Annotated in this window: 39 protein-coding genes and 1 tRNA gene (1 of these 40 cut by a window edge); 26 read left to right on the top strand and 14 right to left on the bottom strand. The window is 67.4% G+C overall.

Annotated features, from left to right (window positions below):
• The 3 genes from proB to HNP52_RS22510 all read left to right on the top strand — a co-directional run.
• Window positions 1-289: the final stretch of a glutamate 5-kinase gene (proB, locus tag HNP52_RS23220; RefSeq protein WP_184171175.1), read on the top strand. Its footprint begins 818 nt before the window's first position; the window shows 289 of its 1107 coding nt (coding positions 819-1107); its start codon lies beyond the left edge, outside the window; the stop codon is at window positions 287-289.
• On the top strand, window positions 286-1191 hold the full coding sequence (locus HNP52_RS22505) for an NAD(P)H-binding protein (protein WP_184171178.1): 906 nt from the start codon (window positions 286-288) through the stop codon (window positions 1189-1191). The genes proB and HNP52_RS22505 overlap by 4 nt, the downstream gene beginning before the upstream one ends.
• 170 nt (window positions 1192-1361) lie before the next feature.
• Window positions 1362-2900, top strand: coding sequence for an HAD-IIIC family phosphatase (locus tag HNP52_RS22510; RefSeq protein ID WP_184171181.1), 1539 nt, complete (start codon window positions 1362-1364; stop codon window positions 2898-2900).
• Window positions 2901-3016: 116 nt separating this feature from the next.
• On the opposite strand, the gene HNP52_RS22515 is transcribed toward HNP52_RS22510, so the two are convergent.
• Window positions 3017-3505 (bottom strand): Lrp/AsnC family transcriptional regulator, encoded by a 489-nt coding sequence (locus HNP52_RS22515; protein ID WP_184171184.1) that lies wholly within the window; start codon window positions 3503-3505, stop codon window positions 3017-3019.
• A gap of 83 nt (window positions 3506-3588) precedes the next feature.
• Here HNP52_RS22515 and HNP52_RS22520 point away from each other — a divergent pair, with 83 nt between their 5' ends.
• Window positions 3589-4590, top strand: a complete 1002-nt coding sequence (locus HNP52_RS22520) for a DMT family transporter (protein ID WP_409372668.1) — start codon at window positions 3589-3591, stop codon at window positions 4588-4590.
• A 104-nt stretch (window positions 4591-4694) separates the two neighbouring features.
• Here the strand turns inward: HNP52_RS22520 and HNP52_RS22525 are convergent, their stop codons facing one another.
• Together HNP52_RS22525 and HNP52_RS22530 are read right to left on the bottom strand one after the other, a co-directional pair.
• A complete protein-coding gene (locus tag HNP52_RS22525) occupies window positions 4695-6314 on the bottom strand; it encodes an NAD(P)/FAD-dependent oxidoreductase (protein ID WP_184171190.1) in 1620 nt (539 codons plus the stop codon).
• Window positions 6315-6383: 69 nt separating this feature from the next.
• Window positions 6384-7445, bottom strand: a complete 1062-nt coding sequence (locus HNP52_RS22530) for a S9 family peptidase (protein ID WP_184171193.1) — start codon at window positions 7443-7445, stop codon at window positions 6384-6386.
• A gap of 349 nt (window positions 7446-7794) precedes the next feature.
• On the opposite strand from HNP52_RS22530, the gene HNP52_RS22535 reads away from it, so the two are divergent.
• The 3 genes from HNP52_RS22535 (at window position 7795) to HNP52_RS22545 (ending at window position 11451) form a co-directional block, all read left to right on the top strand.
• A complete protein-coding gene (locus tag HNP52_RS22535) occupies window positions 7795-8037 on the top strand; it encodes an acyl carrier protein (protein WP_116842527.1) in 243 nt (80 codons plus the stop codon).
• Window positions 8038-8114: 77 nt separating this feature from the next.
• On the top strand, window positions 8115-9305 hold the full coding sequence (gene spt, locus HNP52_RS22540; RefSeq protein WP_221416635.1) for a serine palmitoyltransferase: 1191 nt from the start codon (window positions 8115-8117) through the stop codon (window positions 9303-9305).
• 181 nt (window positions 9306-9486) lie between these two features.
• A complete protein-coding gene (locus HNP52_RS22545; protein ID WP_184171199.1) occupies window positions 9487-11451 on the top strand; it encodes an ATP-binding protein in 1965 nt (654 codons plus the stop codon).
• Window positions 11452-11614: 163 nt separating this feature from the next.
• Here the strand turns inward: HNP52_RS22545 and HNP52_RS22550 are convergent, their stop codons facing one another.
• From HNP52_RS22550 to hspQ, 6 genes are all read right to left on the bottom strand, one after another.
• Window positions 11615-11962 carry a hypothetical protein gene (locus HNP52_RS22550; RefSeq protein WP_184171202.1) on the bottom strand — a complete coding sequence of 116 codons (348 nt, stop codon included), beginning with the start codon at window positions 11960-11962 and terminating at the stop codon, window positions 11615-11617.
• Window positions 11963-11967: 5 nt separating this feature from the next.
• The gene (locus HNP52_RS22555; protein ID WP_184171206.1) at window positions 11968-12582 is read right to left on the bottom strand and encodes a TetR/AcrR family transcriptional regulator; all 615 of its coding nucleotides are present in this window, start codon (window positions 12580-12582) and stop codon (window positions 11968-11970) included.
• 280 nt (window positions 12583-12862) lie between these two features.
• Window positions 12863-13423: a GNAT family N-acetyltransferase gene (locus HNP52_RS22560; protein WP_184171209.1), complete on the bottom strand. Its 561-nt coding sequence runs from the start codon at window positions 13421-13423 to the stop codon at window positions 12863-12865.
• A gap of 174 nt (window positions 13424-13597) precedes the next feature.
• On the bottom strand, window positions 13598-13867 hold the full coding sequence (gene rpmA, locus HNP52_RS22565; RefSeq protein WP_180144722.1) for a 50S ribosomal protein L27: 270 nt from the start codon (window positions 13865-13867) through the stop codon (window positions 13598-13600).
• A 24-nt stretch (window positions 13868-13891) separates the two neighbouring features.
• Window positions 13892-14269: a 50S ribosomal protein L21 gene (gene rplU / locus HNP52_RS22570; protein ID WP_184000535.1), complete on the bottom strand. Its 378-nt coding sequence runs from the start codon at window positions 14267-14269 to the stop codon at window positions 13892-13894.
• A gap of 130 nt (window positions 14270-14399) precedes the next feature.
• Window positions 14400-14732 (bottom strand): heat shock protein HspQ, encoded by a 333-nt coding sequence (gene hspQ / locus HNP52_RS22575; protein ID WP_184171213.1) that lies wholly within the window; start codon window positions 14730-14732, stop codon window positions 14400-14402.
• Window positions 14733-14905: 173 nt separating this feature from the next.
• Between hspQ and HNP52_RS22580 the strand changes: the two genes are divergently transcribed.
• Window positions 14906-14995, top strand: a tRNA-Ser gene (locus tag HNP52_RS22580).
• Between the two features lie 110 nt (window positions 14996-15105).
• On the top strand, window positions 15106-16266 hold the full coding sequence (locus HNP52_RS23340) for a diguanylate cyclase (protein ID WP_184171216.1): 1161 nt from the start codon (window positions 15106-15108) through the stop codon (window positions 16264-16266).
• A gap of 28 nt (window positions 16267-16294) precedes the next feature.
• Here the strand turns inward: HNP52_RS23340 and HNP52_RS22590 are convergent, their stop codons facing one another.
• Window positions 16295-17176, bottom strand: a complete 882-nt coding sequence (locus HNP52_RS22590) for a metallophosphoesterase (protein WP_184171219.1) — start codon at window positions 17174-17176, stop codon at window positions 16295-16297.
• A gap of 193 nt (window positions 17177-17369) precedes the next feature.
• Here HNP52_RS22590 and HNP52_RS22595 point away from each other — a divergent pair, with 193 nt between their 5' ends.
• The 8 genes from HNP52_RS22595 (at window position 17370) to HNP52_RS22630 (ending at window position 30558) form a co-directional block, all read left to right on the top strand.
• Window positions 17370-17906, top strand: a complete 537-nt coding sequence (locus HNP52_RS22595; protein WP_184171222.1) for an RNA polymerase sigma factor — start codon at window positions 17370-17372, stop codon at window positions 17904-17906.
• Window positions 17903-18856: a FecR domain-containing protein gene (locus HNP52_RS22600; RefSeq protein ID WP_184171225.1), complete on the top strand. Its 954-nt coding sequence runs from the start codon at window positions 17903-17905 to the stop codon at window positions 18854-18856. The genes HNP52_RS22595 and HNP52_RS22600 overlap by 4 nt, the downstream gene beginning before the upstream one ends.
• A 117-nt stretch (window positions 18857-18973) precedes the next feature.
• Complete coding sequence (locus HNP52_RS22605; protein WP_260396334.1) at window positions 18974-21934, top strand: TonB-dependent receptor; 2961 nt, start codon at window positions 18974-18976, stop codon at window positions 21932-21934.
• Window positions 21935-22117: 183 nt separating this feature from the next.
• Entirely contained in the window at window positions 22118-23155 is a 1038-nt protein-coding gene (gene dgcN, locus HNP52_RS22610; protein WP_184171231.1) for an N-acetyltransferase DgcN, read from the top strand.
• Window positions 23113-24102 carry an N-acetyl-D-Glu racemase DgcA gene (gene dgcA / locus HNP52_RS22615; RefSeq protein ID WP_184171234.1) on the top strand — a complete coding sequence of 330 codons (990 nt, stop codon included), beginning with the start codon at window positions 23113-23115 and terminating at the stop codon, window positions 24100-24102. The genes dgcN and dgcA overlap by 43 nt, the downstream gene beginning before the upstream one ends.
• A 64-nt stretch (window positions 24103-24166) precedes the next feature.
• On the top strand, window positions 24167-25777 hold the full coding sequence (locus HNP52_RS22620) for an amidohydrolase family protein (RefSeq protein ID WP_184171237.1): 1611 nt from the start codon (window positions 24167-24169) through the stop codon (window positions 25775-25777).
• A 102-nt stretch (window positions 25778-25879) separates the two neighbouring features.
• Complete coding sequence (locus HNP52_RS22625; protein ID WP_184171240.1) at window positions 25880-28705, top strand: TonB-dependent receptor domain-containing protein; 2826 nt, start codon at window positions 25880-25882, stop codon at window positions 28703-28705.
• 287 nt (window positions 28706-28992) lie between these two features.
• Complete coding sequence (locus HNP52_RS22630) at window positions 28993-30558, top strand: amidohydrolase family protein (RefSeq protein WP_184171242.1); 1566 nt, start codon at window positions 28993-28995, stop codon at window positions 30556-30558.
• A gap of 182 nt (window positions 30559-30740) precedes the next feature.
• On the opposite strand, the gene HNP52_RS22635 is transcribed toward HNP52_RS22630, so the two are convergent.
• Together HNP52_RS22635 and HNP52_RS22640 are read right to left on the bottom strand one after the other, a co-directional pair.
• Entirely contained in the window at window positions 30741-31433 is a 693-nt protein-coding gene (locus tag HNP52_RS22635) for an anti-sigma factor (protein ID WP_184171244.1), read from the bottom strand.
• Window positions 31430-31915 (bottom strand): RNA polymerase sigma factor, encoded by a 486-nt coding sequence (locus HNP52_RS22640; RefSeq protein WP_184171247.1) that lies wholly within the window; start codon window positions 31913-31915, stop codon window positions 31430-31432. Before HNP52_RS22640 ends, HNP52_RS22635 begins: the two co-directional genes overlap by 4 nt.
• Window positions 31916-31969: 54 nt before the next feature.
• On the opposite strand from HNP52_RS22640, the gene HNP52_RS22645 reads away from it, so the two are divergent.
• The 6 genes from HNP52_RS22645 to HNP52_RS22670 all read left to right on the top strand — a co-directional run bounded on the left by HNP52_RS22645 (window position 31970) and on the right by HNP52_RS22670 (window position 38537).
• A complete protein-coding gene (locus HNP52_RS22645; RefSeq protein WP_184171250.1) occupies window positions 31970-33223 on the top strand; it encodes a S8 family serine peptidase in 1254 nt (417 codons plus the stop codon).
• A 110-nt stretch (window positions 33224-33333) separates the two neighbouring features.
• Complete coding sequence (locus tag HNP52_RS22650; RefSeq protein ID WP_184171253.1) at window positions 33334-34251, top strand: hypothetical protein; 918 nt, start codon at window positions 33334-33336, stop codon at window positions 34249-34251.
• A gap of 209 nt (window positions 34252-34460) precedes the next feature.
• On the top strand, window positions 34461-35399 hold the full coding sequence (gene kdgD, locus HNP52_RS22655) for a 5-dehydro-4-deoxyglucarate dehydratase (RefSeq protein WP_184171254.1): 939 nt from the start codon (window positions 34461-34463) through the stop codon (window positions 35397-35399).
• A 30-nt stretch (window positions 35400-35429) separates the two neighbouring features.
• Entirely contained in the window at window positions 35430-36320 is an 891-nt protein-coding gene (locus tag HNP52_RS22660; RefSeq protein ID WP_184171257.1) for a LysR family transcriptional regulator, read from the top strand.
• Window positions 36317-37882, top strand: a complete 1566-nt coding sequence (locus HNP52_RS22665; RefSeq protein ID WP_184171260.1) for a carboxylesterase/lipase family protein — start codon at window positions 36317-36319, stop codon at window positions 37880-37882. Before HNP52_RS22660 ends, HNP52_RS22665 begins: the two co-directional genes overlap by 4 nt.
• Before the next feature lie 97 nt (window positions 37883-37979).
• A complete protein-coding gene (locus HNP52_RS22670; protein ID WP_260396335.1) occupies window positions 37980-38537 on the top strand; it encodes a dihydrofolate reductase family protein in 558 nt (185 codons plus the stop codon).
• 138 nt (window positions 38538-38675) lie between these two features.
• Here the strand turns inward: HNP52_RS22670 and HNP52_RS22675 are convergent, their stop codons facing one another.
• Together HNP52_RS22675 and HNP52_RS22680 are read right to left on the bottom strand one after the other, a co-directional pair.
• Window positions 38676-40508: a hypothetical protein gene (locus tag HNP52_RS22675; RefSeq protein ID WP_184171263.1), complete on the bottom strand. Its 1833-nt coding sequence runs from the start codon at window positions 40506-40508 to the stop codon at window positions 38676-38678.
• Window positions 40505-41830, bottom strand: coding sequence for an MFS transporter (locus HNP52_RS22680; RefSeq protein WP_184171266.1), 1326 nt, complete (start codon window positions 41828-41830; stop codon window positions 40505-40507). The genes HNP52_RS22675 and HNP52_RS22680 overlap by 4 nt, the downstream gene beginning before the upstream one ends.
• Window positions 41831-42093: 263 nt before the next feature.
• On the opposite strand from HNP52_RS22680, the gene HNP52_RS22685 reads away from it, so the two are divergent.
• The 3 genes from HNP52_RS22685 (at window position 42094) to HNP52_RS22695 (ending at window position 50088) form a co-directional block, all read left to right on the top strand.
• Window positions 42094-44904, top strand: a complete 2811-nt coding sequence (locus tag HNP52_RS22685) for a TonB-dependent receptor (protein ID WP_184171269.1) — start codon at window positions 42094-42096, stop codon at window positions 44902-44904.
• 280 nt (window positions 44905-45184) lie between these two features.
• Window positions 45185-48259: a TonB-dependent receptor domain-containing protein gene (locus HNP52_RS22690; protein ID WP_184171272.1), complete on the top strand. Its 3075-nt coding sequence runs from the start codon at window positions 45185-45187 to the stop codon at window positions 48257-48259.
• A gap of 116 nt (window positions 48260-48375) precedes the next feature.
• A complete protein-coding gene (locus HNP52_RS22695; protein WP_184171275.1) occupies window positions 48376-50088 on the top strand; it encodes a thiamine pyrophosphate-dependent enzyme in 1713 nt (570 codons plus the stop codon).
• Window positions 50089-50296: the final 208 nt, after the last annotated feature.

The following is a 50296-nucleotide window of genomic DNA, read 5'->3' on the forward strand; positions in this document are numbered from 1 at the left end:
CATCACCGCGCACGGCACCATCCATGTCGATGCCGGCGCGGCCAGGGCATTGGGGCAGGGCCGCAGCCTGCTCGCCGCCGGCGCCACTCGCGTCGAGGGCACGTTCTCGCGCGGCGACCTGGTCGTGATCGCCGGGCCCGATGGCAAGCCGCTCGCCCGCGGTCTCGCCGAATATCCGAGCGACGACGCCACCCGCATCCTCGGCCGCCGCAACGAGGACCAGGCCGAGCTGCTCGGCTACGCCCCGCGCTCGACACTCGTCCACCGCAGCCATATGGCGCTGCTGTGAGCACCATCGCCCTTACCGGCGGCACCGGCTTTGTCGGCAGCCGCCTGATCGCCCTTGCCCTCGAAGCCGGCCACCAGGTCCGCGCCCTGACGCGCCGCCCGCAGGCCGAGCGCGCCGGCATCGCCTGGGTGCAGGGCGACCTGAGCAACACCGCCGCCCTAGCCGCGCTGTGCGAAGGCGCCGACGCGGTCATCCATGTCGCCGGCGTGGTCAACGCGCCCGACAAGGCCGGCTTCGCCGCCGGCAATATCGACGGCACCCGTCATATGCTGGAGGCCGCCAAGGCCAGCGGCGTCCGCCGCTTCGTCCATGTCTCCTCGCTCGCCGCGCGCGAGCCCGAGCTTTCCGCCTATGGCTGGTCCAAGGCGGAAGGCGACAAGCTCGTCATGGAGTCCGGGCTCGACTGGGCGATGGTCCGCCCGCCCGCCATCTACGGCCCCGGCGACCTCGAGATGCTTGAGCTGTTCAAGCTGGCGAAACAGGGCCTTGCCGTCATGCCGCGCGGCGGCCGCATCTCGCTGATCGAGGTCGGTGATCTTGGCCGGCTGCTGCTCGCGCTCGCCACCACCGATGGCTGCAACCAGATCCTCGACGCCGATGACGGCACGCCCACCGGCTGGAGCCACAAGCAATTCTCCCAGGCGATCGGCACCGCGCTCGGCAAGCGCGTCGCCAGCTTCGCCCTGCCGCGCCCGCTGCTGATGGCCGGCGCGCATCTCGACCGGCTGCTGCGCGGCAAGAACGCCAAGCTCACCCCCGATCGCGTCGCCTATTTCTGCCACCAGGACTGGGTGATCGATTCGAGCCGCCGCCCGCCCGCTAATCTCTGGGTGCCGCAGGTCGAGACCCCCGCCGGCCTCGCCGCCACCGCCGCCTGGTACCGCGAGCAGGGACTGCTCTAGGCCAGAGCTGATATCGCGCTTTCAGTTCCCCGGCGAAAGCCGGGGCCCAGGGTTTCTCTGTCGGTTCGCTCGTGGCCCTGGGCCCCGGCTTTCGCCGGGGAACAGTAGGGCCGAGAATGCATCCCGGGTGTAATGGCCCTTCAGGGCAATATTCCTTCCTAAAATGAAGGATGCTCAAGCTCATCATCTGGGACCTCGACGACACGCTCTGGTCCGGCACGCTGGCCGACGGCGAGGCCGTGCAGCTGCACCGGCACCGTGCCGAGCTGGTCCGCGCCTTCAACGCGCGCGGCGTCGTCTCCTCGATCTGCTCGAAGAACGACCACGCCACCGCCGAGGCGAAGCTCAGGGAGCTGGGCCTGTGGGACGAGTTCGTCTTCCCCCATATCGCCTTCACTCCCAAGCCGGAGGCGATCCGCGCGATCATCGCCGACATGCAGCTGCGCCCCGCCGACGTCCTGTTCGTCGACGACAACCCGGCGAACCTGCGCGAAGTCGCCCATGCGATCCCCGAGATCCAGCTGCTCGAGATCACGCTCTCGGATGCCGATGATCACCTTGCCGGCCTGCTCGCGCTCACCCCGCCGTCCAAGAGCCGCGTCGAGCGCTACCGGATGATGGAGCGCCGCAAGGCCGATCGCGCCGCGGTGCCCGCGCTCTCCAACCATGAGTTCCTGCGCAGCTGCGGCCTCCAGGCGACCGCGCCCTATCTCATGGACAATCTCGATTTCGCGCCGCGCATCGCCGACCTGATTAACCGCTCGAACCAGCTCAACTATACCGGCTCGCGCGTCGAGCAGGCCCGGCTGGAGGCGGACATCATCGATGTCGTCCGCTTCGACAGCTGGTCGATCTTCGCCTGGGATGCCTATGGCCGCCACGGCCTGGTCGGCTTCGTCATGGTCGATCGCGCCGCGGAGAAGCTCGTCCATTTCACATTTTCCTGCAGGATCATGCATATGGGCCTGGAAGCTTATGCACTGTCCAAGGTCCGCGAGAAATGGCCGGCGATCGACACCAGCGCCTGGGACGGCCGCTTCGACCGTACCGAGCCGGACTGGATCGTCGATGCCGACTTCCACGATCCGCAGGTCCGCGCCGCGATCCTCGCCGAACAGGCGCCGCAATTGCTGGCCGAGCCGGCGGTGCGGATCATGTTCGATTGCCAGTCCGGCGGCATCGCGCATTACAGCCGCTTCCGTCCCGCGATCGAGTTCGATCATCATCCGCGCGTCTTCGCGATGGCGATGATGGACGACGGCAGCTGGCACGACCAGGATTTCCCGCCCTTCCTCGTCTATGGCGCTGCCGTCGACTATCTGGGCGGCCGCTGGGGCGATCGCTGGCCGCTGGTCGATATCGGCCTGTACGAGACCTGCCTCGTCCGCATGCTGATCATGCTGATCGAGCAGGAGCGCCGGATGCTGGTCGTCCTGCCGCCCGAGGACGCACCCGAGGGCAAGTATCGCCTCACCCATAATCTCAGCCCCGAGCGCTGCCGCCGCCTCAACGCACTGTGGCGCAAGGCCGCGCGCGAGAATCCGGAGCATCTCTGGGTGCTCGATGTCGCCGACATCGCCGGGCCGGACGAGATGGCCGACGTCACCCACCTCCATGCCGGCGCGCTCCGGAAGATCGCGGGTCAGGTCGATTGCTGGATCGAGGCGGTGGCGCTGGGTGGCGGGGAAGGGCAGGCCGAGGCGGCGTAATTCTACCCGGCATCCCTTTTTCTCGTCATCCCCGCGAAGGCGGGGATCCAGAGTCACGAAGGACATCGCTCTGTTACCCTGGATCCCCGCCTTCGCGGGGATGACGGGTGTGAGCCTCACGGAATGATGATGCTCGTATCCGCCTTCACCCGGTCGAGCGCGATCAGCGAGCGATAGCTGGCGATGAATTCCTTCTCCGCGAACAGCCTTTTGGTCAGCGCCGAATAGGCGCGCATGTCCGAGGTGACGATCACCAGCATGAAGCTCACCCCGCCGGTGACGTAATAGCATTGCTGCACCTCGGGCGTGTCGAGGAACATCTGCCGCGCCAGTTCCACCGTCGGGGCATGCTCGTTGATCAGCTGCACCTCGACGATCGAGGTGATGGTGAGCGGCACCGCATCGGGATCGACGATCGCGACGTTGCGCGCGATCACGCCCGACGCCTCCATCGCCGCGATCCGTCGCTGTACCGCCGCCGCCGACAGGTTCACCGCCTCGCCGATCCTGCGCTGCGGCATCTTGTTGTCCGCCTGGACGAGTCGAAGGATCGCCCGATCGAACGAGTCGAGTGCCCGTGGGGATTTGTCCTGTTCGCCTGCCATGTGGCGAGTTTTTGTTGCATCCGGACGGCAAATCAAGAGCGCTCGGCCCGCTGCAATGATGATATTCCCCGTCCGGGAAGGGAATGCGCATGCCGAATGAACGCGGATCACTGGTGCTGGGCGTGCTGTGTGGAGCCGCTGCCGGCGCGCTCTGGGGGCTGGTGTTCCTCGCGCCCGAACTGGCCCGTGCCTTCGGTCCGCTCGAGCTGACCATCGGCCGCTACCTCGCCTATGGCCTGATCTCCGCCGCGCTGATCGCCCCGCGCTGGCGCAGCCTCGCCGCCACGCTGGGGGCAGGGGAATGGCGCGCGCTCGCCTGGCTCGCGCTCTCCGGCAACACGCTCTACTATATCCTCCTCGCCAGCTCGGTGCAGCTCGGCGGTGCGGCGATCACCGCGCTGGTGATCGGCTTTCTCCCCGTCGTCGTGACCATCGTCGGCAGCCGCGCCGAGGGCGCCGTCCCGCTTGCCCGGCTTGCGCCGTCGCTGCTGCTCTGCGCCGCCGGCGCGGTCTGCATCGGCTGGCAAGCGCTGTTCCTGCCCTCGACCCGCCCGGTATCCGCCCAGCTCGCCGGCCTGCTCTGCGCGATCGGCGCGCTCGCCTCCTGGGGCGCCTATGCGGTGTACAACAACCATATGCTGGCCCGGGTGAAGGCCGTGTCCTCGCACGACTGGAGCCTGTTGATCGGCATCGCCACGGGCGCGCAGAGCCTGGTGCTGATCCCGCTCGCGCTGCTGCTGGGCGTGCGCGGTCACGGTGCGGGCGACTGGGCGCTGTTCGTCGCGGTCTCGGCCGGCGTGGCGGTGTTCGCCTCGATCGTCGGCAATGCGCTGTGGAACCGGATGAGCCGGCTGCTGCCGCTCACCCTGTCGGGGCAGATGATCACCTTCGAGACGCTGTTCGCGCTGCTCTACGCCTTCGCCTGGGAACATCGCGGGCCGACCGCATTGGAAGGCGTCGCGTTCGTGCTGGTGGTGGCGAGTGTGGTGAGCTGCGTCGCGGCGCATCGCAAGCCTTCAAATCCCTCTACCGCTTTTGCGGGAGAGGGACGCCGATCCCGGCGAAGGCCGGGGGCGGCAGGGTGAGGGTGTGTGGGGGAGCCGCAGGCGCACCGCTCGCGGCTCCCACACACCCTCACCCCGGCTCGGCTGCGCCTCGCCACCCCTCTCCCGCAAAAGCGGTAGAGGGGTTAACCCACCAAACTCCGCGCCACCGCCTCGGCCGTCTTGATCCCGTCGATCGCGGCGGACAGGATCCCCCCCGCATAGCCGGCCCCTTCGCCCGCCGGGAACAGTTGCGCCACGTTCAGGCTCTGGTGGTCCTTGCCCCGCGTGATCCTTACCGGCGAGGAGGTCCGCGTCTCCACCCCGGTCATGATCGCATCATGATGGTCGTAGTTCGCGATCTGCCGCCCGAACACCGGCAGCGCCTCGCGGAACGCCTCGATCACGAAGCCCGGCAGGCACTCGGACAGGTCGGTCATCTTCACCCCCGGCTTGTACGAGGGGATGACTTCGCCGAGCGCGGTCGAAGCGCGGCCGGCAATCAGATCGCCGACCAGCTGCCCCGGCGCATGATAGTTGGAGCCGCCGGCGATGAAGGCCATGTCCTCCCAGTGCCGCTGCAGCTCGATGCCCGCGAGCGGCCCGCCCGGATAGTCCTTGGCAGGATCGATCGCGACGACCAGGCCCGAGTTCGCGTTGAACTCGGCCCGCGAATACTGGCTCATCCCGTTGGTGACGACACGGCCTTCCTCCGAAGTCGCCGCCACCACGCGCCCGCCCGGGCACATGCAGAAGCTGTAGACGCTGCGCCCGTTCGAGGCGTGATGGACCAGGCTGTACGCCGCCGCGCCCAGGTCCGGATGCCCGGCGCACTGGCCGAAGCGCGCCCGGTCGATCCAGCTCTGCGGATGCTCGATGCGTACCCCAATGGCGAAGGGCTTGGCCTCGATATGCACGCCGCGCCGGTGGAGCATCTCGAAGGTCGGCCGGGCGCTGTGGCCCACCGCGAGCACGACATGGTCTGCCTCCAGGAAGCTGCCGTCCTGCAGATGCAGCCCGCGCATCTTCTGGTTGCCGTCGGGGGTGCGCTCCAGCTCGATATCGTCGACCCGGGTCTCCCAGCGATATTCGCCGCCCAGCGCCTCGATCGTGCGGCGCATGCTCTCGACCATGGTGACGAGCCGGAAGGTACCGATATGCGGATGCGCTTCCCACAGGATATCGTCGGGCGCGCCTGCCTTGACGAACTCCTCCAGCACCTTGCGGCCGAGGAAGCGCGGGTCCTTCACCCGGCAATAGAGCTTGCCGTCGGAGAAGGTGCCGGCGCCGCCCTCGCCGAACTGGACGTTCGAATCCGGGTTGAGCTCGCCCCGGCGCCACAGGCCCCAGGTATCCTTGGTCCGCTGGCGCACGACCTTGCCGCGATCGAGGATGATCGGGCGGAAGCCCATCTGCGCCAGGATCAGCCCGGCGAACAGCCCGCACGGCCCCGCGCCGATGACGACCGGTCGCAGCCCGTTCCAGCCGCTCGGGGCCATCACCGGGAAATTATAGGCCATGTCCGGGGTAGGGCGCAGGTCCTTGTCGTCCGGGAAGCGCGCCAGCACTACGGCCTCGTCGGCCAGCTCCACGTCCACCGTATAGACCAGCTGGATCGCGTTGCGCCGGCGCGCGTCATTGCCGCGGCGATAGACTGCGTGGCTTTTCAGCTCGGCGGGCGCGATGCCCAGCCGTTTGACGATCGCCTCGGGCAGGGCCTCGGGCGAATGGTCGAGCGGCAGATAGAGTCCGGAAAGGCGAAGCATCGCGAGCCTCTAGCGGCTTATCGTCCGCGCCTCAAACCCCCGCCGCCGCCGGCGACGGGGGCGGGCGGTTCAGAGCCGCGTCTTCAGCCAGGCATAGGCCTGATCGCGAACGCCGGGCGGGAAGTCGTGATTGCCGCCAGCCTCGTCGAAATGGATCGCCTCCAGCGATGTGCCCGATCCCTTTGCGCGGGCATGGGCGACCATGTCCTCGGTCTCGGCGACATGGCGCAGGCTCGCCTCGCGCCACTCGCCCTTGGTGCCCCATTCCCAGCGCCCGCGGGTGAGCAATATGTTGCGCGGCGCGATCATCGCCAGGTAATCGGCCGAGCGGCCCAGCGTCGCCAGTCCGGGCAGCGCGATCGCGGCCGAGCGGCGTTTGATCGCGTCCTCGCGGTAGAAATTGATCAGCTCGAAGAAGCCGCAGGACGAGATGCCGGCCTGGGCGCGCCTGTCGCAGGCCATCCAGTAGGTCATCGCCATGCCGCCCGCCGAATGGCCGATCCCGCCGATCCGCTTCGGATCGACATAGGGCAGGCTGGCGAGCAGGTCGGTGGCGACCATCGCGTCGAATACGTCCTTGCCGATCGAGTTGCGCCCGCGCAGCAGCAGCTGGCCGACGCGGTGGTCGTAGAGCTTGCTGTCGCGCGCATTGTCGGCCGGGCCGGCGGGATCGACGCCGCGGCGGCGCTCGGCGTGGTAGAAGCGGTCCGGGCAGAGCACGACATGGCCGCGGCGGAACAGGTCGAGCCCGTAGAACAGGTTGGCGTCCCCGGCGAGGCCGGCGGGCTCGGCCTTGCCGATATGATATTGCGGCCCGTCCTGGTGGAATGCGAGGATCGCCGGTAGCTTCTCCCCGGCCGTGTGCGCCGGCACCAGCAGGTATGCGCGCACCCGGTCCTCCGGCTCGCCGAGCGGCGGATAGGCGGCTTCCGCGAGATATTCGATCTTGAGCCGCTGCCCGCCCTCGATATCGACGGTCTCGAACACGGTGAAGGCCGGCTTCGGGCGGGGCGGCATCGGGCCGAACAGGCCGAGCAGGGCGGCATCGCGTGCCTTCGGCGCCGGCGCGGCAGCCTGGGCCGAAGGCGCCACCACGGCAGGCGCAAGCACAGCGGCGACCCCCGCGGTCATGGCAGAACGGCGCGAAAGCGTGTGATCCCTCATGAAATCCCCCTCATGGCTACATTTGTAGCGTGATCACCTGTGTTGGTGATTTAGTCAAGTGCTACGCCGCGCCTTCCAAAGCGCCGCGGCCAGTCCGGGAGTGCAGGCTTGCGATGCAGGATTTCGCCTGGTTCCGTCCTCCACATGCAGCGCGCGCGGGATCATCGACAGATCGCAGGCCGGGCGACCAGGGGAGCGGAAAACCGGCCCCCCGCAGCATATGCTTCGTAAACTTCCGCGCCGCGGGCGCCCTCCCATCGGCCCGTTTCCGCCGCAATCGCTTGGCAGTGCATCGCGATACCACTAGAGGGACCCCATGACCGACCGCGCTTCCGTCTTCGAGACCGTCACCGCCCAGATCGAGCCCTTCAACAAGAAGGGCGTCGCGCTGACCGACAGCACCACCTTCGCCGGCGACCTGGAGTGGGACAGCCTCACCGTGATGGACTTCGTCGCGGCGATCGAGGACGAGTTCGACATCATCATCACGATGAACATGCAGGCCGAGATCGAGAATATCGGCCAGCTGGTCGACGCCGTGCAGAAGCTCAAGGGCTGAGCCACGTGACCGACAGCCTGAACACCGCCGACGCGCTCCCCGCCAACCCGGCCGCCGTCGCGCCCGAAACCGACCTGATGTCGAAGTTCGACGCGCTGATCAACGAGCGCGAGCGGCTGCTCGCCAGCGGCGTCACCGATCCGTACGCGGTGGTGATGGAGCAGGTGAAGTCGCCCACCGAGGCGGTGATCAAGGGCAAGGACACGATCCTGCTCGGCACCTATAATTACATGGGCATGACGTTCGATCCGGACGTGATCCAGGCCGGCAAGGACGCGCTCGACAAGTTCGGCTCGGGCACCAATGGCAGCCGCATGCTCAACGGCACCTTCCGCGACCATATGGACGTGGAACAGGCGCTGCGCGAATTCTACGGCGTCTCGGGCGCGATCGTCTTCTCGACCGGCTACATGGCCAATCTCGGGATGATCTCCACGCTCGTCGGCAAGGGCGAGTATGTCATCCTCGACGCCGACAGCCACGCCTCGATCTATGACGGCTGCAAGCAGGGCAATGCCGAGATCGTCCGCTTCCGCCACAACAGCGTCGAGGATCTCGACAAGCGCCTCGGCCGCCTGCCCAAGGAAGCCGGCAAGCTGGTCGTGCTCGAGGGCGTCTATTCGATGCTCGGCGACATCGCCCCGCTGAAGGAAATGGTCGAGGTCGCCAAGAAGCACGGCGCGATGGTGCTCTCGGACGAGGCCCATTCGATGGGGTTCTTCGGCCCGAACGGCCGCGGCGTCTATGAGGACCAGGGCCTGGAAGGCCAGGTCGACTTCGTCGTCGGCACCTTCTCCAAGTCGGTCGGCACCGTCGGCGGCTTCTGCGTGTCGAACCACCCGAAGTTCGAGGCGATCCGCCTCGCCTGCCGCCCGTACATCTTCACCGCCTCGCTGCCGCCGAGCGTGGTCGCCACCGCGGCGACTTCGATCCGCAAGCTGATGCACGCGCACAACAAGCGCGCGCATCTGTGGGAGAATGCCCGCACGCTGCACGCCGGCCTCAAGGAAATGGGCTTCAAGCTCGGCACCGAGAACCCCGATTCGGCGATCATCGCGGTGATCCTTGAGGACCAGGTCCAGGGCGCGATGATGTGGCAGGCGCTGCTCGAGGGCGGCCTCTATGTGAACCTCGCCCGCCCGCCGGCGACCCCGGCCGGCACCTTCCTGCTGCGCTGCTCGCTCTGCGCCGAGCACACCGCCGAGCAGATCCAGCGCGTGCTGGGCATGTTCAAGGCGGCGGGCCAGGCCGTGGGCGTCATCGCCTGATATCGGGCATCCCTGGTTCCCCGGCGAAAGCCGGGGCCCGGGGTTTCTCTGCCGGGCCGCCTGTGGCCCTGGGCTCCGGCTTTTGCCGGGGAATAGCCAGGCCAAAGCGGGCACCGCGAGCAACGATCCGTACCAAGGACGCTTTCCTACGCCGTCAGGGTCGATTAAAACCGAGCCCGTAATGAGTGAGAGTAACACCGCTCTGGAGCGTGCCGTCCGGGCGACGAACTGGCGGATGGCATTGCTCGGCGCGCTGGCGCTGCTCGGGATCGTCGTGCTTGCCGCCGTGGCGGTGATCCAGGCACGTACCGATGCCGAGCGCGATCGGGCGATCGCGCGCCAGCAGCATACGTTCGAAGTCATCATGCGGGTCAGCCAGCTGTCGGGCGCGATCCTGGGGGCGGAGGCGGCGCTCGGCCGCTATGTCGTCAGCGCCGACAAGAATCTCGGCCAGCAATATAGCGCGCAATGGGGCCGCGCCTCGGAACAGCTCAACCGGCTCCGCCAGCTGCTCGCCGACAATCCCGCCCAGCAGGCCCGCATCGTCCGGCTCAAGCAGGCGTTCGATGCCCGCGGCAAGGAGCTGGATACCACCGCGCTCTACTCCTCCTACAAGCGGCACAGCGATGCCTGGGGCAGCTATTACCAGGTCCGTGCCAGCCCGGCGCGCAGCCAGCTCGAATCGGTGCTCACCGAGATGGTCGATGCCGAGCGGGTGACGCTGCGCCAGCGCAGCCAGGCCGCTGCCGATCTCGTCGCCAATTCGGGTTTCGCGTCCCGCCTGCTCACCGGCTTCGGCATATTGATCGTGCTCGGCGCGGTGCTGCTCGGCTGGATGGCGATCGAGGCGCAGGGCGAGCGCGCTGTCGCCGATGCCAATGCCGATGCCGAGCGCGAACGGGCGGAGGAACTGCAGGAAGCGGTAGCCGAGGCGACCGAGCAGCTCCGTGCCGAGGCCAGCGAGCGCGAAGCCGCGCAGGACCAGCTCCGCCAGGCGCAGAAGATGGAGGCGGTCGGCCAGCTCACTGGTGGAATCGCGCATGATTTCAACAATATGCTGGCGGTCGTGCTGGGCGGATTGGAACTGGCCAAGCGTCATCTCCACAATCGCGGCCCCGATGCGCAGAAGCATATCGAGAATGCGATGGAAGGCGCCAACCGCGCCGCCGCGCTCACCCGCCGCCTGCTCGCCTTCTCGCGCGCCGAGCCCCTGCTGCCCGAAGCGGTGGAGGCCGGCACGCTGATCGAGGGCATGGCCGACCTGCTCGATCGCACGCTGGGCGACGGGATCGCGGTCACCACCGCCGATGCCGGCAGGCACTGGCGCATCTGGGTCGATCGCCACCAGCTCGAGAACGCGCTGCTCAATCTCGCGGTCAACGCCCGCGATGCGATGGAGGGGCAGGGTACCCTCAGCATCAATACCGGCGGCATCCGCCTGGCCGATCACCAGGTCGGCGAATGCCTGGCCGGCGATTATGTCTCGATCGAAGTGGGCGACACCGGCCAGGGCATGACGCCCGAGGTGCTCGCGCGCGTGTTCGAGCCCTTCTTCACCACCAAGCCGGTCGGCAAGGGCACGGGCCTCGGGCTCAGCCAGATCTTCGGCTTCGTCCGCCAGTCCGGCGGCGAGATCGGCATCGATACCGCGCCGGGCAGGGGCACCCGCGTGACGCTCTATCTGCCGCGCCATATCGGCGAGGGCGAAGCGGCCGAGGCTTCCGCTGAATCGGGGGACGCGCCCGCGCATATCGGCCGCCCGCTCGAGATACTGGTGGTCGAGGACGATCCGCGCGTGCTGGCGGCGACGCTCGGCGCGCTCAAGGAGCTCGGCCACAGCGCCACCGGCTGCGATGATCCGCAGGCGGCGCCGGGCGCGCTCGCGCTGGTGCCCGGGCTCGATCTGATCGTGTCCGACGTGCTGATGCCCGGCCAGACCGGCCCGGAGATGATCGCCGCGCTCGGCGATCGGATCGAAGGGGTCGCGGTGCTGTTCGTCACCGGCTTCGCGGGCGAGGCCGATGCCGGCATCTTCAAGGGCCGCACCGTGCTGCGCAAGCCCTTCACCATCGCCGGGCTCGAAGCGGCGGTGAACGAAGCCATGGCCCATGAATCGCGCCGCGCGGGCAGGGCGGCGGCGGAGTAGGGGCTCGTCTGGCTCCTTATTCCCCTCCCTGGAAGGGAGGGGCTAGGGGTGGGTGGAGGCATGGCGATACTGTTGTGCAGGTCCCCACGGCGCCGTATCGCTGACAAGGACCCACCCCCAACCCCTCCCTTTCAGGGAGGGGAGGGAAAGAATGTATCCCGCGCTATTCGCCCTTCGCGGCCACCGGCTTGTAGCTCACCACGCACCAGTCCGGCGCGCAATTGGCCGCGGCCTCGATGATCGCGGCATAGCGTTCCACCACCGCGCAATCGGTGCCGGCGGCCTGGAGGAGGATCGGCCGGCGCGGCGTCTCGCGCGCGGCGCCGCTGGCGAAGTCCTCCAGCGAAGTGTCGCTGGCGCGCAGGACGCCCCACAGCGCCTCGCCGCCATTGTCGCGCACCTCATGGGCATTGGCGCTCTTCTTCGGCAGCTTCGTGCCCCATTGCGCCGACAGGTTGCAGCCCTTGTCCGGCACGGTCAGCGACAACAACGCGATCGAAAACAGGATCATGGCGGTTACTCCTCGCCGGGATGGCTATGCCCGTGATGCTCCCCCATCGTCCGCGAAAGCTGCGCGGCGGCGATCTCGCGGGCCTTGTCGCGCGGCAGGCCGAGCGCCCGGGCCATTGGTGCGCCGAGCAGCGCGTCGCCCACGGCCATCAGCACCAGCTGCAGCGTCTCCTCATGCAGCGAATGCGTCTTGTCGTCATGCCCCTCGGCCAGCTCGTCGACCAGCCGGTGGATCGCCTCCAGGATCGGGTCGAGCGCATCCTGGTTGCCGGTCAGGATCATCCAGCTCGCCAGCGCGCCGGCTCCGCCCTTGTCGAACGCGTCGAAGGTCATGTTGACCACTTCGCGGTCGTCATGGTCCGCCCCGGCACGCGCGCGCATCACCGCGGCGCCGATCTTGCCGGTCACGCTATCGGCGATATTGGCGGCCAGCGCCTTTTGCAGCCCCGATGCCGAGCCGAAATGGTGGAGCAGATTGGCGTGCGTCCGCCCGATCTTCGCCGCCACCGCCTTCAGCGTCACTGCGCCGGGTCCGGCCTCGAGCAGGAGTTCGCGCGCGGCCTCGAGTGCGGCGTCGCGGGATTCTTCGGGTGAAAGGCGTTTGCGTGGTGCGACGGTCATGTTCAGCGGTAAGCCCCCAAAGACACCGCTTACGGCATGATTTCCAAGGGGGAAAGCCGGTAGATCATACAATTCGGCCCGCAAGCTGCTCCCGCGAAAGGGACTCACCGCGGGCCCGACATGGAAGATTTGCGCCGCTATCGGCTCATTCGGTTCCCCGGCGAAGGCCGGGGCCCAGTTTCGGCGCAGTTGGTTGGGGTGGTCAAACCTCTCGAACACCATGGCAACTGGACCCCGGCCTTCGCCGGGGAACAGCTGGATCAATGATGTTGTGACGGCCTCACGCTGCCATTCGGTGGTCCTCGTCCCCGCCGCCGCTGCAATCGCCCTCGCACAGGTCGATCTCGTAGCGGGTGGTGGGGGCTTCGCAGCCGCGGCCCCGCGAATAGATCGAGACGAGCTGGCCGGTCGGGCGGAAGCCCAGCTTGCGCAGCACCTTGCCCGATGCGGGGTTGTCGATGAAATGGCCGGCGGTCACCCGGCGGATGCCGCGTGCCCGCGCTGCCTGCAGCACCGCGCGCCCGGCCTCGGTCGCGATGCCGCGGCCCCAGGCGTCCGGCGTGTACCAATAGCCGAATTCGTTGGGCTCGTCCTTCCACACGCTCAGGCCGGTGCCGCCGATCAGGCGCGTGGCGCCGTCCCGGTGCTCGAACACCAGGAACTTGGGATCGACGGGATCGCCGAAGCTCGAGAGGAAGGTCTCGGCCGCTTCCATGGGGTAGGGCCAGGGCGCGCGCGACAGGTTGCGCACGACATTCTCATGGCCGATCGCCTGCATCAGGGCAGGGGCGTCCTCGGGCCAGCCGGGGCGCAATGTCAGTCTCTGCGTTCGCACGAACATGACCGTCTCCTTGGTCCTGCGACGCCCCACGCCACGTTTGTGTGACGAGCTTGTTGCGCCGTGGTGTCAGGGAGGAAATAAAAAAGGGAGCCGGGGCGACCCGTCTCCCTTTTCAGCTGGTTCGTTCGTCGAACCCGGGTCACCCTGGTGGGCAACCCGGTCGGTCACCCGATGTTATTCGGCAGCTTCCGCAATCATGTCTACCGAGCAGAACTTGCGGCCAAGCTTGCCTTCCTTGAACGACACGCGGCCGTCGACGAGCGCGAAAAGGGTATGGTCCTTGCCCATGCCCACGTTCACGCCCGGATAAATCTTGGTGCCGCGCTGACGCACGATGATGTTGCCGGCGACGACTGCTTCGCTGCCGAACTTCTTCACGCCAAGACGACGACCGGCCGAATCACGACCGTTACGCGAAGAACCGCCTGCCTTCTTATGTGCCATGGTCTATACTCCTCGTATCTTCGCTTACGCTTCCGCGGCCGGGGCTTCAGCCTCGGCGGGAGCGGCGGCCTTCTTCGCCTTCGGCGCGGCCTTCTTGGCTTCCTGGGCACCGATCGCGGTGATCTTCAGGATGGTGTGGTTCTGGCGGTGGCCGTTCTTGCGACGATAGTTGTGGCGACGGCGCTTCTTGAAGACGATAACCTTCTCGCCCTTCGCCTGCGCAATGATCTCGGCCGAAACGGTCAGACCGTCGGTCGACTTCAGCTCACCACCTTCGCCGGCGAGCAGAACGTCGCCGAGCGTGACCGTCGAACCGGCCTCGCCGTCGAGCTTCTCGACAACGATCTTGTCTCCTGCGGCAACGCGATACTGCTTGCCGCCCGTGCGCACGATAGCGAACATCGGGTCTCTTCTCTGGTTCAAATGCTTGTGCCCGCCAAGGTTGCACCCCGGCAGGAGGAAGGGCGCAGCTAAGGGAGAGAGTCGCGGAAGTCAACCGGTAACTGCCAGAAACGGCAGTCGGTGGCCGCGGTTAATGGCGATGCGTGCGCTTCAGCGTGTAGCGGCCGCCCGTATAGCCGTCGAAAAGCCCGTTGATCGCGGGGTGGTCGACCGGTTCCTCGCTGTCGTCGGCCACCAGGTTCTGCTGGCTGACATAGGCGACGTAGCTCGATTCGTCGTTCTCGGCGAGCAGGTGGTAGAAGGGCTGGTCCTTGCGGGGGCGCACGTCCTCGGGAATCGCCTCGTACCATTCCTCGCTGTTGGCGAAGACGGGGTCGACGTCGAAGATCACGCCGCGGAACTCGAACTGGCGGTGGCGCACCACGTCGCCGATGGCGAAGCGCGCGGTCGCGACGGCGGGCATCGGAACTCCGGGCTCAAGGGGGGAAGGGGAGGCGCCGGGGGCTTGAGTCATGGACTTAATCTAATATCTCTTCGTTTAGGTACAAGGATGCGCTTGCAGTATCCGAAACGCTGCGCTAGGGGCCGCCCCTCACAGCGACCGACGCGGAGTTTTCCGCGCAGTAATCGCCTCGCGGAGAGGTGGCAGAGTGGTCGAATGCGCCGCACTCGAAATGCGGTTTACGGGTAACCGTAACGAGGGTTCGAATCCCTCCCTCTCCGCCACCTACCCCCAGTTTTTTCCGGAATTCCGCCCGCGAATCGCCCCATGGGGCAACCCGGCGTTTACCGCTTGCCCCTAGATTCCCGGCTCCCCCTCGCCATCCGGGCCGCTCGTGACAAACTTCGCCTTCTTCCTGCCGGTCATGTTCAGCACCTTTGCGCTGCTGTTCCTCGCGATTTCGCGCCTCGGCCCCGCCGCCGCTCCTTTCTGGGCAGCGGGTTTCGGCTGTGCGGCGCTGGGATTCTGGGCTCCGGCGATCGACCAGCTATTGCCGTCCCCGGCCTGGTCGCTCCTCGCCGATGCCCTCTTCGCCTGTGCATTCCTCGCCTATAGCGAAGCGCTCCTGGTGCGATGGTGCGCCCGCTGGCTCCTGCATGTGCGCCTGTTCATCACGGTTGGGGCGGTTCTGGGCTGTGCCGTTGCCATATTGCTGCAGCTGCCATTGCTGGAGCTCGCGGTTTCGGACGCGGCCTCCTTCGTCCTGATTGCGCTGCCGCTCGTGGCGGCGCTCCCGCATCTTCGCAATCGACTGGATCAGGCGCTCGCCCTGGCCGCGCTGCTCGTTGCGTTCGACGGCCTCAGCCGTCTCGCCACCTTGCTGGTCACGCGAGGCTCCGGTGCCTTTCTCGACAGCGTCTATTTCTTCCTGATGCAGGCGTTCGCGAGTGTCTTCGGGCTATTCCTGGGCCTCGCCGCGCTTGCCGGCTGCATGTCCGAGCTCATCGCCCGCTATCGCCGCGAAGCCGAACTCGATCCGCTCACCCAATCGCTCAACCGGCGCGGCTTCGATCGGGCGAGCGTCGGGGCCCATGATCGCAAGGGCGCGGTGATCAGTTGCGACATCGACCGGTTCAAGGCGGTCAACGACCGTTTCGGACATCAAAGCGGCGACCAGGTGATCAGCGCATTCGCCCGCGTCATCATGGCGCATGTGCCCGAGGACGCGCGGGTCGCCAGGTTCGGCGGAGAAGAGTTCGTCATCTATCTCCCGGGCGCGGACCTGGCGAAGGCGATCGGCTGTGCGGAGACGATCCGCCAGGCGTTTGCCGCCACCGGTGCCGAGGCCGCGAGGATCGACCACGTCCTGACCGCAAGCTTCGGCGCTTCGGCGATCCTGGCGGATGACGGGAGCATTTATGATGCCCTGAACCGCGCGGATCGCGCACTGTACGATGCCAAGAACAACGGGCGGAACCAGGTCTGCGCAGCAAGTTTCCTCCGCCCGATCGCCGCTCGTCCGGTCGGCGACGGCCTGGCGCGCGGGATCGGCTGAGGAATAGCGGTCGCCCTTCGGCGCAGCGTCAATCCGGGCGGATCTTCAGCGTCATGTCCTGCTGCCGCCCGGTACCGTGCAGCTCCACGTGATCCTTGAAGAAATCGAGCCGGGCATAGCTGGTCTCGGGGGTGTCGAGCATCGCCTTCATGTTCACATAGTGAATGCCGGCACGCTCGCCGTAGTTGCCGTCGTGATTGTGCCCGTCGAGCCAGACCTTGGCCGAGGGATGCCGCTCCAGCAGCGCGATCACCGCGGGCGCGTTCCACAGATTATGCTTGTTCTCGGGGTAGACCGGGAAATGGCTGAAGATCATCACCTTCAGATGCCGCTTGTCGGCACGGCCGAGTTCGGCGTCGATCCAGGCCATCTGCTCGCCGCCGATCGCGCCGTCCCATAGCGGCTTGTCGGCATAGAATGCCGCGTGCGCGGCCATGCTGCGCTTGTGCTCGGGGCTCCCGGCCGGCCAGGCATAGCTGCTCAGATCGTTGCCGTCGGTGACGAGGAACAGCCAGCCCTGGCGCTCGAAGCTGTAATAGCGCTTCTTCATGCCCAGCTTGGCCGGCACCTGCAGCTTGTACGCGTCGTCGACCGAGAACTCGTGGTTGCCCAGCACATAATGGACCGGGTGGCGCAACTTGGCGGCCACCGGCAGCAGCGCGTCATAGCTCGCCCAGTCCTTGTCGATGAAGTCGCCGAGATGGACGACGAAGGCGAGTTTCTGGCGGTTGAAGTCCTCCACCGCAGCGGCAAGCTTGCCCGGCGCGGTGTGGTACAGGCGCTGGCCGCTGTCGGGCGCGTCGGCATATTGCGCGTCGGCGATGGCGCCGATGCTGAACGCCGGCTTCTCTTCGCGCGGTGCAGGGCCTGCGCCAATCGCCGCCAGCGCCAGCAGGATCGTCCACCGCATCACATTTTCCTTTCGTCCGATTCGCAGGGGCTTAGGCGCGACAGGTTGCAGTTTTAAGCAGCCGGGCCCGGGTGGTTGTCATGCGAGCTTCACGGAGCGTGCCTAGCGCTGAAGCGATGAGCGGGGCGATTCTCAGGCAGGGGAGAAGCGGCATGACAGCGCCGGCGCGGTCTTGCTTCAAGGGTGTGGCGCAGTGAACGAGTTCACTGCCATCGCCGCGCGCCGCCACGCCGCGGCCGAGGATGCCGCGTTGCGCGCCGCGCTCCACCGTTTCGTCCAGGGCCGCCTGCGCGACCGGGACGAGGGCGAGGACATCGTCCAGGAAACCTATGTCCGCCTCTATGACTATCGCCGCACAAAGGGTGTCGCCGATGTCGGCGCCTTCTGCTTCGCAGTGGCGCGCAACCTGGTGTTCGATCATTTCCGTCGCCGCCAGGCGATGCCTGCCAGCACCGAGCTCGCAGAGGATATTGTCTGCCCGCTGCCTCGCGCGGAGGAAGTGCTCGACTATCGCCAGCGCGTCGACATTCTCGTCGCGGCATTGAAGGTGATGCCGACGCTCCGCCGCGAAGTGTTCCTCCGCCGCCGGCTCGACGGGATCGCCTGCGCGACGATCGCCCAGGATCTCGACATGAGCCTGGCCGCGGTCGAGAAGCATTGCACCCGCGCCGTCGCCGACCTGCGCGCCGCGCTCGAGCGCCGCGGCCTGCCGGCGGGAGCTGCCCGGTGAGTCGCCGCGCCGCCCTGAAAGATGCCGCCCGCTGGGCGATGCGCGAGGATGACGCGGTCCTGCGCGAGGCGCCGCCGGCTGCTGCGCCCGATATCCAGGCCATGCTTGACGACCCCGCGCTTGCCGATGCGATGGGCCAGGTACCCCGCCTGTCGGACGGCGACATCCTGGCGATGCGCGCCAACCGGCGCCGTGCGCTGGGGGCGGGCGGGGCGCTTGCGCTGGTTGCGGCGATCGGTGTCGGCGGCTGGCAGGCGGGCTGGTACCGTCCGGCCGCCCCCTTGCCGCTCCACTATGAGACCGCGCGGGGCCAGCAGCTCGATATCGAGCTGGCCGATGGCTCGAAACTTCATCTGAACGGCGAGACCAGCCTCGACGTCACGCTGGGCGACAAGGCGCGCAGTGTCGCAATGCAGCGGGGCGAGGCCTATTTCGACATCGCCCACCGGCCCGACCAGCCCTTTACCGTGCTGGCGGACGGCTCGGCGACGCGCGTGCTCGGCACGGCCTTCGACATCGATATCGCGAGCGGCGGCGGCGTGCGCATCGCCGTCTATCGCGGCAAGGTCCGCTTCGGCGGTGCGGGGGCGGGCAAGGACGGTGCGGTGATCGTCGAGGCCGGCTGGCGCACCCGTTTCGCCGATGGCAAGGCGCGAGCGCCGACCCGCTTTGACGCGACGCAGCAGGACTGGCGTCAGGGCTGGCTCGATGTCGACAACATGAAGCTGGGCGAACTGGTCGATGCGCTCAACCGGCGAGGTGGTCCGCTGATCGCGCCGCCGCCGGGAGCATTGGCGTCGGTCGCGGTCGCCGGTCGCTTCCGCGTCGATAATCCGCATCAGCTGCTCGACGCGATGGGCGCGGCCTATGGCTTCGACGTGGTCCGCAAGGGCGAGGAACTGCACCTCGTTCCCACCGCCGGAAGTGACACAAAAACGTCAGATCAATGACGCTGCACTGCAACAAAATTCTTTTGTCCGGAAGCTGATCCACCCCCGTCTTCCCCCCGAGGCGCGCATCGTGCCCGAGCGGAGGAACACATGGATCGTATCAGGGGAATCTCACTCATGGCTGTGGCTGTCACGCTCGCCATGCCGGCAATGGCCCAGGCCCGCGGCGCCGAAGCATCGATGAGCGCACAGATGCGCTTCGACATCGGTGCGTCGGACCTGCGCAGCGCCATCTCGCAATTCTCGCAGGCAACCGGCCTGCAGGTCGTGGTCGCGCCGAACGCGGTCGCCGGTCGCCGCACCGGGGGCGTGCGCGGAGCGCTGACCGTGCGTGCAGCGCTCGACCAGCTGCTGCGCGGTACCAACCTGACCGCTGCGGTGCGTGGCGGCGTGGTCGTGCTCACCCCGTCGCGCGCCGCGCCGGCTCCGCGCCGCGCCACCCGCGTCGCCGCGGAAGCTCCGATTGCCCGGCCTATGCCCCAGGCCGCTGCGCAGGAGCCCGAAGTCCAGGAAGAGTCGCAGATCGTCGTCTCGGGCTATCGTGAGAGCCTTAACGCCGCGCAGGACCTGAAGCGCAAGGCCGTCGGCGCCGAGGACGACATCGTCGCATCCGATATCGCTGCCTTTCCTGACCTGAACCTCGCCGAGGCGCTGCAGCGCGTGCCCGGCATCACCATTACCCGCGACAGCGGCGAAGGCCGCCAGATCGCCTTGCGTGGCCTGGGCGCGGACTTCACCCGTACCCAGCTCAACGGCATGGAAGTGATGGGCAACACTGCGTCGGGCATGGACAATCGCGGCGCGGTCAGCCGCTCGCGCTCGTTCGACTACAGCCTGTTCGCCTCGGAACTGTTCAACCGCGTTGCGGTGCAGAAGTCGTTCGCGGCCGAGCAGGACGAGGGCGGCATCGCCGGCACCGTGCAGCTCTACAGCGCCAAGCCGTTCGATTATGCCGGCTCCAAGTTCGTCGTCTCGGCCAAGGGCCAGACCAACACCAGCGGCATCACCCCGCGCCTGGTCGGCCTCGCCTCGGTCCGTTCGGGTGATTTCGGCGCGCTGGTTTCGGTCGCCTACAGCCAGATCAAGAACAACGAATATGGCTATCGCAACTGGGGCTGGGGCCTGACCAAATATGGTGCGGCCAATATCGGCCCGGAAGTGGATGCCGCGACCCGCGCCAAGCTGCTCGCCGGCGTCTACCAGCCGACCGCGCAGTCGCCCTCGACCTGGTATAATGACCGCCGTCGCCTCGGCATCACCTCGTCGGTCCAGTACCATCCGGGCGACAATTTCAAGCTCGACGTCGACTTCCTCTATGGCCGCCTGTGGGACTATCGTGACGATTATGCGCTGGCGACCGCGGGCAGCAACCCGCTCACCGGCTCCAGCGTCACCGGCACCCAGGTGATCCGCAGCGCGGTGATCGACGATACCAACACGCTGCGCGCCGCCAGCTTCACCGGCATCGATCTCCGCTCCGAGCACCACATCGTCAAGAACCACACCGATTTCTATCAGGGCGTGGCGAACCTCAGCTGGAAGCTCGGCGATCGCCTGACCATCCATGCGCTCGGCGGCTATGAGGAATCGGACTTCGCCCAGCCGGTGTTCGACAAGGTGTTCATGGAGGCCAAGCAGACGGCCTTCAGCTACGACACCCGCCCGCGCATCCCGGTCAACACCTATGGCATCGACCTGACCAACCCCGATCTCTGGACCGTCCAGCGCCTGGACGTGCAGGAGAACAAGATCGTCAACCGCTATACCAACGCCAAGCTGGATGCGGCGTACGAGCTGAACGAGGCGCTGACCTTCAAGGCCGGTGGCGCCTACAAGCACTTCACCAACAGTGGCTACACCTGGGTGAACAAGGTGTTCCACAACGTCCCGGCGAACCTTGTCGTGCCGAACAGCGTGAAGCAGCTCGTCGGGCCGGACACGCTGCTCCAGTACATCGTCGGCAATGTCGACGGCGTCTATGCCGCGGTCGGCGACAAGCGGGACCTGACCGCCGCCAATCTCCAGGCGGGCAGCGACTTCGATGTCGACGAGAAGACCTATAACGGCTTCGCCCAGTTCGATCTCGATACCCATCTCGGCGACATGCGCCTGCGCGCCAATGCCGGCGTGCGCTACTACTCGACCGATCTGACCTCGTCCGGGCACCTCGCCACCGGCGCGGGCTTCGTGCCCGTGGTCATCGAGACCAACAGCAAGGGCTGGCTGCCCTCGGCCAATGTCGCGCTCGACGTGACCCGCAACCTGGTGGTGCGCGTCAGCGCCAGCCGCAACGTCAACCGTCCGGGCCTGGGCGACCTGGCGGCGGCGGGATCGATCACCACGCGTCCGAACGGCGGCAGCCTCAGCCTCGGCAACCCGTTCCTCAAGCCCTACAAGGCGACTTCGGTCGAGGGCTCGATCGAATGGTATATGGACCGCTCGGGATTCGCCTCGATCGGCTTCTTCTACAAGAACATGGACAGCTTCATCTCGCCATCGACGGTGACGATGCCCTATGGCCAGACCGGCCTGCCGCTGTCGCTGCTGATCCAGGGCCAGGATGCCAACACCCCCTATGACGTGAGCCAGCCGATCAACGGCCCGGGCGCGGACATCAAGGGTATCGAAGTCGCGTTCCAGCACGACTTCACCTTCCTGCCGGGCCCGCTCAAGCATCTCGGCGTGACGGCCAACGGCACCTGGTTCGACGGTCACCAGCAGGGCAAGGTCGGCAACACCTTCGTGCGCTTGCCGCTGTTCCAGCTCTCCAAATGGGCGGCGAACGCGACGCTCTATTATGAGGACAAGGACTTCGGCATCCGCGTGTCGGACGCCTATCGCAGCAAATATTACACCGGTCTCGGCACGGTCGGGAATGTCGGTGACTATATCGCCGCCACCCATAACATCGACTTCCAGGCCCATGTGAACCTGACCAAGGGCATTCGCCTGATCGCCGAGGGCATCAACCTCACCAACGAGCCGATCGAGCAGTTCGCCGGCGGGGAGATCGCGCGCCGCGTGGTCTACACCACCAGCGGGCGCACCTTCACCTTCGGCGTCAGCGCCGAGTTCTAAGTTCCCCCAAAGCCTCCCGCCCCGGTGCAAGCCGGGGCGGATTTTTCTCGACTGCGGAATAGCGTCAAAATGGTGACATCCCGCTTTCCATAACCAATGGTTATGTTGCAGCGCGGCTTTCCGCCGTTGTGATATCTCAGATTTCGGCAATCATGTGACTCGAACCACAGGTTGGGGTTTCCGATGATTGCCAGTCCCTATCTCCTGTACCTTGGCCACTCGCATGACGAAGTGGGCATCAAGACCTCGCGCGGCCTGGCGGTGTTCCGCCCGAACGACTGCGTGGGTGAATTCCGGTACGACGATTGCCCGCTGACGCTGGAGCTGCCGCGCATGGGCTTTGCCGAGGCGGTTGCCGCCGGAGCGAAGACCCTGGTGCTTGGCATCGCCAACGCCGGCGGTCGGATGGGCGCCGATCTCGTCGCCGATGCGATCGCCGCGATCGAGGCGGGGCTCGATGTCGCCTCGGGCCTGCATCACCGGCTGCGCGACGAGCCTTCGATCGTCGCGGCGGCGGCGAAGCATGGCCGCAAGCTCCACGATGTCCGCGATCCCAAGCCCGGCATTCCAGTCGGCAACGGCAAGAAGCGCGCAGGCAAGCGGCTGCTCACCGTCGGCACCGATTGCTCGGTCGGCAAGATGTACGCCACGCTCTGCCTTGAGCAGGGCATGCGCGCCCGCGGCATGACCGCTGATTTCCGGGCGACCGGCCAGACCGGCATCCTGATCGCCGGCAGCGGCGTGCCGCTCGACGCGGTGATCGCCGATTTCATCTCCGGCGCGATCGAAGAGATTTCCCCGGCGCGAGACGATGACGGCTGGGATCTGATCGAGGGGCAGGGCTCGCTTTTCCACCCGAGCTTCGCCGGTGTTTCCACGGGCCTGCTGCATGGCGCCCAGCCGGCGGCGCTGGTGCTCTGCCACGACCCGGTGCGCCCGCACATGCGCGGTCTGCCACATTATCCGGTGCCGGGTCTCAAGGAGACGCTGGAGGCCAATCTCGTGGTGGCCCGGCTGACCAGCCCCGATGTCCAGGCGGTCGGCGTCGCGCTCAACACGTCCAAGCTTTCCCGTGCCGAAGCCGAGCGGCTCTGCGCCGAGACGGCCGACGCGCTCGGCCTGCCCTGTACCGACCCCTTCGCCATGGGAGTCGATCCCATCATCGACAGGATCAATGCATGCTTCGAACCCTCGCCGCGCGTAGCGACGCTTTCGCTCTAGCCACCCCCTTCCGCATCTCGCGGGGGGTGAAGGCGGTCGCCGATGTGGTGACCGTCTCGGTATCGGCCGGGGGTGTTACCGGGCGCGGGGAGGGGGTTCCCTATCCGCGCTACGGGGAGTCGATCGAAGGCGCGCTGGCGGAGATCGAGGCCGTGCGCGGCGCGATCGAGGCGGGCATTTCGCGCGAGGAGCTGCTGGCCGCGATGCCGGCCGGTGCCGCGCGCAACGCAGTCGATTGCGCGCTCTGGGACCTGGAGGCCAAGCTCGCTGGGCGCAGCGTCACCGAACTGCTCGGCCTGCCGCCGCTCGGCCCGACGCCGACGGCGATGACCGTCAGCCTCGACACGCCCGATGCCATGGCGGTCGCGGCGCAGGCGCTGGCGGAGGTGCCGCTCATCAAGATCAAGGTCGATCGCAGCGATCCCGAGGCGCAGATCCGTCGCGTCCGCGAGATGGCGCCGGCACCGCGCGTGATCGTCGATCCCAATGAAAGCTGGACGATCGCCGAGATCGAGCGCCTGCAGCCGATGCTGGTCGACCTGCGCATCGACCTGCTCGAGCAACCGCTGCCGGCGGGCGAGGACGATGCGCTCGAAGGCTTCAACCCGCTGATCCCGATCGCCGCCGACGAGTCCGCGCACATCGCCGACGATGCCGCAGCGCTCGCCAGCAAATATCAGGTCATCAACATCAAGCTCGACAAGACCGGTGGCCTCACCGGCGCGCTGGCGCTTGCCGATGCCGCTGCGGCGGCCGGGCTGGGGGTGATGACCGGCAGCATGATCTCAACCTCGCTGTCGATCGCGCCGGCGCTGGTGATCGCCGCGCGCTCGAGCTTCGTAGATCTCGATGGACCGCTATGGCTGGCGGAAGACCGGCCGGGTGGGGTGCTTGGTGAACGCGGCGTGCTCTCGCCGCCGGCGCCGGGCTTCTGGGGAGCGCCATAACCGAAAGCCATAACCAAACAGGGAGTCGCGTCGCATGGTTCGGGGTCGAAAGCTGAAGATTGGAATGGCGGCAGGCATTACGCTGGTCGCCGCGGCCGGAGTTGCCCTTGCGCAAGGAGGCAGCCCGGAACCCGCCGCCGACCTGATCCTGCGCGGCGGCACTGTCTATCCGGGCAACGCCGCGCCGTTCAAAGGCGATGTCGCGATCCGGGGCGATCGCATCGTCTATGTCGGGCCCAAGGCGCCCGGCACTGCGAAGAAGATCATCGACGCCACCGGCATGATCGTCGCGCCCGGCTTCATCGACACGCATACCCATGTGAACGGCGCGCTCGCCTCGGGCGATCCGGCCGCGCGGCTGGTGATGCCGTTCCTCACCCAGGGCGTGACCACGGCGTTCATCGGCGTGGACGGCGGCGGCGATCCGGATGTCGCCCGCACCTTCGGGCGCGACAGCGGGGCGAAGGGCGGCGAGGGCGAAGCGGCGCTCGGCCAGTCGAGCCGTGACTATGGCATCAACTTCGCCACCTATGTCGGCCTCGGCGCCGTCCGCCTCAAGGTGATCGGCCCGGACGACCGCGCGCCGACCCCGGAGGAGCTGGCGAAGATGCAGGGCCTCGTCTCCACCGCGATGTGCCAGGGCGCGCTCGGCCTTTCGACTGGTCTGTTCTACGCGCCGCAGAGCTTTGCCAAGCGTGACGAGGTGGTGGCGCTGGCCAGGGCGGCGGCGGAGAAGGGTGGCATCTATGACAGCCATCTCCGCGACGAATCCTCGTACACCATCGGCCTGAAGGGCGCGGTGGCCGAGGCGATCGAGATCGGGCGGGAGGCTGGCATCCCGGTCCATATCGCGCACATCAAGGCGCTTGGCGTCGATGTGCAGGGCCAGGCCAAGGCGATCATCGACCAGGTCGAGGCCGCGCAGAAGGCCGGGCAGATAATCCATGCCGACCAGTATCCCTGGTCCGCATCGGGCACCGGACTTTCCGCCGCGCTCATCCCGCGCTGGGCGCAGAATGGTGGTCGGCGGGCGTTGCTGGAGCGATTCGAAAACCCCTCCGTGATGGCGAAGATGCGGCCCGAAATCGCCGACAATCTGCGCCGCCGCGGCGGCCCCGCATCGCTGCTCATCACCTCCGGCCCCGCAGACGCCGAAGGCAAGACACTCGAGCAGATCGCCAAGGCCCGCGGCATCGATCCGATCGACGCGGCCATCGCGATCCTCAAGCAGCGCGAAGCCGGCGTCGCCTCGTTCAACCAGAGCGAGGCGGACATCGCCGCCTTCATGAACCGGCCCTGGGTCGTCACCAGCTCGGACGCGTCGCAGGGCCACCCGCGCTACTACGCCTCGTTCGCCCGCAAATATGCGAACTACGTCCGCGACAAACAAGTGATCGACCTGCGCGCGTTCATCGACCGCAGCACCGCCGTCACCGCCGACATGTTCAGCCTCGACGGCCGCGGCCACCTGAAAGCCGGCGCCTTTGCCGACGTGATCATGTTCGATCCCGCCCGCTTCGCGCCGCGCGCCGACTATATCCATCCCGCGCTGTTCTCCACCGGCATGCGCACGGTGGTCGTCAACGGCGTGATCGCAATCGAGAATGGCGAACCGACCGGCGCCGCCGGCGGCCGCCCGCTACCCCGCCAGCCGAAACCGGGGAGCTGTCGATAGGAGGCCAATAAGGACCGCAGGACGGGGCCGATGCGGTGCAGCCGGGGCAACCGGCGCACGGGAGGCATCAACGCTCCACCATATTGATCAAGGGGAAGAAACATGACCAGGTCACTGAGAGCCGCTTCGCTGCCCGCGCTGGCAGTCGCGCTGCTGTGGAACGCCGCGGCGTTCGCGCAGGACACCCAGACCCCGCCGGCACCGGCGCCCGAACCCGAAGCCCAATCGGCGGAGATCACCGTCACCGGCACGCGCATCCAGCGCGACGGCTACCAGGCCCCGACGCCGCTCACCGTGATCAATGCGGGCGACATCGAAGCGACCGCCCCGGCCAACGTCGCCGATTTCGTCAACGAGATCCCCTCGCTGGTCGGCAGCGTCACCCCGGCCAACTCGAACCTCAACATCTCGGCCGGCACCGCGGGCGTCAACGCGCTCAACCTGCGCTCGCTCGGCACCGCCCGCACGCTGGTGCTGCTCGACGGCCAGCGCTCGGTCGGATCGACCGTCACCGGGCTGGTCGACGTCAACACCTTCCCGCAAGGCCTGATCAAGAGCGTCGAGATCGTCACCGGCGGCGCCTCCGCCGCCTATGGCTCGGACGCCGTCTCGGGCGTGGTCAACTTCATCCTCGACAAGGAATATTCGGGCCTGAAGGGCTCGGTCGAGTACGGCATCTCGACCTATGGCGACGCGCCCAACTACCGCGCGACGCTGACCGCCGGCACCGGCTTCGCCGGCGGGCGCGGCCATATCCTGCTCAACGGCGAGATCGCGGTGAAGGAAGGCCTGCACGGCGTCCCGCGCGACTGGAACAACAAGGGCTGGTACATGATCAACAACCCCGCCTATGTGGCGGGGAACGGCCAGCCCGAGCGGCTGGTCGTGTCGGGTGCCGGCCTGAGCCAGGCGACGCGCGGCGGCGTCATCCTGAACACCGCGCTGCGCGGCACCCAGTTCGGGCTGGGCGGCGCGGTCAGCCAGTATAATTTCGGCACCAACCGCGATCCCTGGCAGATCGGCGGCGACTGGCAGGCGACCCAGGTCAACGGCTTCCAGTCGCTCGATCCGGAGGAGAACCGCAAGAGCCTGTTCGGCCGGGTCAGCTTCGAGGTCGCCGACTGGCTCAACGTCTTCGGCCAGGCATCCTATGCCAAGTCGGAGAATCTCGGCTGGCTGGGCGTGCAGCTCAACCAGAACAACGTGACGATCCGCTCGGACAATGCCTATATCCCGGCCTCGGTCCGCAGCCAGCTCGGCGCGATCACCAGCTTCACGCTGGGCACCAGCAACGCCGACCTGCCGATCCGCAAGAACGACACCGAGCGCGAGCTGCAGCGCTATGTGATCGGCGCGAACGGCAGCTTCCCGCTGTTCGCCGGCACCGCGCGCTGGGACGTCTATTACCAGAAGGGCATCAGCCGCACGCGCGAGATGGCGCGCGACATCACCAACAATGCCCGGCTCGCGCTGGCGCAGGATGCGGTGTTCGCCCCCGCCGGCAACGCGATCGGCGTGCCCGCCGGCACGATCGTCTGCCGCTCGACGCTGACCGCGCCGACCAATGGCTGCGTGCCGCTCAACCGCCTGGGCATCGGCGTCGCCAGCCCCGAGGCGCTCGCCTATGTGCTGGGCAATCCCTATCGCAAGCAGAAGTTCGAGCAGGACGTGGTCGCCGCCAACCTGGCGTTCGATGCGTTCAACCTGCCGGCCGGCGCGGTCTCGGTCTCGATCGGCGGCGAGCATCGCCGCGAGAAGGTCAGCGGTTCGGTGCCCACCGAATTCCAGACCGGCTGGTTCGTCGGCAACTTCCTGCCCAGCTTCGGCAGCTACAGCGTGACCGAAGGCTATGTCGAGCTGGTGGTGCCGGTGATCAAGGGGCTCGACCTGAACGGCGCGGTGCGCGGCACCGACTATTCGACCTCGGGCTATGTCACCACCTGGAAGGCGGGTGTCACCTTCGAGCCGATCCCCGACATCCGCTTCCGCGCCAGCCGATCGCGCGACATCCGCGCGCCTAATCTGGGCGAGCTGTTCACCGCCGGATCGACCCGCATCAACGTGCTGATCGATTCCTCGCAGAACAATGCATCGGTCACCTTCGCGGGCACCACCCGCGGCAACCCGCTGCTCCAGCCGGAAAAGGCCGACCAGTGGGGTGTCGGCGTGGTGCTGCAGCCGACCTTCGTGCCCGGCTTCGCGATGTCGGTCGATTACTACAACATCAAGATCAACGGCGCGATCGGATCGGTTGCCGCCCAGACGATCGTCGATCGCTGCAACGAAGGCATCCAGGCCTTCTGCACCGCCGTGGTGCGCGGGCCGAACTCGTTCGGCAACAGCCTGCAGGTGTATGAGAGCCCGTTCAACTTCGCGGTGCAGAAGGCGCAGGGCATCGACTTCGAAGCTTCGTACCGCACCCGGATCGGCGCCGGCAACTTCACGCTGCGCGGCATGGCGACGCGCTACATCAAGAACTATTTCGACAACGGCATCGATGCGCCGACCGACACGGTGGGCCAGAACGCCCCGGGCGGCACCCCGAAATGGCTCTACCGTGCCCAGGCCAGCTATGACGTCGATGATTTCAACCTCACGCTGATCGGGCGCGGGGTGAGCGACGGCGTGTACGACAACAGCTTCGTCGAATGCACTAGCGGCTGTCCGGCCTCGACGGTGACCAACCGCACGATCAACGACAACCGGATCAAGGGCGCCTTCTACATCGATGCCTCGCTGACCCAGGGCTTCAAGATGGGCGGCAAGGAAGTGCAGCTGTTCTTCAACGTCTCCAACCTGCTCGACAAGGATCCGCCGGTGGTGGCGCCGGGACCGGCCGGCAGCGCCTATGCGACGCCGGCGACCAACCAGTCGATCTACGACCTGCTCGGGCGGACCTTCCGCATCGGCGCCCGGTTCAAGATGTGAGGGGCGTGATGCAGTTCGTGACTCCCGGCAGCTGTTCCCCGGCGGAGGCCGGGGCCCAGTTGCACCGTCGTTCGAGAGGTTCGACTATCCTCACCGGGTTCGCCGAAACTGGGCCCCGGCCTTCGCCGGGGAACGGGGAGGGTGACCTTCTGCAAATCCTCCCCCGGAGGGGGAGGGGGACCGCCAGCAAAGCTGGTGGTGGAGGGGTAGCGCGCCTCAAGCTCCGAAGCCCGTGGAGAGTACCCCTCCACCAGCTTCGCTGGTCCCCCTCCCCCTCCGGGGGAGGATTGGTTGGGCTGGCCCTCGCACTCCTCGCCAGCACCTCCCCGGCGCTGGCGCAGGATTACGACGTGCTGATCCGGGGCGGCACCGTCTATGACGGGAGCGGCGCGCCGGGACGGAGCGCCGATGTCGCGATCCAGGGGGACCGGATCGTCGCGGTGGGGACGATCCCCGCCACGGCGACGGCCAAGACAACCGTCGATGCCCGGGGCAAGATCGTCGCGCCGGGATTCATCGATCCGCATTCGCATGCGGCGCCCAATATCCAGACGCCCGAGCTCGCTCCGGCATTGCCGATGCTCTACCAGGGCATCACCACCTTGTTCGCCAACCCGGATGGCGGCGGCCCGGCCGACCTGGCGCCGCAGATCGCGGACCTGCGCACCAACACCCCCGGCGTCAATGTCGCGCTGATGATCGGCCACAATGCCGTGCGTGCCGCGGTGATGGGCAATGTCGATCGCCATGCGAGCCCCGAGGAACAGGCGAAGATGGAGGGGCTGGTTACCGCGGCGATGAAGCTCGGTGCGTTCGGCCTGTCCGACGGGCCCTTCTACATCCCGGCCAAATATTCGAACACCGCCGAGATCGTCGGGCTGGCAAAGGCCGCCAGCGCCTTCCCGCACGCCTTTTACGAGAGCCATATCCGCGACGAGGGCAATTACGACATCGGCGTGGTCGCGGCGGTCGAGGAAGTCATCACCGTTGCGCGCGAGGCGAAGATCCCCGGCGTCGTCACCCATATCAAGGTGCTCGGCCCCCAGGTCTGGGGCAAGTCGGCGGAGGTGATCGCGCATATCGACAAGGCGCGTGCCGCCGGCGTCCAGGTCTGGGCCGACCAATATCCCTATACCGCCTCGGGCTCGAGCCTGATGGCGTCGCTCGTCCCCGGCTGGGCGCAGGAGGGCGGGGCGGATGCGCTGGCCAAAAGGCTGGAGGATCCGGCGATGCGGGCCAGGATTCGGGCGGAGATGGTGCCCAATCTGGCGCGGCGCGCCGGGCCGCACGCGATCCAGATCCGCGCGTACAAGGCCGATCCCTCGCTCGACGGCAAGCGGCTCGACGAAGTCGGTGCGATCATGCAGCTCGAGCCGCTCGATGCCGCGATCGAGATGCTCAAGAAGGGCGGGGCGCCCACCGTGTCGTTCAACATGAGCGACAAGGATGTCGAGGCGTTCATGCGGCAAGGCTGGACGATGACCTCCACCGATGGCGGGCTGCCGCCCTTCGGCAAGACCGCCGAGCATCCGCGTGCGTACGGCGCCTTCCCGCGCAAGCTGCGCAACTATGTGCTCGACAAGCCGGTGATCCCGATGGCCCAGGCGATCCACGCCGCGACCGGGCTGCCGGCGAAGGTGTTCGACGTGGTCGATCGCGGGGCGCTGCGGAAGGGCGCCTTTGCCGACGTGATCGTCTTCGACCCGAAGACGGTGCGCGACACCGCCACCTATGAGAAGCCCCACGCCTATGCCCAGGGCATGGACTATGTCTTCGTCAACGGCAGGGCGGCGCTGGTGGCGGGCAAGCCGGTGGCGGCGCGGTTCGGGCGGGTGTTGTTGCGGGGGGAATAGGCAGCTGGATTCCGCTCTACTCCCCTCCCTGTAAGGGAGGGGTCGGGGGTGGGTTGCGACCCCGGCGAAGGCCGGGGGAGCTCAGCCAGCCGGCGGAGACAAAGAAAAGGCCGGGCATCGAGCCCGACCTTTTCTAACCCACCCCTAGCCCCTCCCTTGCAGGGAGGGGAATTTGTCGCCGCTTACTTCCAGCCGCTTGCCTTGGCCTTTGCCTCGGCGCCGGCGTCGAGCGGGTCGCCTGCCATCATCTCCTGCGCGGCCGCCATCAGCGCGGGATCGGTGCTGCCGGCCTGGGCATAGTCGGTCTTCGCGGCGCTCGATCCCGCCCTGGTCTGGCGCAACGCCCAGCCCTGGCTGTCGCGGCAGGCGATGCCGTCGGCGGTGGCCGAGGTGAAGACGCGGCAATAGCTCCCCCTGGCGTCGCGGAAGCTTATGGGGACCTGGACCGCGCCCGCATTGGAGGCGAGCTGCTGGTCGAGCGCGCCGGCGAGCGTGCCGGCGGCGTAGAGCTGGCCGCCATGCGTCCGCACCACGCCCGGGTCCTGCAGGCCCTGGCCGATGAAGAGGCCGAGCACCAGCGATGCCGCGATCGCGCCGCCCCAGCGCGTCCAGCCGGGGATGCGGCGGGCGGGCTTGCGGACCGGCAGCGCGACGACATTGCTATTGCTGCGCAATAGCGCCGCGAGCCGGTCCGGTACGGGCTCCTCGGCGACCGGGGCGAAATGGCCGCTGAGCCGGGCGCGCAGGGCCCGGTGGCGGGCGACTTCCTCGCCCAGCGCCGGGTCGGCGGCGATGGCGCGCTCGACGCGCCTGGCCTCGAGCGGGCTCAGCTCGCCATCGGCATAGGCCATCAGCATTTCGGGATCGATGCTCATGCCGCTTCTCCCAGTTGCGCCATCAATGCCTGGCGCCCGCGCACCAGCCGCGAGGTGAGCGTGCCCATCGGTATGTCGAGGATCTCGGCGGCTTCCTTATAGGCGAGGCCCTCGATCAGCACGAGCGCGACGGCTTCGCGCTGCTCGTCGGGCAGGGTGTGGAGCGCGGCGTCGATCTCGCCGAGCGCGACGCGCGCCTCGGCGCCGCCGTCCGCGCCGATACCGAGCCCGGCATCGGGGTCGACAAAGGTCTGCGCGGCGCGGGCGCGGCTGCGGGTGGTGTCGATCCAGCTGTTGCGCATGATCCGGTACATCCAACTGTCCATCCGTGTGCCGGGCTGCCACGATGCGCGCCCGACCAGCGCCTTTTCGAGCGCGACCTGGCACAGATCGTCGGCATCGGCGGCGTTGCGGGCGAGCGCGCGGGCGAACCGCCGCAGACGCGGCAGCAATGCCAGCAGGTCGTCCTCGAAAGCCGCCAATCCCGGTTCCTCTTGTCCGTGGATGAAACGGACGGGGTGCCGCGTTTAATCCACATGATCTTCATTTTGTGCAAGAAGGGCGCGATGCGCGGCAGGTGGTTCTGGATCGGGTGGATGGCGCTGGCGGTGCCGGCGCATGCCCAGCTGGCGCCGGGGCTGCCGTCGCTGCCGCTGCCGGCGGGGCAGGTGCTCGACCGGGTCGGCCAGGAAGTCCAGGGCGTGACCGGCGGTGTCGCGCAGCGGCTCGAGGATGTGCGGCGGACGGCGGCGGCCAGGCTGGTCCGCGACCATCCCGATCGCATCGCGCTCGATCCCCAGGGCTTTCCGGCGCGTGCGGGCGAAGTGGTGGTCGACGATCCCGATGACGCGCTGATCGCGCGGGCGGTGGCCAAGGGCTATGCGGTGATCGCGCGCGAGGATGTGCTGGGGGTCGGCTATGCGCGGCTGTCGGTCCCGCGCGGGCGCTCGCTGGGCCAGGCGATCCGCGAGCTGCGCAAGCTGGGCGGCAGGGACGTGAGCGCCGACCAGCTCCACGCGCCGAGCGGGGCGCTGCCCGGTCCCGCCGCGCCGGTGGCGGCGGGGAGCGGGACGGTGGTCGGGGTGATCGACGGCGGCGCGGCGGGGGCGGCGCTGTCCTCGGGCTTCGCGACCGGCGCGCCACGGGCGAACGACCATGGCACCGCCGTAGCCTCGCTGATCGCCGGTGCGGGAACGGTGCGGGGCGGGCTGCCGGGCGCGCGGATCGCCTCGGCCGATGTCTATGGCAGCGATCCGGCCGGCGGCAACGCCACCGCCATCGCCCGGGCGGTCGGCTGGATGGTGCAGAACCGGGTGAGCGTGGTGACGATCAGCCTGGTCGGCCCCGCCAACCCGCTGCTCGGCAAGGTGATCGCGGCGGCGCAGGCGCGCGGCACGGTGATCGTCGCGGCGGTGGGCAACAACGGACCCGCCGCGCCGCCGGCCTATCCGGCTTCCTATCCCGGCGTGATCGCGGTCACCGGTATCGACGGAAAGGGCCGCGCGCTGATCGAGGCGGGGCGGGCAAGCCATCTCGACTATGCCGCCCCCGGCGCCGACATGCTGGCGATGGGGGCGAACGGCCGCACCATGCGCGTGCGCGGCACGTCGTTCGCCGCGCCCTTCGTCGCCGCGACGATCGCGCGCTTCTACGCAACGCCGGACCCGGGTGGGTTGCGCGCCGCGATCGGCAAGGTGGACGCACAGGCGCGCGACGCCGGATCGCGCGGGCCGGACAAGCTTTATGGCCGCGGCGTGCTGTGCGAGGCATGCCGCACGCCCGCGCAATGAACTGATTTCGCAACGAAAAGCAGAAATTTCGAAAAATATTCGCGCTTCCGGGATTAAACCCGAACCGGCCACCGTTCTCCCGATGTCAGTGAATTTTTGGGAGAACGGACATGATCAAGCTTCTCGGCACCAGCGCCTTCCTCGCCATCGCACTCGCGGCGGCTCCGGCTTCGGCGCAGATCCTCGGCGGCGGTGGCGGCCTGGGCGGTGGTCTTGGCGGCGGCCTGGGTGGCGGCGGCCTTGGCGGCAATATCGGCGGCAGCGGCATGGGCACGCTCGGCAGCACGATCGACAGCCCGATGCGCCGCCTGCCCAGCACCAGCGACACCACCAGCAGCCTGCGCGGCTCGTCGCACACCGAAAAGAACGTCAACACCCGCAAGGGCCGCGTGACCGCTTCGAACGACAGTTCGCTCGACTCCACGGTCGCGAACAGCACCCGGGTCGGCGATCGCACGATCGGCGGCAGCGGCTCGGCCTCGGGCAATGCCGGCGGCAGCGCCGACGCGCAGCTGGTCGGTACCGATGCGGTGCGCGGCACGGCAAGCAACGCCGTGGGCCGCACCCGCGACACGGTCTCCAACGTTCGTGACCGCGCCGGCACCGCGACCGACCGCGTCCGCGATACCACGGGCAATGCGGTGAGCCGCACCCGCGACACGGCCGGCAACGCCGTCTCGCGTGCCCGCAATGCCGTGCCCAGCACGGATGGTGTATCGGCAGCCGCTTCGGGTGCCGCCAATGGCGCGGCTTCGTTCGGAGGCAACACCCTGGCCCTCGCCGGTTCGGCGGCGGCCAATGGCGACGGCGCCTTCCCGGTCTCGGTCGGCATGCCGGTCACCGATGCCAAGGGCAAGCTGATCGGCACCGTCCAGTCGGTGCGCACCGCCGGGCGCGGCACCGTCCAGCAGGTGCTGGTCAAGGTGAAGGACAAGACCGCCACGCTGCCCGCCGCCAATTTCACCGGTTCGGGCAACGCCCTGGTCTCGGCGATGGGCAAGGGTGAAGTGCAGAAGTCGGCAGACTGACGGGCGGCGGCAGCCCGCCTGGACAGCAGGACTGCTCCGCCCGCGGCGCGTCTGGCCTCCAAGCCAGGCGCGCCGCACCTGCATGTGGATCAAGCCAAGTCTTGCATCGATCCATCGCGGCTTTGGTTTGGACGCGAAGGGGATCACCCAATAGCTAACGATCGAACCCGACCCCCGTCGATGCGACGGGCGGCGATTAGGAGAAGATCGTGACGACCTGGAGCCCGGTTGAAATGGCGCGCAGCCTTGGCGGCGGCCTGTTGTCCTTTCCGGTCACGCATTTCGATGCCGACGGCGCCTTCGTCGAGGATGCGTATCGCGCGCATTGCGCCTGGATGCTCGAGCATGAGCTTACCGGCCTGTTCGCCGCCGGCGGTACCGGCGAGTTCTTCTCGCTGACCCCGGCCGAAGTCATCACCGTCGTGGCGGCTGCCGTGGCCGAGGCCAATGGCAAGCTGCCGGTGATCTCGGGCTGCGGCTATGGCACCGCCATCGCCACCGAGATCGCGCAGGGCGCCGAAAGGGCCGGCGCCGACGGCCTGCTGCTGCTGCCGCCCTATCTGGTCGGCTCGAGCCAGGAAGGCCTGGCCGCGCATATCGAGAAGGTGTGCCGCTCCACCGGGCTCGGCGTGATCGTCTACAACCGCGACAATGCGGTGGTGAACGACGAGACGCTGGCCCGCCTGTGCGAGCGCAATCCCAACCTGGTCGGCTTCAAGGACGGCGTCGGCGACATCGAGCTGATGACCCGCATCTTCGCGCGGATGGGCGACCGGCTCACCTATATCGGCGGGCTGCCTACGGCCGAGACCTTCGCCACGCCGTACCTCACCATGGGCGTCACCACCTATTCCTCGGCGATCTTCAACTTCATGCCGGAATGGGCGCTCGACTTCTATCGCGCCGTCCGTGCCGGCAACCAGGACGAAGTGATGGCCCAGCTCAAGGCGTTCGTGCTGCCCTATATCGCGCTGCGCAACCGTGGACGCGGCTATGCGGTGTCGATCGTCAAGGCGGGCATGCGCGTCGTCGGGCGTGATGCGGGCCCGGTGCGCACCCCGCTGACCGACCTCACCGCCGCCGAGCATGACGAGCTGCGCGCGCTGGTGCAGGGTGTCTCCGCCAAGTCGGTCGCGCACGCCGCGTGACAGCGCGCCGGGAGGTGCTAGGCTAGGATCATGTTCGAGCTAAGCCAGCTCCGCTGCTTCGTCGCCGCGGCCGAGGAACTCCATTTCGGCCGCGCGGCGCAGCGCCTGAACATGACCCAGTCGCCGCTCAGCCGGCAAATCCAGCTGCTCGAGCGCATCCTTGGCGTCACCCTGCTCGAGCGGACCAGCCGGCAGGTGAGCCTTACCCCCGCCGGCCAGGTCTTCCTGATCGAGGCGCGGCGGATCGTCCGCCTTGCCGAAAGCGCGTCGCTCTCCGCCCGGCGCGTGGCGCAGGGTGATGCCGGCAAGGTCGCGATCGGCTTCACCGCCGTCTCGGGCTATGGCCTTGTGCCGCACATCGTCGCCAATGCCCGGGCTAGCCTGCCCAATATCGATCTCGACCTGCACGAGATGGTCAGCGGCGACCAGGTCGACGCGCTGCTCACCGGGCTGATCGACATCGGCTTTGTTCGCCCGCCGATCGACCGGCACGAGTTCGAGACGCTATGCGTGCTGCATGAGCCGCTGGTGGTGGCGCTGCCGCCGGGCGACCCGCGCCAGTCGCGGCCGAGCTTCGAGCTGTCCGACTTCGATGACGAGCCGCTGATCATGTATGCGCGGCAGGGCGCGGGCTATTTCCACAACATGCTGGTGCGGCTGTTCGACGATGCCGGCGTCTCGCCGCTCTATGTGCAGCACGTCACCCAGATCCATTCGATGCTCGGGCTGGTCCATGCCGGGCTGGCCGCGGCGCTGGTGCCGCAATCGGCGTCTGGGCTGCACCTGATGGATGTCCAGTTCCGCGCGCTGCGCACCGATCCGGAGAACCCGGTCGAGCTCCACATGGCCTGGCGCCGCGACAACGCCAATCCGGCGCTCGAGCCGATGCGCCGGCTCTGCGCGCAGACGGCGGGGGCATGATAGCCACTTCCCTGATTGATCGTCGCGGCGTGGTGCTGGGCGGTGCGTTGCTGCTGCCCGCCGGCGCGGCGCTGGGCAGGGCCAAGGGCGATCCGATCGCCACTACCCGCTATGGCCGGGTGCGCGGGCTGACCGATCAGGGCGTGCTGGTATTCAAGGGCGTCCGCTACGGCGCCGATACCAGCACCCGCCGCTTCCGGCGGGCCCTGCCTCCGGTGGCGTGGAAGGGCGTGGCCGACGCGACCCGCTATGGCCTCGCCGCGCCGCAGACCAGGGCGGAAGAGCCGACCGGCGAGGACTGCCTGTTCCTCAATATCTGGACGCCCGCGCTCGATGCGGGGAAGCGCCCGGTTATGGTCTATCTCCACGGCGGCGCGCATGCGCACGGATCGGGATCGGACCCGCTCTATGACGGCAGCCATCTCGTCCGCCGCGGCGATGTGGTTGTGGTCACGCTCAATCACCGGCTGGCGGCATTGGGCTATGCCTATCTCGCCCAGCTCGGCGGACCGGCGGAATCGGGCAATGTCGGCAATCTCGACATCGTGCTCGCGCTGCAATGGGTGCGCGACAATATCGCGGGCTTTGGCGGCGATCCCTCGCGCGTCATGATCTTCGGCCAGTCGGGCGGGGGCGCCAAGGTGGTGACGCTGATGGCGATGCCCGAGGCGCGCCCGCTCTTCCACCGCGCCGCGACGATGAGCGGCCAGCACGTCACCGCCGCCGGCCCGATGCACGCGACCGCGCGGGCCAGGGCCTGGATGGCGAAGGCCGGTGCTCCCGACGTCGGTGCGCTGGCGACGCTGCCGATCGACAAGCTGGTCGGGGCGATGGGCATGACCGATCCGCTGGAGGGGAAGGGCGAGATCAGCTTCACCTCCACGCTCGATCACGGCGTGCTGCCGCGCCATCCCTTCGTGCCCGATGCCCCGCGCGAGGCGGCGCATATTCCGCTGATCGTCGGCAACACGCATGACGAGACCGGCTTCTGGCTGGGCGAGGTGCTGAAGCGCGGCGATACAAGCTGGGATAATCTGACCGAGCGCGTCGCGGCGCAGATCACCAAGGACGTCGCGCCCGATTGGGTGGTGAAGCGTTACCGCGAGATCTACCCGGGGAAGACGCCCGGCCAGATCCTGCTGGCGGCAAGCACGGCGGGGCGTTCCTGGCCCGGCCATCTGATCCAGGCCGAGGAGCGCGCAAAGATCGGCGCGCCGACCTGGATGTACCAGCTCGACTTCCCGTCGCCCGAGGCGGGCGGGGTGCTCGGCGCCTTCCATACGCTCGATATCCCGCTGGTGTTCGACAATACCGGCGCCAGGGGCGCGCGCACCGGCGACGGGCCCGAGGCGCGGCGGCTGGCGGGGCGGATGGCGGACGTCTTCATCGCCTTTGCCCGGACCGGCGATCCGAATTGCACTGGCATCCCGGCCTGGCCGCGGTTCGAGCTGGGGAAGCGGCCGACGATGGTTTTCGATGTGGATACGCGCGTGGTGGACGATCCGCGTCGCGAGGAGCGGCTGCTCTGGTCGGTCGCGCCGTATATCAAGCCGGGCGGTTAGGCTGGCTGTTCCCCGGCGAAAGCCGGGGTCCAGGGTTTCTCTGCCGTCTCGCTTGTGACCCTGGGCCCCGGCTTTCGCCGGGGAACCGGAAGTGTGTATGGATACCCTTCCGAAGGAGATCGCCATGGCCAGGCTCGTCTACGCCCTGAATCAGTCGCTCGACGGCTATGTCGATCACATGGCGTTCGCGCCCGACGAGATCGTCTTCCGGCACTTCATCGAGGATGTGCGGAGCCTGACCGGCAGCATCTATGGCCGCCGCATGTATGAAATCATGCGCTACTGGGACGACGAGCATCCCGAATGGGACGCGGCCAGGCGCGACTATGCCGAGGCGTGGCGGGCGATGCCGAAATGGGTGGCGTCGCGCTCGCTGGAATCGGTCGGGCCCAATGCCACGCTGCTTGGAGATGACCTTGCGGCGGCGGTGCGGGAATTGAAGGCGGGGCAGGACGGGGTGATCGAAGTCTCGGGCACGATCCTGGCGCAGAGCCTGACCGAGCTGGGGCTGATCGACGAGTATCGCATCTATCTGCACCCGGTCGTGCTGGGCGGCGGCAAACCCTATTTCGCGGGGCCGCGGCCCCGGCTGCGGCTGGTGGTGGACGAGCGGATCGGTCCGGATGTGATCCGGCTGACCTACGTGCCGGCGTAGCTGGGGGCATTCCCCCAGCTTGTTCCCCGGCGAAGGCCGGGGCCCAGTCTCGGCGAATGTGGTTAGGGTGGTCGAACCTCTCGAACGACATTGCAACTGGGCCCCGGCCTTCGCCGGGGAACAGTTATGGGCGCGATCTCACCGCCCCCACGGAAACGCCAGCGTCGGCCGGTTCGCGAACCGCCGCATCGCCAGCTTCAGCCGCGCGCCGCAGCCGGGCTCCAGCCGCAGGGTGAAGTCCGGGCGGCCGATCCGCGTCTCGGCGCCGTCGAGGGTCACGCTCTCGATCCGGTGCTCGGCCCAGGCGCCGCCCTGCACGATCACGGTGCGCGGGGCCTTGCCGAGATTGACCAGGGTCACCTCGGCGGAGGTGTCGCCCAGCGCGTGGACCAGCGCCGCGACATCCTCGGGCACGCCGGCGCGGCGCCTGTCCGCGTCGAAATAGCGCAGCCGGCAATGGAGCGGCACGCCGCCCTGGTTGGGCGAGGTCGGCGACCAGGGTGGGCGGCCGATATGGAGCCCGCCAGTCATCAGCTGGATCAGGCTGGTGATGCTCGCCGGGGTGATGTCGAGCGGCCAGTCGGCGAGGCGGGTGTCGGGGGTGGTCGGGTCGTCCGCCTGCGCCTTCTCGCGCGCGGCGATCCGGTCGAGATCGGCCTGCATCGCCTTTAGCGGATAGCCGGGATTGGCGCCTTCGAGGAACGAGACCCAGGGATGCTCGCCCGCCGCGACGCGGTCCTTCGGGGCCTGGGTGAAATACCAGATCTCGAAGCCGTTGCTGCGATAGGGGCCGGGCTTCCAGCCATACCAGCCCTGCGCGCCGTACATGGTCGGGGCCTCGAACTTGCCGTCGCGTTGCCGCCCGGCCTCGTTGATCCGCGCGTTCTGGCGGCGCCACAGCTCGACATAGGAGAGGTCGCCGGTCAGCACCGTGCCGTTGAAGAAGGCGGTGATCGAGCGGGGCACGCGGTTGCGGTCCTCGCGCTTGCCGGTCTGCGGGACGACCGGCGAGAAGCCCCAGCCATAGGTGCCGCGCCACCAGTTCGCGCCGACCGTGCCGTCGAGCCCGACATGGCTGGGCAGGATGTCATTGTTGGCCTTGGCGCGGTCGACCCAGGCGTCGAGATAGTCGAGCGCCCAGCGCCGATAGCGTTCGCCGCCGCCCAGCGCATAGGCGTTGAGGCCGAGGGTGGTCGCCTGGAGGTTGAGCGGATTGTCGCCGACCACGTCGCCATATTCGGCATAATGGTCGAGCGTCTGCTGGTAAGTCGTCTCGCCATGCTCCATGTGGAAGCGCTCGCCTGCCTCGAACGGGTCGCCGGCCCAGTCGAGCGGGGTCGCCTCGCGCAGCATCGGGCCGCGGCTGCCGTTCATCATGCTGCGGATGATCCGGCGCTCGGGATCGTAGTTCCGCACCGTCGGGTCGCGGCCGGTGTAGAAATCGGCGTAGCGCATCGTCCGCGCCAGCAGCTTGCGGTCGCGCGGGATCGACAGGCCCATCACGTTGAAGCTGGTGAGGCCCTCGCTGTTGTGCTGCCAGTCCATCTGGACCGGGAACTCGCGGTGATACATGCCCTGCCGCGCGATTGGCACCTCCAGGGTGCGGGCGGCGGTGTACTGCTTGAGGTGCCCCACCCAGAAGCGCTGGGCGAGGGTGAGGATGCGGTCCGAACCGCCGAGCGCGTGAAGCACCAGCCAGTCATTGGTCGCCTCGGCCGCGTCGTCGGGGCCGTCATTGGCGCCCCAGCGCTCGAACACCTTTAGCCAGCCGCGCGCGTCGACATATTTGGTGTAGAAAGCCTCGCAGGCGGCGGCGTTGCGGGCGAGCAGCCTGCGCTGCATCACCGCCCAGTCGGGCGCGGGCATCTTCTTGCCGGCGACGAGCCGGGCAGGGGCGGCATGGACGGTGGCGGGCAGGGCGACCGCGCCGGCGGCGCCCTGGAGCAGGAAGCGGCGGCGATCGACGGTCATTCGGCGATCTCCACGCGGCGGATCGGGCCGGCGATGACGAGGAAGGCGAAGATCGTCAGCAGGCAGTGCGCGCCGACGAAGACCAGGGCGAGGTCGAACGATCCGGTGCCGGCGACGATATAGCCGACCACGATCGGGGTCACGATCCCGGCGATGTTGCCGAACATGTTGAACACGCCGCCCGAAAGCCCGGCGAGCTTCTTCGGCGCGACATCCGCCATCACCGCCCAGCCGAGCGAGGCCACGCCCTTGCCGAAGAAGGCGACCGACATCAGCGTGACGACCAGCCATTCCTGCTGCACCCAGACACAGGCGATGATTGCGGTGGCGAGCAGCATGCCGATCGTCAGCGGCGCCTTGCGCGCCCAGTCGAGCGAGCCGGTGCGCTTGAGGATGCGATCGGAGATGAAGCCGCCGGCCAATCCGCCGACAAAGCCGAACAGCGCGGGCGCGGCTGCGGCGAAGCCCGCCTCCATGATGTTCAGCCCGCGCTCCTTGACCAGGTAGATCGGGAACCAGGTAACGAAGAAATAGGTCAGCACGTTGATGCAATATTGCCCCAGATAGATGCCCAGCATCATCCGGTTGGCGATCAGCTTGCGGACATTGGCCCATTCGAACGCCGCCGAGGATCCGGCCTGGTCCTCCATATGGATCAGCCCGCCGCCGGCCTCGATCTCGTCGAGTTCGGCGCGGTTGATCGAAGGATGCTTCGCCGGGCTGTGGATGAAGCGCAGGAAGGCGAGCGTGGCGAGCAGGCCAAGCCCGCCCATCGTCCAGAATACCGAGCGCCAGCCGAAGCTGTGCGCCAGCCAGCCCATCAGCGGCACGAAGGCGACGATCGAGAAATATTGCGCCGAATTGAAGATCGCCGAGGCGGTCCCGCGCTCGGCGGCGGGGAACCAGGCGGCGACCAGCCGGGCATTGCCCGGAAAGGACGGCGCCTCGGCCAGCCCGACCAGGAAGCGCAGCGCGAACAGCATCACCGTGGCCGAGAGGATCGGGATCAGCCCGGCAAAGCCCTGGCTGAAGGTGAAGAGCGACCAGAGCGCGATCGCGCTGGCATAGACGCGCTTGGTGCCGAACTTGTCGAGCAGCAGCCCGCCCGGAATCTGCGACAGCGCATAGGCCCAGGCGAAGGCGGAGAGGATATAGCCGGTCTGCACCGGGGTGAGGCCCAGCTCGCCGGCGGCGGCATTGCCCGCGATCGAGAAGGTTGCGCGATCGGCATAGTTGACGCTGGTGATCACGAAGATCAGCGCAATGATTGCATAGCGCACTCGCGTGGGCCGGACGGCCTGCTCGGACAAATCTCTCTCCATGGGTAGCGCGCCTGTTGCCGACGCTTCGCGATCCTTGAGGCGTACCGGGGGAAGGGGGCGGGGTCCAAGCCAAAATGGGGAATGATCCAGTCCCGCCTTGGCTGGATCGCTGGGGTTCGTGGCTGGATCATTGCCGATCAGTGCAAGAAGCGCATCGATCCATGTTCGATTGAGGTTGGCTTGTCGCGGCGGTTCTTCGCTAACCAGCCTGCAATCAAATCCGCTCGGCAAAGAAGCGGACACTCATGGGAGAGACAGAAGGCATGTCCCGCACTCGTATCCTGAAATCCGTCCTTGCCCTGTCCAGCGCGGCAGCGGTGCTCGCCGCGGCGAGCGCCCATGCGCAGGACGCAGCAGCCGCCGCCGATCCGGCGCCGCAGGCCGCCGCGCCCGAGCAGGACGAAGGCCCCTCCAATGAAATCGTCGTCAAGGGCTTCCGCGCCAGCCTGAACAACGCGCTCAACATGAAGCGCAACGAGACCGCGACGATCGACGCGATCAAGGCCGAGGACGTCGCCGAATTCCCCGACCTCAATCTGGCGGAATCGCTCCAGCGCATCCCGGGCGTGGCGATCAGCCGCGTCAACGGCGAGGGCCGCAACATCTCGATCCGCGGCCTCGGCCCGGAATATAGTCGCGTCCGCATCAACGGCATGGAAGCGATCGGCACCACCGGCGGCACCGACAATTCGGGTGGCGTCAACCGCGGCCGCGGTTTCGACTTCAACATCTTCTCGTCGGACCTGTTCAACAGCCTGGCGGTGCGCAAGACCGCGACGGCAGATGTCGAGGAAGGTTCGCTCGGCGGCACCGTCGACCTGCAGACCGCGCGCCCGTTCGACTATCGCAAGCCCACCGCGGTGGTGCAGGCGGCGGCGAGCTACAACGACCTTGCCCGCAAGGCCAAGCCGCGCGTCTCGACCCTGCTCACCACCAGCACCGCCGATGGCCGCTTCGGCGTGCTGCTCTCGGTGGCCTATGAAGAGCGCGCGCTGGTCGAGGAAGGCGCCAACATCACGCGCTGGACCTATGGCGGGTTCAATGGTGGCTTCGCGCCGACCTCGACGATCGCCGGCAAGACGATCGCCCAGATCAACGACACCAACCCGGCCACCGCGCTCTATCATCCGCGTATCCCGGGCCTGGTCAGCTATGCGATCGACCAGAAGCGCCTGGGCGCCGCGCTCGGTGTGCAGTTCCGCCCGACCGAAAAGACGCTGATCTCGATCGACGGCCTCTATTCGCGGCTCGACGGCACCCGCCAGGAATCGCAGTTCCAGGCGATCAGCTTCAGCCGCTCGGGCACCGGCAAGCCGCAGACGATCATCCGCTCGGGCACGGTCGATGCGAACAACAACATCATCAGCGGCACGTTCGACAATGTCGATCTGCGCAGCCAGGCGCGCTACGACAAGCTCACCACCGATTTCTACCAGCTCACCGGCACGCTCGACCAGAAGATCGGGGAGTCGCTGAAGTTCGGCGCGATCGTCGGCTATTCGAGCTCGCAGTTCCGCAACCCGATCCAGACCACGGTGACGATCGACGCGGCCAACACCAACGGCTTCTTCTACGATTTCTCGACGCGCTTCCCGACGATCCGCCCGGGCGTCGACATCAGCAACGTCGCGAACTTCGCCTTCACCAATGGCACTTCGGAAGTCCGCATCCGGCCGCAGACCGTCGACAACAGCTTCACCAACGCCAAGGGTTTCCTCGAATGGACGACCTCGCCCGAGCTGAAGCTCAAGGCGGGCGTGGACTGGCGCCGGTTCGAGTACAGCTCGACCGAGCAGCGCCGCCTGTCGGGCGAGACGGTGGTGACCACGCTCACCGCGGCCCAGCTCGCGCCGCTCACCAACGTGTTCTCGGGCTTCGGCCGCGGGCTCACCATTCCCTCGGGCACGCCGACGTCGTGGGTGGTGCCGAACCTCGAGGCGTTCCAGGCCTATCTCAACACCTATAGCAACCCGACCTACGCCACCGGCGGCGTCGAGAACGCGACCGCGCGCGGCTCGTTCGTCACGGTGCGCGAAGAGGATCTGGGCGCCTGGGGCATGGCCGAGTTCAACCTCGCCAATGCCGGCGTGCCGGTCCGCGGCGACGTCGGCCTGCGCTATGTGAAGACCGACCAGTTCTCGACCGGCTATGCCAGCCAGGGCACCGCGATCAACCTGGTCAGCGCGGATCGCAGCTATGAGAACTGGCTGCCCTCGGCCAACCTCGTCTTCGACGTGACCGACAATCTGATGGTCCGCTTCGCCGCGGCCAAGACGATCGCCCGCGCCGGCATCGGTTCGCTCACCCCGGGCGGCAACCTCAACGTCTCGGGCGGCAACCGCACCTTCAGCTCGGGCAATCCCGACCTGAAGCCGACCAAGTCGACCAATCTCGACGCCTCGATCGAATGGTATCCGACCCGCGGCGCGATCTATGCGGTCTCGGCCTTCCAGAAGGACATCGGCACCTTCGTCCAGACGATGAGCACCACCGTGCCCTATAGCAGCCTGGGCCTGCCCAACTCGCTGCTCAACGGCACCACCGCGAGCCCGACGGACGCGTTCATCGTCAGCCAGCCGGTCAATTCGAAGGGCGGCCTGCTGCGCGGTTTCGAAGTGAACGTGCAGCAGCCCTTCAGCTTCCTGCCGGGCTTCCTGAGCAACTTCGGCGTGCTGGCCAACTACACCTATGTCAGCTCGGACATCGAGTATCTGACCTCGGCCAATGGCGCGACCACGGTGAAGGCGCCGCTGCTCGGCCTGTCCAAGCACGCCGCCAACGGCACGCTCTATTACGAGACCAAGAAGTTCGCGATCCGCGGCTCGGTTGCCTATCGCTCCAAATATCTGACCGCCGTGCCGGGCACCGAGGGCAACTCGTACAACGGCACCAACTCGACCACGAACATCGACGCGCAGATCTCGTACAACGTCACCGAGAACTTCAAGCTCAGCCTCGAGGGGATCAACCTCACCGATGCGCTGAACGACCAGTTCGTGGACGTCAGCAACCGCCTCAACGTGCTCACGCACAGCGGGCGCCAGTTTGTCCTGGGTGCCCGGCTGGCCTTCTAACGCCTCCAAGTCCAGCCATCCCTCCACCCCAGGAACGGGGCCAGCCAACCCCCTTGGCTGGCCCCCTTTTTTGTCTGCGCGGCAGCGATATGCCGGCCCGGTCCGGCGACACGCAGGGGACGGGAAAGGGCAATCATCCAGCAACATTTTGCTACCTGGAACCGGTTACACGTGCTACCGCAAAGGCGATCGGTCCCGACGACTCGTCGAAATCTACGCAAAATGCGGGATTTCCGGTGAGGCTGCAGAAGCGGGCCGATCGGACAAAGGGGAGGAATTCATGTCCGACAGGGTGAATGAACGCGCGCGCGTGCGCCGCAGCCGCGTGATGGAAGTCGCAGCAGCATTGATGCTTGGCGTGTCGCTGACCGCGGTCGCGGTTGCGCCCGCGCATGCGCAGGAATCCGATGCGTCGCTGCGCGGAACGGTGACGATGCCGGCCGGCACCACCGCCACGCAGATCGTCGCAGTCGAGGTCAACACCGGCTATCGCCGCACCTCGGAGGTCCGTGCCGATGGCGGGTACGTGTTCGCTTCGCTGCGTCCCGGGCTTTATCGGCTCGAAATTGTAACCGGTTCCGGCACGCGCAACACCGATGAGTTCCGGCTCTCCGTGGCGCAGAACGCGCAGCTCGACTTCAACTTCGCGGGCGAGGATGCCGGTGCCAGCGACGCGATCGTCGTCACCGGCAGCAAGATGCGCTCGATGGAGGGCGGCGAAGTCGGCGTGAACATCTCGACGCGACTGATCGAGCAGCTGCCGCAGAACAACCGCAACTTCCTGGCCTTTGCCGATCTCGCGCCGGGCGTGCAGTTCGTCACCGGCGCCAATGGCGCGTCGCGCCTGCAGGGCGGCGCGCAGGACAGCCGCACAGTCAACATCTTCATCGATGGCGTCGGCCAGAAGGACTATGTCCTCAAGAACGGCGTGACCGGCCAGGATTCCAGCCAGGGCAATCCCTTCCCGCAGCTCGCGGTGGGCGAGTACCGGGTGATCAGCTCCAACTACAAGGCGGAGTTCGACCAGGTCAGCTCGGTGGCGATCACCGCGGTCACCAAGTCGGGTACCAACGAGTTCCACGGCGAGGCGTTCGTCGACTATACCGACCAGTCGCTGCGCGCGAAGACGCCGACCGAGGAGCGCAGCCCCACCGGCAAGGCCCGTACCCGCGACTTCCAGTTCGGCGGCGCGCTCGGCGGCCCGATCATCAAGGACCTGATGCACTTCTTCGTGACCTACGAAGGCAAGCGCCAGCAGGTCCCGGTCGACATCTTCCCGGGCAGCGCGAACAACACCGCCAATATCCCGGCGGCGTTCCAGAGCCAGTTCGGCTCGACCAACCGGACGTTCAACGAAGACCTGTATTTCGGCAAGATCGACCTGGTGCCGTCGACCGCCGACCTGTTCGAGCTGTCGCTCAAGGTCCGCAAGGAAACCGGCGAGGGCATCAACAGCGGCTCGAACCTGCGCAGCAACTCGATCGACACGGTGGTCAACGAGTATCGCGGCCTGGCGCGCTGGGAGCATACCGGCAGCAACTGGGTCAACGACCTCAAGCTGACCTATGAATATGCGCAATGGGCGCCGACCCCGCGCGTGTTCGAGAATAGCTTCGTCTTCCAGGACGCGAACAACGCCCAGATCTTCCGCACCGGCGGCGGCGCGAACTACCAGGACAAGGGCCAGAAGGGCTGGGGTGCCCAGAACGACTTCACCTTCACCGGCATCTCGGGCCACACCTTCAAGGCGGGCGTGAAGGCCAAGTGGGTCAGCCTGAAGTCGCTGCAGCTCAACAACTACAACCCGGTCTATTTCTACAACACCCAGTATAATGGCGCGACCTGGAACGACGCGACCCCGTACCGGGTGCAGTTCGGCTATGACTCGGGGCTGGGCGGCGATCCGACGGTGAAGTCGGACAATTTCCAGTTCGGCGCCTATATCCAGGACGATTGGGAAGTCACTTCGCGGCTGACGCTCAACCTCGGCCTGCGCTGGGATTACGACCGCACCCCGGCCTATGTGAACTTCGTCACCTCGGCCTCGTCGCTGGCGGCGGTATCGCCGACCAACTATCCGAACCTGACCAACGCCGATTACAAGATCGCCGACTACGTCTCGAACGGGAAGAACCGGAAGACCTTCAAGGGCGCCTGGCAGCCGCGCATCGGCTTCAGCTACAATTTCGATGCCGAGAAGCGCTACACGCTGTTCGGCGGGTTCGGCCGTTCCTATGACCGCAACCAGTTCGACTTCGTCCAGCAGGAAACCCAGGTCGGCTCCTATTCCACCCGTACCTTCAACTTCCTGGTGCCGGGCGACACGCGCAACAATTGCGCGCCGAGCTCGACCTGCGTGGCGTGGAACGCCAATTATCTGACGGCGCAGGGCAGGGCGCAGCTGGTCAGCTCGGTCGGCGCGCTGGGCGGCTCGGAGCTGCGCTTCCTCAAGAACGACCTGAAGGTGCCCTATTCGGACCAGTTCAGCCTCGGCCTGCGCGGCCGCGTGCTGCCGCTGTTCGAGGCGGAGCTGGGCTACAGCCATGTCGAGAGCCATGACGGCTTCGTCTGGCTGCTCGGCAACCGTCGCCCGGACGGCACCTTCTTCGCGCCGACCGGCAACCAGAGCTCGCCCTTCGGCAACGCCCCTCCGGGTCGCGGCTCGATCATCCTCGGCGACAACGGGCTCGAGACCAAGGCGGACTCGGTCTATGTCAAGCTTACCAAGAGCTATTCGGCCAGCTCGCCCTGGAGCCTCAACGCCACCTATACCTATACGGATGCGGTGGAGAACCGGCAGTTCGGCGAGACCTTCTCGCTCGATTACCCGTCGATCAAGGACTATCCGGTGCTCGCCTCGGCCGGCGTGCCACGGCATCGCTTCGTCGCGGCCGGCAGCGTCGATGCGCCGCTGGGCTTCACCTTCTCGGGCAAGGTGACCCTGTCCTCGGCGCCGTTCGTGAAGGGCTTCTACAACGACACCGCCGGCATCCGCCACATCGCGGTGATCGAGGGCAACAACAAGCAGCCCTTCATCCTCGGCGACCTGTGGGCGCTGCGCCAGGTCGATCTGGCGGCGACCAAGTACATCAAGCTCGGCTTCCTCGGCAATTCGCGGGTCCGGCTGCGCGTCGATGTGCTCAACGTGCTCAACGAGAACAACTACACCACCTATAACAGCAACTTCACCGACACCAATCCGGCGCCGCTGTTCAACCGCGACAACAAGGTGGTCGGCGTGGTCAACGCGGCCGGCAACCCGGTCGACAATGGCAGGTTCGGCGACCTGAGCGGCTTCAGCGTCGGCGGCAATCCGCCGCGGACGTTCAAGTTCTCGGCCGGGTTCAGCTTCTGATCCTGGTTATCTGGCCGCCGCGGGCATGTCCCGCGGCGGCCATACCTACCGACGTATAAGGACCGTCCCGCGACGCCGGGTGTTACGCCCTTGCCGATATCAGCAAGGAGCACGCCATGGCCCGCACCGTCGCCCAAGTCATCATCGAGACTCTCGAGCAGGCGGGCGTCCGCCGCTGCTATGGGGTGCCGGGCGACACGCTCAACTATGTCACCGACGCGATCCGCGAGAGCGGCATCCGCTGGGTGCATGTCCGCCATGAGGAAGCCGGCGGCTTCGCGGCGGGCGCGGACGCGCTGCTCACCGGCGAGCTCGCCGCCTGTGCCGGCTCCTGCGGCCCCGGCAGCCTCCACTTCATCAACGGCCTGTTCGAAAGCCACCGCAACCGCGCGCCGGTGGTATTGATCGCCAGCCAGATCGTCCGCGACGAACTCGGCTTCGATTTCCCCCAGGAAGTCGACTTCAAGTCGGTCTATGCCAGCTGCAGCGTGTTCTGCGACGAGATCCGCACACCCGCCCAGGCGCGTCGGATGACCGCGATGGCGGCCCAGGCCGCGCTGGCCAGGAAGGGTGTCGCCGTCCTCATCGTCCCCGCCGACGTATCGGCAGCCAAGGCGCCCGACGAGCCCGGCTTCGCCGTCCACCGTACCGCACCGCGCATGCTGCCCTCGGAGGCCGAGCTCGACCGCATCGCCGACGCGCTCAATGCCGGCGGCAAGGTCGCCATCTATGGCGGTTCGGGCTGCCAGGATGCGCATGACCAGGTCGTGGCACTGGCGGAGAAGCTCAAGGCGCCGGTCGCCCACACCTCGCGCGCCAAGGACTTCCTCGAACCGGACAATCCCTATGTCGTCGGCATGACCGGCGTGTTCGGCTCCGAGGCCGGCTATGACGCGCTGATGGAATGCGACACGCTGCTGCTGCTCGGCTGCGATTTCGCGTGGCGGCAATTCTACCCGTCAAAGGCGACGATCATACAGGTGGACATAGACGGCACCCATCTCGGCCGCCGCCATCCGGTCGACATCGCTGCGGTGGGCAGCGTGCGCGACACGCTCGATGCGCTGCTCCCCCTGATAAAGGAACGTGGCGACCGCGCCTTTCTCGATACTTGTCTCGCGCGGCATGAAAAGGCGGTGGCCGGCCAGCGCAAGCATGCCGTGGCGGCGGAGGGCAGGGCGATCCACCCGCAATATCTGACCGAGACGATCGCCCGCCACGCCGCGCCCGACGCAGTGTTCACCGCCGATTGCGGCTCGCCGATGGTCTGGGCGCTGCGCCATGTGCCCGCGACCGGTCGCAACCGCACGGTGATCTCGCTCACCCATGGCACCATGGCCAATGCGATGCCCCAGGCGCTGGGTGCCCAGGCAGCCTATCCCGATCGCCAGGTGATCTCGCTGTCGGGGGATGGCGGCATCTCGATGATGCTCGGTGACCTGATGACCGCGATCCAGGAGAAGCTGCCCATCAAGGTGTGCATCTTCAACAATGGCGCGCTCGGCTTTGTCGAGCTCGAGCAGAAGGTCGAGGGGCTGCTCGATGCCTTCACCGACCTGCAGAACCCGGACTTCTCCCGCGTGGCCGAGGCGATGGGTTTCTGGAGCCGGCGCGTGGAGAAGAGCGGGGACGTGGAAGACGCCGTGCGCCAATGGCTGGCCGAGCCGGGCCCGGCGCTGCTCGATGTCGTCACCGATCGCTTCGAGCTGGTGATGCCGCCCAGGATCGAGGCGGCGCAGATATTCGGCACGGCACTCTATTCGGCCAGGGCCGTGCTGGCCGGGCGCGCGGATGAAGCGTTCGAGCTGGTGCGCGGCGCGATCACCTGATTCCGGCGCACCAATCCCAGCATCCGGTGCCGGAAGGCAGGAAAGGGGCCCTGATTCCTGGTGATTCTGGGTGTGATTCGGGTGGTTTGGGGTTGATTCGGGGTTTGGGGCGGGGGTTTGCGGACCTTCAAAATGGTGCTAAAGTGTTGATATTGAGTGGTTTGTGGTTCCTGTTTCGAAAAAAAGACAGAAAGTTACAGATGGCTGT

It is taken from the genome of Sphingomonas kyeonggiensis, assembly GCF_014204495.1.
Lineage (GTDB): Bacteria > Pseudomonadota > Alphaproteobacteria > Sphingomonadales > Sphingomonadaceae > Sphingomonas > Sphingomonas kyeonggiensis_A.

Excerpts from the sequence above, each read along its gene's own strand:
- HNP52_RS22510 (WP_184171181.1), top strand. The coding sequence starts at position 1,362 with ATGCTCAAGCTCATCATCTGGGACCTCGACGACACGCTCTGGTCCGGC.
- HNP52_RS22515 (WP_184171184.1), bottom strand. The coding sequence starts at position 3,505 with ATGGCAGGCGAACAGGACAAATCCCCACGGGCACTCGACTCGTTCGAT.
- HNP52_RS22520 (WP_409372668.1), top strand. The coding sequence starts at position 3,589 with ATGCGCATGCCGAATGAACGCGGATCACTGGTGCTGGGCGTGCTGTGT.
- HNP52_RS22525 (WP_184171190.1), bottom strand. The coding sequence starts at position 6,314 with ATGCTTCGCCTTTCCGGACTCTATCTGCCGCTCGACCATTCGCCCGAG.
- HNP52_RS22530 (WP_184171193.1), bottom strand. The coding sequence starts at position 7,445 with ATGACCGCGGGGGTCGCCGCTGTGCTTGCGCCTGCCGTGGTGGCGCCT.
- HNP52_RS22535 (WP_116842527.1), top strand. The coding sequence starts at position 7,795 with ATGACCGACCGCGCTTCCGTCTTCGAGACCGTCACCGCCCAGATCGAG.
- spt (WP_221416635.1), top strand. The coding sequence starts at position 8,115 with ATGTCGAAGTTCGACGCGCTGATCAACGAGCGCGAGCGGCTGCTCGCC.
- HNP52_RS22545 (WP_184171199.1), top strand. The coding sequence starts at position 9,487 with ATGAGTGAGAGTAACACCGCTCTGGAGCGTGCCGTCCGGGCGACGAAC.
- HNP52_RS22550 (WP_184171202.1), bottom strand. The coding sequence starts at position 11,962 with ATGATCCTGTTTTCGATCGCGTTGTTGTCGCTGACCGTGCCGGACAAG.
- HNP52_RS22555 (WP_184171206.1), bottom strand. The coding sequence starts at position 12,582 with ATGACCGTCGCACCACGCAAACGCCTTTCACCCGAAGAATCCCGCGAC.
- HNP52_RS22560 (WP_184171209.1), bottom strand. The coding sequence starts at position 13,423 with ATGTTCGTGCGAACGCAGAGACTGACATTGCGCCCCGGCTGGCCCGAG.
- rpmA (WP_180144722.1), bottom strand. The coding sequence starts at position 13,867 with ATGGCACATAAGAAGGCAGGCGGTTCTTCGCGTAACGGTCGTGATTCG.
- rplU (WP_184000535.1), bottom strand. The coding sequence starts at position 14,269 with ATGTTCGCTATCGTGCGCACGGGCGGCAAGCAGTATCGCGTTGCCGCA.
- hspQ (WP_184171213.1), bottom strand. The coding sequence starts at position 14,732 with ATGCCCGCCGTCGCGACCGCGCGCTTCGCCATCGGCGACGTGGTGCGC.
- HNP52_RS22590 (WP_184171219.1), bottom strand. The coding sequence starts at position 17,176 with ATGCGGTGGACGATCCTGCTGGCGCTGGCGGCGATTGGCGCAGGCCCT.
- HNP52_RS22605 (WP_260396334.1), top strand. The coding sequence starts at position 18,974 with ATGGCTGTGGCTGTCACGCTCGCCATGCCGGCAATGGCCCAGGCCCGC.
- dgcN (WP_184171231.1), top strand. The coding sequence starts at position 22,118 with ATGATTGCCAGTCCCTATCTCCTGTACCTTGGCCACTCGCATGACGAA.
- dgcA (WP_184171234.1), top strand. The coding sequence starts at position 23,113 with ATGCTTCGAACCCTCGCCGCGCGTAGCGACGCTTTCGCTCTAGCCACC.
- HNP52_RS22620 (WP_184171237.1), top strand. The coding sequence starts at position 24,167 with ATGGCGGCAGGCATTACGCTGGTCGCCGCGGCCGGAGTTGCCCTTGCG.
- HNP52_RS22625 (WP_184171240.1), top strand. The coding sequence starts at position 25,880 with ATGACCAGGTCACTGAGAGCCGCTTCGCTGCCCGCGCTGGCAGTCGCG.
- HNP52_RS22635 (WP_184171244.1), bottom strand. The coding sequence starts at position 31,433 with ATGAGCATCGATCCCGAAATGCTGATGGCCTATGCCGATGGCGAGCTG.
- HNP52_RS22645 (WP_184171250.1), top strand. The coding sequence starts at position 31,970 with ATGATCTTCATTTTGTGCAAGAAGGGCGCGATGCGCGGCAGGTGGTTC.
- HNP52_RS22650 (WP_184171253.1), top strand. The coding sequence starts at position 33,334 with ATGATCAAGCTTCTCGGCACCAGCGCCTTCCTCGCCATCGCACTCGCG.
- HNP52_RS22660 (WP_184171257.1), top strand. The coding sequence starts at position 35,430 with ATGTTCGAGCTAAGCCAGCTCCGCTGCTTCGTCGCCGCGGCCGAGGAA.
- HNP52_RS22665 (WP_184171260.1), top strand. The coding sequence starts at position 36,317 with ATGATAGCCACTTCCCTGATTGATCGTCGCGGCGTGGTGCTGGGCGGT.
- HNP52_RS22670 (WP_260396335.1), top strand. The coding sequence starts at position 37,980 with ATGGATACCCTTCCGAAGGAGATCGCCATGGCCAGGCTCGTCTACGCC.
- HNP52_RS22675 (WP_184171263.1), bottom strand. The coding sequence starts at position 40,508 with ATGACCGTCGATCGCCGCCGCTTCCTGCTCCAGGGCGCCGCCGGCGCG.
- HNP52_RS22680 (WP_184171266.1), bottom strand. The coding sequence starts at position 41,830 with ATGGAGAGAGATTTGTCCGAGCAGGCCGTCCGGCCCACGCGAGTGCGC.
- HNP52_RS22685 (WP_184171269.1), top strand. The coding sequence starts at position 42,094 with ATGTCCCGCACTCGTATCCTGAAATCCGTCCTTGCCCTGTCCAGCGCG.
- HNP52_RS22690 (WP_184171272.1), top strand. The coding sequence starts at position 45,185 with ATGTCCGACAGGGTGAATGAACGCGCGCGCGTGCGCCGCAGCCGCGTG.
- HNP52_RS22695 (WP_184171275.1), top strand. The coding sequence starts at position 48,376 with ATGGCCCGCACCGTCGCCCAAGTCATCATCGAGACTCTCGAGCAGGCG.